We start from the raw sequence: 57,671 nt of genomic DNA, 5'->3' as shown, positions 1-57,671 counted from the left end.
GCAGGTCTTTAGAGCCTGTGTAGCCCATACCGCTTCTGATGCCACCGACTAACTGATAAATTGTATCCTGCAGCGCCCCTTTATAGGCGATGCGGCCTTCGATTCCTTCCGGCACGAACTTCTTCGCTTCTTTATCATCCTGGAAGTAGCGGTCTTTAGAACCTTTCTCCATCGCGCCCAGTGAACCCATACCGCGGTATACTTTATACTGACGCCCTTGATAGATTTCAGTAGCGCCCGGGCTTTCTTCTGTACCACCGAGTAGTGAACCCAGCATCACAGCGTGTCCGCCTGATGCGAGGGCTTTAACGATATCACCTGAATACTTGATGCCGCCATCTGCGATAATGGTTTTGCCGAGTTCGCGTGCAACACCTGCGGCATCGTAAATCGCTGTAATCTGCGGCACACCTACCCCTGCCACAACACGTGTCGTACAGATGGAGCCTGGTCCGATACCGACTTTCACGACATCTGCACCTGCTTCAAACAGGGCTCTGGTTCCTTCTGCTGTCGCCACGTTACCTGCAATCAGTGTTACTTCAGGAAAGTTTTCTTTCAGCGCCTGAACCATCTCCAGTACACCTTTGGAATGGCCATGAGCTGTATCAATAACAAGTGCATCTGTGCCCGCTTCCACCAGGTATTTAGCACGAGTGAGGGTATCTTTGGCGATACCCACGGCACTGGCTACCAGTAAGCGGCCATGATTATCTTTTGCTGCATTCGGGAATTCAATCACTTTCTCGATATCTTTGATAGTGATCAGTCCCTTTAAGACACCGGCATCATCGACAAGCGGTAGTTTCTCGATTTTGTACTGCTGCAGCAGCTTCTCAGCCTGTTCAAGTGTTGTATCAACCGGTGCAGTCACTAAATCTTCTTTTGTCATGACGTCAGAGATCTTAATAGCATAATCTTCAATGAAGCGTAAATCACGGTTCGTTAAAATTCCGACTAACTTCATGTCTTCTTCGCTATTGACAATCGGCACACCCGAAATCCGATACTTACTCATCAGATGTTCCGCCGCAAAAACCTGTTCGTCAGGTGTCAGGAAGAAAGGATTCGTAATAACGCCGTTCTCTGAACGTTTAACTTTCAGTACTTCATCTGCCTGTTCTTCAATAGACATATTTTTATGAATCACGCCTAGTCCACCTTGACGCGCCATCGCAATGGCCATTTTTGCTTCTGTCACTGTATCCATACCTGCTGATAAAATCGGTATGTTCAGTTTAAGACGTTCTGATAATTCCACTTTCAGATCAACCTGGTTCGGCAGCACATCAGATTTTCCTGGAATCAGTAATACATCATCGAATGTTAAGCCTTCTTTTTGGAACTTAGTTTCCCACATGATTGATACCTCCATTTTATTTATTAATCTATTATTTCATAGTTTCTTCAATTTGTTGATTGTTTAAACCATTAAAAAATAAATTCAGTAATATCGCTGTCAGTGTACCGAGTACAATGCCATTCTGAGTCAGCCAGGCATAGTCTTCACCGAACTTGGCGAATGCACCGGGTACAGTCGTGATACCGAGACCGACACCAACTGATACAGCGATAATGAGCAAGTTATCCTGCTTCGTGAAGTCAATCGCACCCAGCATCTTAACCCCGTACGCCATCACCATCCCGAACATGGCAATCATCGCGCCGCCGAGAACAGGCGTCGGAATAATCGTGGCCAGCGCACCAAACTTCGGCATGGAGCCTGCCAGAATCAGTAACGCCACCATGCCGTACATGACATTCTTTGATTTGACGCCTGATAACGAGACAAGTCCTACATTCTGAGAATAAGCAGTGTAAGGAAAGGCATTGAAAATAGAACCTAGAACGATGGCGATTCCTTCAGCGCGGTAACCTTTGGAGATATCTTTACGGTCAATAGGCGTCTGCGTGATTTCACTGAGGGCATGGTAAACGCCAGTTGATTCAATCAGACTGACGATACCGACAATGACGAAGAGCAAGATAGAGCCGATTTCAAACTGAAAACCACCGAAACGGAAGGGCTTAGGAAGTTCAAACCAGTTCGAGTTGTTAACGGCACTGACATCCACCAGACCGAAGAATGAAGCAACGATGGTACCGATCATCAGTCCCAGTAAAATCGCTATAGAACGGATAAAGCCTGAAGACAGGCGGTGAATCACCAAAATCATAATCAACGTCAGCAAGCCGAGCATAATATTCAGGGGATCACCATAGGTCTTAGACCCTTGCCCCCCTGCGAGATTGTTCATTGCAACCGGCATAAGCGTAATGCCGATAATCGTGACCACGCTGCCCGTGACGATCGGCGGAAATATCTTCACTAAATAGGAGAAGAGCGGTGCAATCAGCACAATGATGATACCGGACGCAAAAAGTGAACCATACAAGACATCTATGCCGTGCTTCGAGCCGATCATAATCATCGGTGTGACGGCAGTGAATGTACAGCCCAGAACAACAGGCAGGCCGATACCAATCCCTTTATAGACCTGGAGGAAAGTCGCGACGCCGCACATGAAAATATCAATGGAGACAAGATAGGCGATTTCTTCACCGGAGAAGCCGAGCGCCTTACCCACAATGATCGGCACGATGATAGCACCTGCATACATAGCCAGAAGATGCTGGATACTTAATAAGAGATTTTTCATCATTCTTCTTCCACTAACGTGACTTTGTCACCCTCTAATGAAGCAATACGACATAAACTCAGGACATCAAGACCTTCATTTTTCAGACGGTCTGCGCCTTGCTGGAAGCTTTTTTCAATGACGATACCGACACCGACACATTCTGCTCCCGCCTGTTTGACTAAATCATACAGACCGAGTGCCGCTTCACCATTCGCCAGGAAGTCATCGATAATGAGAACCTTATCATCAGTAGAGAGAAACTTCTGTGAGACGACCACATGACTTGTTCTGTTCTTTGTATAGGAGTGAATGTCCGTCTCATAGACTGCCTCAGTAAGTGTGGACGGAATCGCCTTCTTCGCGAATAGACACGGGACATCAAAGGCCAGTGCTGCCATGATAGAAGGCGCTATACCGCTTGCTTCAATCGTCAGAATTTTCGTCACGCCTTTATTTTTATAGTAATCATAGAAATGAGCTGCCACTTGCTTCATGAGTGCGGCATCAATCTGATGATTCAGAAATGCATCGACTTTAAGAACCGAACCTGCAATCACTACGCCTTCTTCTTTTACTTTCTGCTGTAACTCTTTCACGATTGTCCTCCTTATAATAAAAAAACTCACCTGCTGGAATAGGCGAGTAAAAAAAGAATGTCCAAACTCGGTCGAGAATGGATTCATTTTTTCACTCATAGTCACGTCATTTAAGGTGCGTGGTAGATACTTCAAAGCCATATTCTTTAATTATATGAGTATTTTATTTAATTTTTTATTTAATTGATGATAACAAATTTAGCCTAGGATTTCAAGGACAAATCCGCATAGAATCAAGGTTTGAGCCTTCTTTCAGTCAATGTAAACGCATTAATGTCTGATAATTTTTTATTTTTTTATTTTTAAAGTGTTTAGGGTGGAAGCCGTCGGGTATATTTCTAACATCACAAGAAAATCAAAACGACACCTTAGAGATTTACAACACATTAGTGATTGGGAGGTAGAATTACAATGGGTAACATTGAATCATTTTCTAGTGAACAAGCATTATTAGGTAGAATTGATAACTTGAAGTCTCAAGGAGTAGCTGAACGCGACTTACACGTGATTTCCAAAAACAAGCTTGAAGGTTCTGCACTGAATTATACAGATGTGAACTTCAAGAATGCAGATGGATCATTTGGCGACAAAGTAGCTTCACTCTTCACAGGGGAAGATCCTCAGACACGTGTCTTTGATAAATTGAATTTATCAGATGCACAGCGTAGTGAATATGAGCGTGAAATTGAAAGTGGCAACATCTTACTTTATGTAGATAATGACGCGACTTACAATACTTCAGATTCATCTGATCATTACGATGTCGACGGACAAGCACGTCACGAAGACACTTATACAAACGGTGTAGTCGGCGGCTTTGCTAATCCTGATTCAATCAACCGCAGTAACAATGAAACACTGCACGAAGGTAATTTCTCTAACCCTGATGACGGGACAACAGGTCTCACAGCAGGTCAAAGTTTAGAGTCTGATACTGATGCACAGTATTCACAGCACCATAAAACTAATAACTTACACACAAGAGAGGAACATGTAGACATGAAAAACGAATTTAACAATGATTTAAACCGTGATGAATTACACCTTAACGAATTTGACCGCGTAGATAACAAAGAGTACGTATTTGACGAGGATATCGCTAACCGTACAGACTTATCAGACGATGAAAAAATCCGTTTACACGAAGAGCGTCTTCGCGTAGGTAAAGATACAGTTCAAACTGGTGAAGTACGCGTCGACAAAGATGTAGTAGAAGAACGCCAAGAGTTTGATGTACCTGTAAGCCGTGACGAAGTAACAATCGAACGTCGTCGTGTAGACGAAAGAGTAGACGGAGATGTTGACTTCGACCGTTTAAATGACGATACAATCCGTATCCCATTAACTGAAGAACGCATCAACGTTGAAAAAGAAAACGTTGTAGCTGAAGAATTAGTAATCAAGAAAAACCGTATCCAAGATACTGCACACGTATCTGAAACAGTACGTAAAGAACAAGTGGATATCGATGACACTAACGGCCGTCAAGTTGACGCTGACTTAGATCGCGACAACGATTTATTAGACCGTCGCTAATCATTCACTAATATGATTAACCCCGGAGGCTTATCTCTGGGGTTTTTTTGGAGGCGAAATTTAATGGGCAGCGCATTTTTCTGGGGCGCGGTATCAGGTGGCGCCGTGCTGTTAGGGGCTATTATCAGTATGATTATTCATATCCCACGTAAAATTTTAGGTTTCATTATGGCGTTCGGTGTCGGTGTCTTAATCGGTGCTGCTACGTTTGAATTATTGCAGGAATCTCTGGAAAAAAGTGAATTAACGAATACGATTCTCGGTTTTGTAGCGGGGGCCGTTACTTTTACTATTATTGAAGCCATTATTACCCGCAAAGGGGGTAAACACCGGAAGCGCTCTAATGCACATGAATTACAGAATGATTCAAGTGAAGAGTCCGGCGGTGGTCTCGGTATCTTTATCGGCACGGTGATGGATGCCATACCCGAATCCATCATGCTTGGTACTACACTGATCGGCGGTAAAGGCGTGAGCATGCTGCTATTGATCGCGATTTTCATCAGTAATATTCCGGAAGGCTTATCGAGTACAGCAGGGATGCTCAAAAGCGGTCAGTCTAAAGGCAAAGTAATCGGGCTTTTCGTCGCTGTCACTGTTGTAGCAGGGCTTAGTGCCTTATTTGGCTATGTCTTCCTTGATCATGCTAATCCGGCCGTCATCTCAATTATTTCAAGCTTCGCTGCAGGCGGTATTATCACCATGATCGGTGCTACAATGATGCCGGAAGCCTATGAAGACGGCGGTGCATTAGTGGGCCTGTTTACAGCAGCAGGTGTGATCACCTCTATCCTTTTAGATCATCTGTAAAAAAATTCTTAGGCATAAGCCTAAGAATTTTTTTATGACTGCTCCCATTTCCTGTTACTATATTTTTTGTAGTAGTTAAGGTCTCTTAATTTCAAGTAAATCTTTCTTTTCAGAGAACGGTCTTTTTTATATTTCAAAGGATCAAATGTCTCCTTTGCTTGTATGAGTTGTCTGACTTCCTGTTTAAGCTTTAGATTACGGATGCCTTGCAGCATGAGAGTCGGTGGAATCACTGTAAAAATCATTTTTTTGTCTAAATAGACCAGCGGATGACTCTTATGTTCCACTAAATCTTCAACATAGCAACGCGCAATCGAATAGCCGCTTGCTCTGATATATGAGCTTGAACGTCCTGTACGTAAATTAACCTCCAGAAACTTATATTTACCGTCACGTGCGTCATACTTTAAGTCGAAGTTCGCAAAGCCTTTATAACCGGTCTCTTCCATCATATGAACGACTTTATCCATTAATTCTTTCTGATAACGTGTAATAAGAGCCGTATAATTTCCGACTGCTGTCAGTTGAGGTTCCTGAGATAAAACTTGGGCAAGCGTCACCACCTGGCCTTTACCGTTGCGGTCACTGTAATAAACCATATCCCAGAGTTCCTGGTCGCTGCCCTCAATATATTCCTGCAGGATCAGGTCTTTGCGATAACCGTTGTCATAAAGAAGCTGAATGGTCTGATTGACTTCCTCATATGAAGAAAGACGATAGATCTTCTGTTTACCTGTGAAATGAAGATCAAAATAGGCGGTTCCATCATTTACTTTAATAATCACCGGGAACATCACTTCTTCATGGAAAGTGGTCAGTTCACGGCAATCTATCGTAAAAGTCTTAGGAATGTCTAACCCATATTGTTCGCATAACTGATAAAAATGCTTCTTATAATAGAATTGATCAAAAAGTGTCTGACTCGGAAAATTCAAGATGAAACGGTCATCTAATAAGACACTATTCTTCACCAGTAATTTCACATACTCATCTGTTGTGGGGACGAGTAACAGCTTTTGCCCGTTATATTTTTCTGCAAGCTGATTCAATGTTTGTACAAACACTTCATCTTGATACAAATCCGCGTCTGTCACATAATCCCTCACTAAAGAAGAGAATTCTGTAAATGCCAGCTTGCCCGCTGCTAGTATAATTGATTTTTGATGATAATCTTCATGAAACGCCGCCGCTGCTGCATAAGCATGTATATTTGCGCCGATAATGACCGGTGTAAATTCCGTATTCACCATGTGTCCGTAACCCCGCTCCCTTTCCTTCTCATTTATATTACCATATCATTTGTTATCATCTTGCATATTCTTCTAGATTCTTACTAAATTTATAAGGTTTAAAATCCTCATAAAAAAAGACCTTTCACTATTGAAGTGAAAGGTCTGGAATATTAATTCTCGTCTTTAACATATGGTAATAATGCCATATGACGTGCACGTTTGATTGCTACAGTTAACATACGTTGGTATTTAGCTGAAGTACCTGTTACACGACGTGGTAAGATTTTACCGCGTTCAGAGATGAATTTTTTAAGTAATTCTGCGTCTTTGTAGTCGATTTGTGTGATACCGTTTGCTGTGAAGTAACACACTTTTTTACGACGACGTCCGCCTCTTCTTGGTCCACCTGCCATGATTGTTGCCTCCCTTACTTATTGATTAGAACGGTAAATCATCATCACTGATATCAATCGGCCCTGTTGCGTTCGCAAACGGGTTGTTTGATGCAGGAGAGGATGTGTTAGTTGTTTGATTGTTTGCCTGATAATTCTGACCTTGTGATTGTCCACCGAATCCTGGGTCATAACTTGAATAGTCATTAGACACATTGTCCTGACGATTCTGGTTAGCACCTTTAGGTTCCAAGAACTGCACTGAGTCGCAGACGACTTCAGTCACATACACTTTACGGCCTTCCTGATTATCATAGCTGCGAGATTGCAATCTACCGTCAACACCGGCTAAGCTACCTTTACTTAGGTAGTTATTAACGTTCTCAGCTTGTTTACGGAATACGACACAGTTTAAGAAGTCCGCCTGGCGTTCTCCTTGAGCGTTCGTAAATGTGCGGTTGACCGCTAATGTAAACGTAGCAACTGATACGCCTGAGGGTGTGACTCTGTATTCGGGATCCTTCGTTAAACGACCTACTAATACAACACGATTAATCATGCAATTCGCCCCCGTTGATTATTATTTTTCTTCTTCGCGTACAATGATATGACGGATAATATCGTCATTGATCTTCGCTAAACGATCAAATTCGTTTGTTGCTTGATCAGTAGAGTTAACGCGTACGATTTGGTAGAAACCTTCTTTGAAGTCTTCGATTTCGTAAGCTAAACGACGTTTACCCCAATCTTTTGCTTCGATGATTTCCGCACCGTTTGAAGTTAAGATTTCGTTGAAACGTTCAACTAACGCTTTCTTCGCATCTTCTTCAATGTTCGGGCGTACAACGTACATAATTTCGTATGTTCTCATCAATTACACCTCCTTATGGTCTATGCGGCTTTACTGTTTCGTAAAGCAAGGAATAATTTTCATTACTCACAATTGAATATTATAGCATAGTAATACACAGATTACAACATTAGTAGAGTACTTCGTCTAATTTATAGACAACCATTTCTTTGACATGAAAAAGCTTGATATCTTGTGAGGCGTAGAGATATTCATAGAGATAATAATCACTGTCCTCAGGGTTGATTTCATCACAGCTGACAATGTCCAGATAGCGGATGGCATCGTCAGGATAGCTGACTTTCTTATAAATATCCTCATTCAGTGCAACGTATTCATCATATCGGACAGCTTGTACAAAATAGTAATAGATGACATTGTACATCTCCTGTCCTTTATCGCCCGACTTTGTGATGACTTTAATGCCGTAGATAATCCGCTTTAAAGGTTTCATGTCTGCCTCCTGAATTAAACATTAAATCTGAAATGAACAACATCTCCATCTTTCATCAAGTAATCCTTACCCTCAAGGCGGACTTTACCTGCTTCTTTTGCACCTGCCATACCATTATTACCTACTAAATCCTCGAAACTCACCGTCTCCGCACGAATAAAGCCGCGTTCAAAGTCTGTATGGATGATCCCCGCACATTGTGGTGCTGTCATCCCTTGTTTAAAGGTCCACGCACGCACTTCCTGCTCACCGGCTGTGAAATAAGTCGCCAGGCCGAGAAGATGATAAGATGCTTTAATCAACTTATCAAGTCCCGATTCTTCAATGCCGAGGTCAGTCAGATATTCCTGCTTATCTTCATCATCTAATGCCGCCAGTTCTTCTTCGATACGGGCACTGATGACGATGACTTCAGAGCCTTCTTTCTCCGCATAGTCGCGGATAGCTTTAACGTAATCGTTGTTGTCAGCATCCAGTAAATCGTCCTCTGCAACATTCGCCACGTACAGCATCGGTTTCGCAGTTAAAAGGTGCATACCTCGCACAAGACGCTGCTGTTCAGGTGTGAATTCTATACTACGGACAGGCTGTTCATTTTCAAGGGCTTCTTTAACGATTGCCAGCACTGCTTCTTCTGCCATCGCATCTTTGTCTTTTTGTTTGGCCATCTTCTGGACACGTGCATAACGTTTCTCCACTGATTCCATATCAGCGAGCACCAGTTCCATATTGATGACTTCGATATCATCGATCGGATTGACCTTGCCTGATACATGCGTGATATTCTCATCTTCGAACGCACGGACAACCTGACAGATGGCATCTACTTCACGGATATGAGAAAGAAATTTATTACCGAGGCCTTCTCCTTTGGATGCCCCTTTAACGATACCGGCGATATCTGTGAACTCGAATGCTGTCGGTACTGTTTTCTTAGGTGTCACCAGTTCAGTCAGTTTGTCTAAACGGTAGTCAGGGACTTCTACGATACCGACGTTCGGATCGATAGTTGCGAACGGATAGTTGGCAGCAAGTGCCCCTGCTTTCGTAATTGCGTTGAATAAAGTGGATTTACCGACGTTCGGTAAACCGACGATTCCAGCTGTTAATGCCATAATTGTTCTCCTTTATGATTCGTCAGCTGACGAAATGATTTTTTTGATTTTCTTATTGAATTCAGGGCGCGGCATCATAATGCTTCGCCCGCAGTTCGTACATTTAATACGGATATCGGCGCCCAGACGGATGATCTGAAACGCATTGGTTCCGCATGCATGCTGTTTCTTCATCTCCACAATATCATTCATCTGATAGTTATTCATTTTCTGGGCCTCCTTTAGGTTGATTATACATGACCATCCTTGGCACAGGCGCTTTTACACCGTGACTATCGAGAAAGTCCTTCAAGTCTCCGCGCAATAGTCTTGATACTTTCACATGATTGTTCGGCAGTGTCTCCGCCGCAATCTTAATGACCGCTTCGCCTGCTTTCACCATATCAACCCCTAATATTTCCGGGGTCTTCACAACATCCTCATATTTATCTTTCAGCGTCTCAAGATACGGTGTTAACATCTCTTCTACCGCGCGAATATTCTCTTCACTGGAAATCGAGACCTCGAAGACTGCGACTGAATTATTGACGGAGAAATTGACGATCTCATTCATCGTGCCATTGGGCAGGATGGTCAGTTCTCCAGTGAAAGAACGGATTCTAGTCGAGCGGAGGCCGATAGACTGCACAGTCCCCTCCGCGACTTTCGTGCCGCCAGTATTGATTCTGACGTAATCTCCGACATCAAACTGACTCTCGAATATGATGAAGAACCCTGTGATAATATCTTTAACAAGTGTCTGTGCCCCGAAACCAAGCGCAATCCCTGCTATTCCGGCACCCGCTATCAGGCTCTCCACTTTGATGCCCATATTGCTGAGGACAGTGGTCAGCACCACGAACCAGACGACATAAGTGGTAATATTCTGCAGCAGTTTGATCAGTGTGGTATCACGTTTTTCAGACAGCGACAAGTTAGACAGTCTTCTGACTTTAAAGAACTGCGCAATCGCAACATGCAGCACTTTAATGACCACAAAAGCAATCAGGACAATGATGATTGACCAGAAGGTATTGACACCGATATTTTTCCACATTTCTGAGCCGAGCAGCGGATTGATCAGATGCTTCTTCATTGGTTCCTAAAGACGCTCCAACAAGCTGATCAGACGATTAAATTCCTCTTCTGAAGTGAATTCAATCGCAATCTTGCCTTTTTTGCGCGATTTAGAGATCTCTACATTTGTACCTAAGTGCTGCTTTAGGGACTGTTCATGTTTCACAAGAAACTTTGGTTTGGCCGATGTCTTTTTAGGCTGCTCAGGTGTCGCGGTGAGTGACTTCACATACTGTTCCAGCTGTCTGACACTCCACGTTTCTCTAATGACCCGCTTGGCAACCGATAGCATATCCGCTTCATTTTTAAGGCCGAGAAGTGTGCGGCCATGTGCCCCGGACAACTGCTTATCGTTGATCAGCTGCTTGATCTCTTCCGGTAAGTTCAGCAGACGGAGCATATTAGCGATATATGGGCGAGATTTTCCGAGTCTGTCGGCTGCTTCTGCCTGTGTCAAAGATAAATGATCCATCAGAAGCTGATAACTTCTGGCTTCTTCTAAGGCATTCAGATCTTCACGCTGTAAGTTTTCTATAATGGCGAACTCCATCATCTGTTTATCAGTCATTGATTTGACGATGGCAGGGATATCTGTTTTGCCGGCAAGTTTGCTTGCACGATAACGACGCTCACCCGCAACGATGTCATAACCTTTTACCGATTTCTTGACGATGATCGGCTGAAGAATGCCATGCAGTTTGATTGACTCTGCCAGTTCAGCAAGTGCCATATCATCAAAATCATGACGCGGCTGATAGGGGTTCGGCCGGATATCATCCAGTCTCAGCTGCTCAACTACTTCGTCTCCTTTGTTATCCTGAAAGAGTGCATCAAGGCCGCGGCCCAGTCCTTTACCAAGTCCTTTAGCCATGGCTGATGACCTCCTCTGCTAAATCCGCGTAAGTCTTTGCACCTGTTGACCGTGCATCATAGACATTGATCGGCTGACCGTGTGACGGCGCTTCTGACAGACGCACATTACGTGGAATAATCGTGTCATATACTTTGTCACCGAAATGCGACCGCACTTCAGCCATGACATCATTGCCCAGATTGGTCCGTGCATCCAGCATCGTGAGCAGGACCCCTTCAATTTCAAGCGACTGATTTAAGTGGCGCTGAACAAGCTTGATGGTATTCAGGAGCTGACTTAAGCCTTCAAGCGCGTAATATTCACACTGCACAGGGATGATGATGCCTGTTGCCGCGGTGAATGAGTTGATGGTCAGCAGGCCAAGTGACGGCGGACAGTCAATAATGATGTAATCAAATGATTCTTCCAGTTCTTTAAATGCATATTTGAGACGAACTTCCCGGCTCATCGCAGAGACCAGCTCAATTTCAGCGCCTGCTAAGGCGATATTCGCCGGAATGATGGACAAATTCTCCTGCTCTGTCTTCAGCACGACCCGGTTGATTGAAACATCTTCAACCAGCATATCGTAAACTGAGAATTTCACATTATTTTTATCTATACCGACACCACTTGTCGCATTACCTTGAGGATCTGTATCCACTAACAGGACTTTCTTCCCTCGTTCAGCAAGCGCAGCACTTAAGTTGACAGAAGTCGTCGTTTTACCGACGCCGCCCTTCTGATTGGCGATAGCTAATATCTTCATCTTTTTCTCTCCTTGCTGTTTCTTCATTATTACGATTATAACAATATTAGAACTAAACTGCACAAACTAAAAAACCATCCGAAAGGGATGGTTACTGGTTATTCTGATTTTTAAAGACTTTAATCGAGATTTCGTAAAAGTTAGCATACTCAGTATCTTTACGCTTCACTTTAATCCCGCTCTTCTCAACGGCTTTCACACTTTCACCGATTGTATTAAAGGCAAGCTTCATATCACGTGTAAAGGCAATGCGTGTCGGTTTAACCTCTTCACCGCCGAGCATACGTTTGACGCGTTCTTCTGTCTGCTTGACGTTCAGACTCTGACTTTTGATGATAGCGAGCATCTCTTTTTGCTGAGTCTCATTTAAGGCGAGCAGGCTTCTCGCATGTCGCTCTGTGATCTGTGACTGACTGAGCGCTTCCAGAATAGGTGAAGAAAGTCTTAATAGACGCAGCTTATTGGCAATAAAGGACTGGCTTTTACCGAGACTTGTCGCAAGATCCTGCTGAGTGATGCCGTCCAGGTCCAGCAGTTTCTTGTAAGCTTCCGCTTCTTCAACGACAGAAAGGTTTTCACGCTGAATATTCTCGATCAATGCGATAGCGGCCGTCTCTTTATCGTTCAGAGGTTTCACCAGCACTTCCGTTTCAGCGGTACCATTTAATTGAAGCGCTCTGAAACGGCGTTCACCCGCAATAATTTCGTACATCTCTTCTTCAATCGGGCGAACGACAATCGGCTGAAGCAGCCCATATGCTTTAATGGAATCCGCTAACTCCTGAATCTTTTCTTCATCAAATACCTGTCTCGGCTGGTAGCGGTTCGGCACAATGCGTTCTATCGCGATCTTGATCACATTGCCTTCTGCACGTTCTCCTGTCAGATCTTCTTTATCACGTAATCCAAATAGCTTTGAAAAAGGTTTCTTCATCTCATTCGACTCACTTTCATCACATCTTATTTCATCAGCGGTTCTTTCGCAGGGGTACCTGCTTTTCGCGGATATTTTTTAGCAGTCTGTCTGCGCTTTTCGATATCCACAATATAACGTGTACTCTCTTCCATAGGCAGCGTAAACTGATGATTGGCCACAATCTCACCGCCCAGGATATTCACGGCAAAGAGCCCTTCTTCTATTTCAATCTCGCCTTGCGCACCTTTCAGCGCCAGGAAGTGTCCTCCTTTTCTGACAAGCGGCAGACACAATTCGCTTAATACCGACAGGCGCGCAACCGCCCGTGCTGTCACCACGTCATATGTTTCACGTTTTTCCGAGCGGCCGAACGTCTCTGCACGGTCATGGATGAACTGTACCTGTTCAAGGTTCAGCTCTGCAGCGAGATGGTTCAGGAAGTTAATGCGTTTGTTAAGAGAATCTACTATGGTCAGTTTGATGTGCGGGAACAGGATTTTCAGCGGAATACTTGGAAAACCCGCCCCTGCGCCGACATCGCATAACGTCTCAATTTCCTTGAAATCAAAGTAAAAGCCAGGTGTCAATGAGTCAAAGAAATGCTTTAAGTAGACTTCTTCCTTTTCAGTAACAGCAGTTAAATTAATTTTCTCATTCCACTCTACTAGATTTTCATAATAAATTGCAAACTGTTTCAGTTGTTTTTCTGTTAATTCAAAGCCTTGCGCACGGAGTGCTGCTATAAACTGCTCTTCATTCATCTAATTCACCTTCGCAATCTTTCCCTGTTCAATATAGACAAGCAGAATCGAAACATCAGCCGGATTAACCCCGGAAATACGTGATGCCTGACCCACACTCAAAGGTTTTACTTCCTTCAGTTTCTGACGCGCCTCTGTCGCCAGACTATGAATAGCATCGTAATCGATGTTAGCTGGAATCTTCTTGTCTTCCATCCGTTTCATTTTTTCAACCTGCTGCAGAGATTTATCTATATAGCCTGCATATTTGGTCTGAATCTCCACTTGCTCTGCTACTTCTTCTGAGACTTCAATATCATCCGCAAGTATTTCACGGATAGCTGCATAATCCATTTCTGGACGTTTTAAGAGGTCAATCGCTAAAATACCATCTTTTAAAGCAGCACCGCCGCGTTCTGCAATCAAGTGCTGCGTCTGTTCATTCGGTTTAATACGGACTTGAGACAGACGGCTGATCTCTTCTTCAATGGCTGCTTTCTTCTCTTCAAAACGGCTGTATCGTTCATCTGAAATCAGTCCGATCTTATGGCCGATTTCAGTCAGACGAAGATCAGCATTATCATGACGCAGAAGTAAACGATACTCTGCACGGCTGGTCAACAGGCGATACGGCTCATTGGTTCCTTTAGTGACCAGATCGTCAATCAGCACACCGATATAGGCATCTGCACGACCAAGAACGAGCGGTTCGCGGCCCAGCACTTTAGCAGCAGCGTTGATGCCGGCCATCAGTCCTTGTCCTGCCGCTTCTTCATAACCAGATGTTCCGTTGATCTGACCCGCTGTGAACAGACCCGCGATTTTCTTCGTCTCAAGTGATGGCCAGAGCTGGGTCGGTACAATCGCATCATATTCAATGGCGTAGCCTGCACGCATCATATCTGCACGCTCGAGGCCTGGAATGGACTGCAGCATCTGTCTTTGCACATGTTCAGGCAGGCTGGTAGATAATCCTTGGACATAGACTTCTTTCGTATTGCGTCCTTCAGGCTCCAGGAAAATCTGATGGCGCGGTTTATCATTGAAACGAACAAATTTATCTTCAATAGACGGACAGTAACGGGGGCCTGTCCCTTTGATCATACCGGAGTACATCGCTGACAGATGCAGATTGTCATCGATGATCTGGTGAGTCTTGTCATTCGTATAAGTCAGCCAGCATGGCAGCTGATCTAAAATATATTCTGACGTCTCATAGCTGAATGCACGGCCGACTTCGTCACCCGGCTGAATCTCTGTTTTGTCATAATCGATGGTATTGCCGTTGACACGAGGCGGTGTCCCTGTTTTAAAGCGAACGATATCAAAGCCGAGTTCACGGAGATGATCAGCGAGTTTAATAGACGGCATCTGATGGTTCGGGCCTGATGAGTACTTGATGTTACCGAGAATAATTTCACCGCGCAGGAATGTACCTGTCGTCAAGACGACAGCATCTGCATGGTAGGTCGTGCCGATGACTGTTTCAACACCCGTCACTTTACCTTCTTCTATAATAAGACGTTCGACCATCCCCTGCATGATATCAAGGTTAGGTGTGTTTTCAATCACATCTTTCATTTCCTGCTGATAGAGGACCTTATCCGCCTGCGCACGAAGTGCACGTACAGCCGGGCCCTTCCCTGTATTCAGCATGCGCATCTGTATATGTGTTTTATCGATAGTCTTGGCCATCTGGCCGCCAAGCGCATCGATTTCACGTACAACAATCCCTTTAGCAGGACCGCCGACTGAAGGATTACACGGCATGAAAGCGACTGAATCAAGGTTGATGGTCAGCATCAAGGTTTTCGCGCCCATTCGTGCTGAAGCGAGTCCTGCTTCCACCCCGGCATGTCCTGCGCCGACAACAATTACATCATATTTTTCCAAGTTTGTTTCCTCCTTATTTACCGAGACAGAACTGACTGAATAACTGATCAATCAGACTGTCCGACACTTCTTCACCAATCACTTCTCCAAGTAGCTCCCACGTTCTGATGAGATCGATCTGTACTATATCGATAGGGACACCCATTTCAGCTGCATTCATCGCGTCATTGATAGCTGCCTTCGCTGATTTTAAAAGACTGATATGACGGGCGTTTGAGACGTAAGTCATATCTTGCTGCTGCACCGCTCCTTCAAAGAATAGCTTCGCAATTTGTTCTTCAAGCTGATCGATCCCTGCTTGAGAAAGCATCGAAGTCTCGACAATCGGCACTTCACCCATCATCTTCTTCACTTCAGCAATATCCAGTTTCTGCTCCAGATCGGTTTTATTGATGATGACGATAACATCTTCATGTTTAATGGCTTCAGCAAGCTGATAGTCGCTGTCTGTCAATGCTTCATTATAGTTCAGTACATAGAGAATGAGGTCTGCTTTACTCAGTGCTTCGCGACTGCGTTCAACCCCTATTTTCTCTACGATATCCTCCGTTTCACGAATACCCGCTGTATCCACTAAACGCAGCGGCACACCTCTGACATTGACGTATTCTTCCAATACATCACGTGTTGTCCCCGCTATCTCTGTGACAATGGCTTTATTATCCTGGATCAGTGTGTTCAACATTGAACTTTTTCCGACATTCGGCTTACCGACAATCACCGTTGATAAACCTTCACGCAGAATCTTACCTTGGGCACCTGTTGTCAGCAGCGCATCGATAGACTGCTCAATCCTGCGGGCTTCAGTCAGCAGAAACTGCGTCGTTGCTTCCTCAACATCGTCATATTCTGGATAATCGATATTCACTTCCACTTGTGCCAGAATCTCGAGAATAGACTGGCGGAGTCCTTTAATCATCGTGCTTAGGCGTCCTTCAATCTGATTCATGGCGACTTTGCTGGCCCGGTCAGTCTTCGAACGGATGAAATCCATGATTCCTTCTGCCTGAGACAGATCGATTCGTCCATTCAGAAAAGCCCGTTTCGTAAACTCGCCCGGTTCTGCGAGACGCGCACCGTGTGTCAACGTCAGCTCTAAAATACGGTTCACTGTCATGATACCGCCGTGACAATTGATCTCTACAATGTTTTCACGTGTATAAGTACGCGGCGCACGCATGACAGCCACCATCACTTCCTCTACGGTCTCTGCTGTCTCCGGATCAATAATGTGACCGTAATTGATGGTATGGCTCTCCACTTCAAGTAAGGACTTCTTTCCTTTATAGAGACGATCAGCAATTTCGATTGCATCGTGTCCGGATAATCTGACGATGGCAATCGCCCCCTCACCCATAGGGGTGGATATGCTTGAAATAGTTTCAAGTTCCATAATATCTCCTCCATTGATTCATTCGTTGATTGTAAAATGAAACACCTAAAAAACAAATCTATATGCTCTGAATAAACAGATTAACTCTAAAAACTAAAGTTTTTAGAGTTAATCTTTTCTATTTTGATTTAATGACTAGATATCGATGAGGTTCACGGCCTTCTGAATATGTTTCGATATTTTTCATTTTCACCAGTACTTGGTGAATAATTTTTCTCTCGTAATTAGGCATAGGCTCAAACTTGACAGGTTCGTGGCTCCTCAGTGCCTTCTGAGCCATATTAAGTGCCAGATTTTCAAGCGTCTCTCTACGTTTTTCGCGGTAGTTTTCAATATCAATCATCACTGTGACATAGCCTTTATGGCTCTGCTGGATATACGTCTGAGCAACGGTCTGCAGTGCGTTCAAAGTATGGCCTCTTTTACCGATGATACGTGCGGCATCAGCTGATTCCAGATTGATGCCGACTTCGTTACTTTTCGTCGTAACAGTACCGGTCGCCTCAATGTTCATACGCTTTAAAATCTGCAGAAGATATTGAAGTGTCTGCCCGGCAGATGCAGTCAAATCTTTTTTCGGTTTTTGACTCTCTTCGGCATTTCGCTCTGCTGCCTCATTCACTGTTGCTTGACTTTGCGGCTCTGAAATAATGACGGGTTCTTCGTCCTCGCTTACCTGGGCATTACTTTTAAGTTCTGCCGGTGTATACCGCTTGAGTTCAGGATCGATGATGGTCAGACTGACCACCGCCGCACGTCTCCCTACACCGAACAATCCTTTTTTCCCCGGGTCTTCTATTTCGATTTTCACCTGCTGTTCACTGACATTTAAGCTGCTTAATCCGTTCTGTATCGCTTCTTCTACGGTTGTCCCTGTAAAAGTCTCCTGCATTTCAGCGCCTCCTATTTAATACGTTTATTAAATCCTTTGGCTATCTTCATGACATGTTCAAGGCTTTTATTGACTTCTTCTACTGACATATCAGCGGCAGGTTTTCTCGCTACAACGATAAAGTCAGCAGCAATGATATCTTCTTTATGACGCGTGAAGCTTTCTCGTATGGTTCTTTTAATACGATTGCGAACGACTGCATTACCCAGTTTTTTTGACACAGAGATGCCGAGTCTGAAGTGCTCCGCTTCCTGTCGATCATATCGATAAATGACGAACTGCCGGTTCGCGACAGATTTTCCTTTCTTATAGACGCTCTGAAAATCTTCATTCTTTTTTATACGATAACTTTTTTCCAACGTTTTCACTCAATTCTGCCGCATGTTTTATCCAATTATACTAAATGGCTATACGTATTTAAACAAAAAAAAGACCACTGCAAGAGTGATCTTAAGCTGATAATACTTTTCTGCCTTTACGACGACGACGAGCAAGAACTTTACGGCCGTTTTTAGTGCTCATACGTGCACGGAAACCGTGAACTTTACTATGTTTACGTTTATTTGGTTGATAAGTACGTTTTACCACTTAGGACACCTCCTATTTGCTTATTCCTCTATTTTCACGTGTATGTGATTGACAGTAACTACTGAAGTATAGCAAATTACACAAAAATCTGCAAGTTTAACTTGAAATTTGTGCCCGTCAAAGTTATCCACTTATTCACAGCTTTGTGTTTTGTTATTGTGGATAAAATATTTTCTCTCTCTTTTTATTCACAATCTAAAAATGACTCATCCCCAAATCCACATATCTGGATAACTTATGGTGTGTACAAGCCCTGGTATGTGGATAACTTCACTTAGCTATTGATATTGCTCACTTTATTTGCTATCATTTTGTTTATATTTCTTGTGGAGAAGTCCTCACTCACCCAATGTTATCCACAAATTGTGGATGATTTGTGGATAGTTATCCATAAGCTGTTTTTAACATTATACACAGCTTTTGATATTGTGAATAACCCAAATAAAATTTTTAAAGAAAGAGGTCCGCTATGAGTGGTATTGATACAATTTGGTCGTCAGTCCTGCAAAATCTAGAAAAAAAACTCTCTGCCCCTAGTTATCAGACATGGTTCGTCAATACAAAAATCAAGACGCTCAATAATCATCATATCGTTATTGAAGCACCCACTGCCTTTAACGCAGACTGGCTCATCAAAAACTATGTGCCGGTCATACAGGAGACTATTCATGAAACCATCGGGGAAACATTGACTGTCAAGATAATCTCTAATGGCGATACAGAAGAACTGACAGATCCTGAACCCGAACCTATCAAACAGACAGAAAGTGAAGTGCTTCCTAACCAGCTGAACGTTGACAATACATTTGATACGTTTGTCATCGGCAGCGGTAACCGCTTCAGCCACGCTGCCTCCCTGGCAGTTGCTGAGGCCCCTGCCAAAGCTTATAACCCGTTATTCATCTACGGGGGCGTCGGTTTAGGGAAGACCCATCTCATGCATGCTATCGGCCATTATGTCATGGAACATAAGGACAACGCACAGGTCGTCTATACTTCAAGCGAGAAGTTCACCAATGAGTTCATCAACTCCATCAAGGACAATAAAACAGAGGAATTTCGTTCCAAGTACCGGAATGTCGATGTCCTGCTTATCGATGATATCCAGTTCCTTGCAGGTAAAGAATCCACTCAGGAAGAGTTCTTCCATACTTTCAACGAGCTGCATCAGAATCATAAACAGATTGTCATATCGAGCGACCGGGCACCTAAAGAAATCCCGACATTAGAAGATCGTCTGCGCTCCCGTTTTGAATGGGGATTGATCACAGACGTTACCCCGCCTGACCTCGAGACACGTATCGCGATTTTACGGAAGAAATCAGAAGAAGAAAACATTGAAATCCCTAATGAAGCGATGCTCTATATCGCAAGCCAGATTCATTCCAATATCAGAGAACTTGAAGGCGCACTCACACGTGTCAGCGCTTATTCCAAACTGGTCAAACGCGAACTGACCCCTGATCTTGTAGCGGAAGCACTGAAAGATATCATCGCGACCAGCAAACCTAAGAAAATCAGCATACAGGACATCCAGACCATTGTCGGTGCTTACTACAACGTCAGACTTGAAGACTTCACCGCTAAAAAACGCACAAAATCCATCGCTTTCCCGCGTCAGATAGCGATGTACCTTGCACGTGAACTGACGGATTATTCCTTACCTAAAATCGGGGAAGAATTCGGGGGTCGCGACCATACAACGGTCATCCATGCGCATGAAAAAATTAAAAACCAGATTGAAAATGATGAAAAACTAGCAAAGGAAATCAAAAATCTGGAACAGGAGATTCTCGGTTAACCTGTGGATAACAGTGAATAAGCGAGACAACCTTACGCACACGTTATACACATGTGGATATCTTCAGGCTGTAAGGAACTGCGCACTTATCCACCTATTCACACCCCCTATTACTATTATTACGATTTTAAAAGATATAAAATATATATATAACGACGATAAGGAGTAACGATATGAAATTTACAATCCAGAGAGACTATTTCATCAATCAATTAAATGACACATTAAAAGCCATCTCACCCCGAACTACGTTACCCATCCTGACAGGAATCAAAATTGATGCGACTGATAATGGACTGGTCTTAACGGGTTCTGATTCAGAAGTCTCTATTGAAATCACGATTCCAGCTGAACTGAACCATGAGCAGATTGTGACGATTCAGGATAAAGGCTCTATCGTACTGCCAGGCCGTTTCTTTGTTGATATCATCAAAAAACTACCAGCGACAGATGTCACGATTGATACAAACGCACAATTCCAGGCTAAAATCACTTCTGGACAGTCGGAGTTCAATGTTTCAGGATTAGATCCGGATCAATACCCATTGTTACCGCAAGTCTCTGAAGACAGTGTGATTACGTTACCGGTTAAAGTGCTTAAAAATATGATTCGACAAACTAACTTTGCGGTGTCCACCTCAGAAACACGTCCTGTACTGACAGGTGTTAACTGGGTGATTCAAGAGAACATTCTCAGCTGTACTGCAACAGATTCACATCGACTGGCGCTGCGCCGTCTCCCGCTTGAAAACAATACGATCGAAAATATCAATGTCATCATTCCAGGTAAGGCGTTAAATGAGCTCAACAAGATTATCAGCGATGAAGATGAATCAGTAGATGTCTTCTTTGCTGCTAACCAAGTGCTCTTCAAAGTCGGTCATGTACACTTTATTTCTCGTCTATTAGAAGGCAATTATCCGGACACAAGCCGTCTGTTCCCTGAAAGCTATGAGACTTCACTCACTATCAGCAACACTGAGTTCTTCCATGCTATCGACCGTGCATCGCTCTTAGCGCGTGAAGGTGGCAACAATGTCATCAAACTCTCAACAGCAAGCGAGCACGTGGAACTCTCTTCTACTTCTCCTGAAATCGGAACAGTGAAAGAAGACGTGAAGACTTCTAAATTCGAAGGTCAGGAACTTAAGATTTCTTTCAACTCTAAATACATGATGGATGCGCTGAAGGCGATTGATAACAGTGATGTAAATGTTGAGTTTTTCGGTACCATGCGTCCTTTCATCCTGAAACCGCAGGATGATGATAATGTCGTTCAACTTATTCTGCCGATCAGAACTTATTAATGATTAACCTATGCTACCCAGCATAGGTCTTTTTTTGTTAATATAAACTGGAAGGGGTGGATTTTTATGTTAAATATCCAGAATGTAAGCAAACAATTCGGTAAATTTACAGCCGTCGACGATTTGTCATTTGAAGTACCGGCGGGCGAGATGCTCGGTTTCTTAGGCGGTAATGGTGCAGGGAAGACAACGACATTCAGAATGATTCTTGGTCTGCTTGAACGTGATGCCGGCGAGATTACTTACAAGAATCAGCCAATCACCTATGACATAACTGATGCTATCGGTTATCTGCCGGAGGAACGCGGGCTGAACCCTAAGCTCAAAGTAGCTGAGCAGCTGACTTATCTGGCGAGTTTAAAGGGCATGAAAAAAACAGCTATTAAGCACGAAATCGACTACTGGCTCAAGCGTTTTGAAGTGACGGAAAATAAAGAGAAGAAGATTGAAGCATTATCTAAAGGCAATCAGCAGAAGATTCAGCTGATCGGTGCGATTATCCATCAGCCGGAACTGTTGATTTTAGATGAGCCGTTCAGTGGCCTTGATCCAGTCAATGTTGAACTGCTGAAATCGGCCGTCAAGGAAATCAATGATAAAGGCGCAACCATCATTTTCAGTTCACATCGCATGGAGCACGTCGAGGAGATGTGTGACAGAGTCTGTATTCTGGATAGAGGAAAGACAGTGGTTGAAGGAAATATTCAGCAGGTGAAGCAGGATTTCGGCCGTAAAGAAATCATTATCAGAGGTGCACATGACTTTTCATCGTTGCAGGCGATTCCGGGTGTCATCGGCTATAAAGCAGGTAGACAGGGTGTCAACCTGACCATCGATGATATCAAAGCCGCACCGGTCATCTTTGAAGCGGTCAGTCGTCTTGGCTATGTCTCTCGCTTCGAAGTGGCAGAACCGTCTCTTAACGATATATTCCTGGCAAAGGTGGGACATCAGCATGACTAAATTTATGACTACTTTTTCAATGACCTATCTGAAAAAAGTGAGCAGTAAATCTTTTATCATTACGACTCTTATCTTGATGCTCATTGTCATCGGGCTGAGCAACATAGATAAAGTGATTGATTTCTTTGATCACAGTGAAGATGAAGTGACTGCTGTATCAGCAGATAAGGATGTGCAGAACGCCTTTGTGACAGCCTATAAGCAAGGAGATCAAGAGCGGAAGATTGAGAAAGTGACCTTGGCAGAAGGTAAAAAAGGCGTAAAAGAGGATCGTTATAAACAGCTGATCGACATTCATGAATCCAAGGGCAAGCTGACGGCGACGCTCTATTCAAAGGGTGGCGGTGATAGAGCATCCATAGAACCTGTTCTGACGAGCCTGCAGGCAAGCAGAGTAGCTCAGACGCTGGACCTGACCCCTGCTGAAATGAATGCTCTGACGGCACCGGCAGAGATTAACGAGACATCGCTCAGCCAGCAGAAGAATGAAGTGGATAAGAGCGAGAAATTCATCAATACAGCTGTGGTCTATATCGGGCTCTTCCTGATTTTCATGATCTCGCTTAATTACGCCAACCAGATGGCTACCGAGATTGCGATGGAGAAATCATCACGCGTCATTGAAATGATTGTGACGAGTGTCTCGCCGGTCAACCATATGATGGCGAAAATAGTGGCAATCCTTGCAGCTGCATTGACGCAGATGCTTGCAGTTGCCCTGACCATTTTAGCTTGTCTCTACCTTTTTGATCTGCAAGATGTGCTTAAGTCCTTTGACTTGAGTTTCGGCCCAGGTACAGTCCGCATCATCATTTATGCTGTCACCTTCCTGCTGCTCGGTCTTTTGATGAATGTCAGTGCCTCCGCAATTATCGGTGCGCTGACCAACCGCGTTGAAGATATTGCCCAGGCAGTGATGCCGGTGACTTTTCTCAACCTCGCTGCTTTTTATATCGCGATTTTCAACCTGACCACACCTGACAATATGCTGGTCAGGATCACGAGTTATATCCCGTTCTTTACGCCTATGGTCATGCTGCTGAGAACGTTATCCAGCCAGACGGGTGATGTGGAGATCATCACCGGGATTATCATCTCCATTGTCACTATTGTGCTGTCTTTATTACTGGCTGCTCGTATTTATAAAGGCAGTGTCTTCAGTTACGGCAAAGGTCTGGTCAACAACTTCCGCCAGGCGCTGACCATCAAATAACTTTGTCACAAAATCTTAACGTTTACGCACTTTCTAAACCATGCTCTTTAGTATAAAATTTATACTGTAAACTACATCAATTTTGAGGAGTATGTCATGAAGAATAAAGGAAATATGATATTTGCAATGATTTTAGCGGTTATTGTCATCGGTGCGATCGCTGCGATGGTTATTTCCAATCAGGGTAGCGGTTCAGATACCACTGATTCATCTGCAAAAGCAGTGGATATAGATGTTAAAGGCCAGCCGATGATGGGGGATGAGAAAGCGCCTGTAACGATTGTGGAGTTCGGTGATTATTTATGTCCGGCTTGCCGATTCTATGATACAGAAATCCAGCCGGAAATCGTTAAAGATTATATTGATAAAGGCGAGGCGAAGATGTATTTCATCAATACACCTTTCCACGGGGATGATTCTCTGAAAGGCGCGCGTGCTGCTGAATACGTCTGGAAGACTCATCCGGAGCAGTTCTGGGATTTCCATAATGGTTTATTTGAAGCACAGCCGACTACTCATACAGAAGGCGAAAGCTGGCTGACAAATGCCGTTATTAAAAAACAGGCAGAAAAAGCAGGTATTAAAGATACAGCTAAAGTCGTGCAATCTAAAGAAAATGCAGCGGTGAAACATGACATCGATCTGTATAGAAAACACGGCGTGACTCAGACACCGACGATTTTCGTCAACGGTAAAATGGTCAGCAACCCACTTGAACTGGAAACGATGAAAAAAGCGATTGATGAGGCGAAAAAATAATGCAGAGAAACAATCTGCTCTTCTTTGCAGCATGGATTGTGTCTATTGTCGCGATGCTCGGCAGCCTGTTCTTCTCTGAAATCAGACATTTCGTGCCTTGTGAGATGTGCTGGTATCAGCGTATACTGATGTATCCCCTGGTCCTGGTGCTAGGATTTGCGGCACTGCGTGAAGATTACCACATGAAGTTTTTAGTCCTGACTTTCTCGATCATCGGTTTCTGTTTCTCGGTCTATCACTATATGGAACAGAAGTTGCCAGGATTTGCACCTGTGAAACCGTGCGTCGGCGGTGTACCATGCAGTACGCAGTATATCAACTGGGGCGGTTTCATCACGATTCCCTTCCTGGCTGGCACAGCATTTCTGCTTATTACAATCTGTATGCTGCTCGTTAAACGACCTGCACAAAAATAACACGAAGCGATGGATATTCCATCGCTTCTTTTTGTCTTTAAAACATGCAATTTCAGCGAAAAAAAGGTATAATTATATGATGACTTAAACGGATAGGAGGAACCGTGATATGGTGAAACAAGTCGAATTTGACGGTATAGTAACGCTCGGTCAGCTGCTGAAATCGGAAGGTATTATCGGCACAGGCGGACAGGCAAAATGGTTTTTACAGGAAAACACGGTCTACCTGAATGGTACGCTTGAAACAAGACGGGGCAAGAAACTTGCGCAGGACGATATCGTTGATATTGAAGGCGAGGGCAAGTTTAAGATTTCTTATTCTGCTGAAGGATGAAATTAAAACACCTCGACCTGACCCATTTTCGTAATTATGATAAGGTGTCGCTTGATTTTCATGATGAAGTGAATGTCCTTATCGGCTCGAATGCGCAAGGTAAGACGAATTTGCTGGAAGCCATCTACTGTCTCGCTCTGGCGAAAAGTCATCGTGCGACACAGGACAAAGAGCTGATTCAGTGGCAAGCAGATTTTGCACTTATTGAAGGCGACCTTGAATATCGTTATGGTACGATGCCGCTCTCCCTTCAGATTTCTGCGAAGGGCAAGAAAGCAAAAGCCAATCATCTTGAACAAAGCAAGCTGACGCAGTATGTCGGTCATATGAATGTAGTCTTATTCGCACCGGAGGATCTCAGCCTTGTAAAAGGCAGCCCGCAGGTCAGACGACGCTTCATCGACATCGAAATCGGACAGATATCTGCTGTCTATTTAAACGACCTTTCCAATTATCAGCGGATTCTTAAACAGAAGAACCATTATCTCAAGCAGCTGAAGTCAGCAGGCGGTGACCGGACAATGCTGGAAGTGCTTAATCAGCAGTTTGCAGAGTATGCTGCCAAGCTGACGCTAAGAAGGCAGCAATTCATCGCACAGCTGGAAGCAAAAGCGAATGAAATTCATCGTGGTATTACGAAAAATAAAGAAAATCTCAAGATTCATTATGATGCGAGCCTCAAGCTCACTGAACATATGGCTGAGGAGACATATAGCCAGCTTACAGCTGTGATGGACCGGGAAATCGACCGCATGACGAGTCTATACGGCCCGCATCGTGACGACCTTTCCTTCTCCATCAATGATATTGATGTGCAGACTTATGGCTCCCAGGGGCAGCAACGGACAACGGCTCTATCCATGAAGCTTGCGGAAATTGAATTAATTAACGAAGAAGTCGGAGAATATCCGATTTTATTATTGGATGATGTCCTCAGTGAACTGGATGACAGCAGGCAGACTCATCTGCTGTCAACTATCCAGCACAAAGTACAGACATTTGTGACAACGACCTCAGTGGACGGCATTGAACATGAAACGATACAGGAGGCAAAGTTATTCTTTGTCGACCAAGGCAGTATAACTAATGAAGAGTAGGTGACGTGTGTGGAACAGAATTTAGATCAGTACGGTGCAGACCAGATACAGGTCCTTGAAGGGCTGGAAGCAGTACGTAAAAGACCCGGCATGTATATCGGATCGACTTCAGCAAGAGGGTTACACCATCTTGTCTGGGAGATCGTCGATAACAGTATCGATGAAGCCCTTGCCGGCTATGCCGATCACATCGTAGTGACGATAGAAAAAGATAACTGGATCCGAGTGCAGGATAATGGACGCGGTATTCCAGTAGATATGCATAAAAAAATGGGCCGACCTGCAGTAGAAGTCATCTTAACCGTCCTTCATGCTGGCGGTAAATTCGGCGGCGGCGGTTACAAAGTTTCAGGCGGACTGCACGGCGTCGGTTCATCTGTTGTCAACGCATTATCAAGTACGCTTGAAGTATATGTTCATCAAGATGGTAAAGTGCATCATCAGGCCTATCATAAAGGTGTGCCTGCATTTGACCTTAAAGTCGTCGATGAAACAGATAAAACCGGCACAGTGATCCGCTTCAAGGCAGACCCGGAAATCTTTACGGAAACAACAGAATATGATTATGAGACGCTGCAGCAGCGTATTCGTGAGCTCGCCTTTCTGAATAAAGGCATTAAAATTGAGATCAATGATGAACGCAGCGCAGACGGCAGAAGAGACGAATACTTCTACGAAGGCGGTATTCGCTCATATGTCGAAATGCTCAATGACAATAAAGAAGTTCTCTACCCGGAACCTATTTATATCCATGCGGCACGCGACGTGATAGAAGTCGAAATCGCGCTGCAGTATAACACAGGTTATGCGACGAATCTTCTGTCATACGCCAACAACATTCATACTTATGAAGGCGGTACACATGAAGAAGGCTTCAGACGTGCATTAACCCGTATCATCAATAACTACGGCTCTAAAAACAAACTGATTAAAGACAATGATGACAAGCTGACCGGCGAAGATGTACGTGAAGGTCTAGTGGCGGTCGTCTCTATCAAGCATGAGGATCCGCAGTTTGAAGGCCAGACGAAGACGAAGCTCGGAAATTCTGAAGTGCGTCAGATTACGGATTCACTGTTTGCGGAACATTTTGAACGTTTCTTATACGAAAATCCTCAAGTGGCCCGCATTATTGTTGATAAGGGCATCATGGCTTCCCGCGCGCGTCTCGCCGCAAAGAAAGCGCGTGAAGTGACGCGCCGGAAGACGGCCCTCGATGTCGCAAGTCTGCCCGGTAAACTGGCTGACTGTTCAAGTAAATCACCGGAGGAAAGTGAACTCTTCATCGTGGAGGGAGATTCTGCCGGCGGTTCAGCGAAGTCTGGTCGTAACTCGAAGACTCAAGCCATCCTGCCGCTACGAGGTAAAATCCTGAACGTAGAAAAGGCACGTCTCGATAAAATTCTCGGCAATAACGAGGTACGCTCTATGATTACAGCAATGGGCACAGGGATCGGCGGAGAATTTGATATCGCCAAAGCCCGCTATCACAAAATCGTCATTATGACCGACGCCGATGTAGATGGTGCACATATCAGAACGTTACTGCTCACTTTCTTCTACCGCTTTATGCGACCGTTGATTGATGCCGGTTATATTTATATCGCTCAGCCGCCGCTCTATAAAGTGGAACAAGGGAAGAAGACATATTATGTTTACAATGACCGTGAGTTAGACAGACTCCGCAGTGAACTGCCGGCCACACCTAAGATACAGCTGGCCCGCTACAAAGGTTTAGGTGAGATGAACGCCGATCAGTTATGGGAGACCACAATGAATCCGGAGAACAGAAGCATGTTACAGGTGACTTTAACAGATGCTATTGAAGCGGATCAGACATTTGAAATGCTGATGGGTGATGTAGTAGAGTATCGCCGCCAGTTTATTGAGGATAATGCTCAATACGCGACATTAGACGTATAGGAGGCGCCGAAATGGCTGAAAACAACGAAAGAGTACAGGAAAGAAATATCAGTAAGGAAATGCGTGAGTCGTTTCTTGATTACGCGATGAGTGTTATCGTGGCCCGTGCATTACCTGATGTTCGTGATGGCATGAAGCCCGTGCATCGACGTATTCTGTACGGCATGAATGACCAGGGTATGACATCAGACAAACCTTACAAGAAGTCAGCACGTATCGTCGGGGACGTCATGGGTAAATATCACCCGCATGGTGACTCTTCTATCTACGAAGCAATGGTCCGGATGGCGCAGGACTTCAGCTATCGCTACCCACTGGTCGATGGACAGGGGAACTTCGGTTCTATGGACGGCGACGGTGCTGCTGCCATGCGTTATACAGAGGCACGTATGACGAAGCTGGCGATGGAGATGATGCGTGATATCAACAAGGATACGATTGATTTTACGGATAACTATGATGGTAATGAACGCGAGCCGGTCGTCCTGCCCGCGCGCTTCCCTAACCTGCTCGTGAATGGTGCCTCAGGGATTGCAGTAGGTATGGCGACCAATATTCCGCCGCATAATATGACCGAAGTGATTGATGGGGTGCTCGCACTCAGTCATAACTCTGATATCACGATTCCAGAGCTGATGGATTATATCCACGGCCCGGACTTTCCGACTGCGGGTCTTATTTTAGGCCGTAGCGGTATTCGTCGTGCTTATGAAACGGGGCGTGGTTCGGTCATTATGCGTGCCAAGACATTGATTGAGACCCGAAGTAACGGCAAAGAAACAATCGTCGTGACAGAAATTCCGTATCAGGTCAATAAAGCGAAGCTCGTTGAGAAGATTGCAGAGCTCGCCCGTGATAAGAAGATAGACGGCATTACTGACCTGCGTGATGAGACGAGTTTAAAAGAAGGCGTCAGAATTGTGATTGACATCCGCCGTGATGCCAATGCGAACGTCATCTTGAACAATCTGTACAAATTGACCCCTCTGCAGACGACATTTGGTATGAATATGCTCGCTATCGTCAATCAGAAGCCTGAATTACTGAATCTGAAGCAGATGCTCCATCATTACCTTGAGCATCAGAAAGTAGTGATTCGTCGTCGTACCGTCTATAACCTGAAAAAAGCAGAAGACCGTGCGCATCTTCTTGAAGGCTTACGCATAGCACTCGATAATATCGACCGTATTATTGAACTGATCCGTGCTTCAGAGAATGACCATGTTGCTATCCATGAGCTGCAGACACAGTTCAGCCTGTCTGAACGTCAGGCGCAGGCTATTCTCGATATGCGTCTTCGTCGATTGACAGGTCTCGAACGCGACAAGATTGAAGCCGAGTATCAGGAACTGATGAAATATATAGCAGAGCTGAAGGAAATTCTGGCAGATGAAGAACGGATTTTAGCGGTCATCCGCGAGGAACTGACTGAAATCAAAGAGAAGTTCGGAGATGGTCGCCGTACTGAGATTACAGTCGGCGGTTATGACATGCTGGAAGACGAAGATCTGATTCCAGAAGACCATGTGGTCATCACACTGAGTCACAATAACTATATCAAGCGTCTGTCAGCATCCACTTATCGTGCACAGAACCGCGGGGGCCGTGGCATACAAGGCATGAACACGATTGAGGATGACTTTGTCAGCCAGATTGTCACAACGTCTACGCATGACCACGTACTGTTCTTCACGAATAAAGGACGCGTCTATAAGCTGAAAGGTTATGAGATTCCAGAGCTGTCTCGTCAGTCCAAAGGCATTCCTATCGTCAATGCACTGGAACTTGAGAAAGACGAAAGTATCAGCCAGATGATTGCTGTGAAGAATCTGGAGCGTGAAGATGCCTTTATTATCTTTGCAACGAAAAAAGGACTCGTTAAACGTTCAAGTCTGGCGAATTTTGCGCGTATCAATAAGAACGGCAAGATTGCCATCAGTTTCCGCGAGGATGATGAATTAGTCGGTGTACGTTTATCTGAAGGGGGCAACCAGCTGATCATCGGAACGAAGAATGCGTCACTGGTTCGTTTTGAAGAAGAATCATTGCGCCCGCTTGGCCGAACAGCAGCAGGCGTGAAAGGGATCACTCTGCGTGCTGGCGATGAAGTCATCGGACTGGATGTCGTCAGACCGGATAGCGAAGAAGAGATTCTCGTTGTCACTGATAAAGGTTATGGTAAGCGGACAACGGTAACGGATTACCGTGTCTCCAACCGCGGGGGTATGGGAATCAAAACGGCGACCCTGACTGAACGGAATGGTTCTCTTGTCTACTTCGCAACAGTAACAGGCGATGAGGATTTAATGATTGTCACTGATAAAGGTGTCATCATCCGTTTAGATGTGAACTCTATCTCGCGCACAGGCCGGAGCACGCAAGGCGTGAAGCTGATTCGTCTCTCAGATGACCAGTTTGTTGCGACCGTCGCAAAAGTAGAGAAAGAGGAAGAAGAAGTGGTGGCGCCTCAGGAAGAAAATATGACCGAATTATCGCGGGAAAAAATGGATGAAGAGATTGAACAATCAAACGGCTATCTGGTAGGTGAAGCAGAAGAACAATCTGAAGAAGAAGAAACAGATATCTTCGAAGATAGTGAAGATGTGGATACACTGGATGAAATCCGTAATCAGGAAAATGAATAGTATTTCCGGAGAAATAAATAAGGATGATGCCTCGGCATCATCCTTATTTTGCTTCCAGTTTTTTCATCATAAACGGAATTTCATTAATGATCATGGACGGGGGTGTGACATACATCGTCTGAGATAACTGGTCACCGATCTTACTGTGGATATAGACCGCATATTTGATGGCTTCCTCTGTCTCGAACTGACCGATAAACCCTGCTATCATGCCGGCAAGTGTGTCACCCATGCCGCCTGTCGCCATTGCAGGATTTCCTTTATCAATTTTATAGTCCCCTGTCTTCAGGTAAAGTTCAGTATGATGTTTTTTTAAGATGACGTGTGCTCCCAGTTCATCAGCTGCCTGACGATTTCGCTCCGGTGTCTGGTCATCAATTTTAATACCGCTCAGTCTTTCCCATTCCATCTGATGAGGCGTGAAGATAACCTCGCAGTCCGGGAGTGTCAGACGCAGCTTGCTGAAGATAGTAATCGCATCCCCGTCAATAATAATAGTCTGATGCGGCTGTACATGCTGCAGGATAAAAGTCAGCGTATTGTTCCCTTTAATATCAAGACCAAGACCAGGACCGACCAGGATACAATCTGCCTCAGTCACCAGTTTTGTCAGTCTTTTAATGTCATTCAGATCACTGACCATTGCTTCTGGACAGCGGGAATGAAGCGCCGTGTGATTGGAATGGTGTGTACAGACCGTCGTAAGGCCGCCACCGCTATAGACACAAGCACGTGAAGACAGCATGATAGAACCGCCCATGTTCTGATTGCCGCCGATTAACAGGATGCGGCCATAATCGCCTTTATGAGACTGATCTTCGCGTTTTGGTATGGTGATGCTGTCAATTGTTTGCATATAAGACTCCCTTAGATTTAATATCATCATTTTAACAGAATAGTTTGCATTCTTAAAGTTTGTCTGATAATATGTAAATAACTTAATAAGACATTGTCTCGGAATAAGTACTTTCTCCTTCTTTCAAAGAGAGTCAGTGGTGGGTGTGAACTGGCAAAGAACAGAAACGAAATCTATCCGTTTAAGTAGACAATCGGTTTAACCGTTATGTTAATGAAGTGAACAGCTCCGGCTGTTAATTAGGGTGGCAACGCGTAATACCACGTCCCTTTCAAGGGACGTGGTATTTTTTTGTCCCCAAAAATAAAAAGGAGGCAATACAATGTTAGATATCAAAATGTTTAGAACTGAACCTGATTTAGTGAAAAAGAAACTTGAAATGCGTGGTATTGATACTTCCCTGGTGGAGAAAATCGTTGAGCTTGATAAGAAAGCGCGTGAACTCACACAGCAGACTGAAGAACTGAAAGCGAAGCGTAATAAAGCAAGTGAAGAAATTGCCTTGAAAAAGCGTAACAAGGAAAACGCAGATGAAGCAATTGAAGCGATGCGTGTCGTAGGCGAAGATATCAAGAAAATCGACGGGGAACTGAATCAGCTGAACGCAGATCTCAAGCTCGAGCTGTCAAGCATTCCGAACTTCGTGAGTGACGAAACGCCATTCGGTAAAGATGAGGACGAGAACGTCGAGGTTCGCAAATGGGGTACACCACGTGAGTTTGATTTTGAGGCTAAAGCTCACTGGGATATCGTTGAAGATTTAAAAATGGCAGATTTTGACCGTGCAGCAAAAGTATCGGGTGCACGCTTTGCCTTCCTGACACGTGACGGTGCGCGCTTGGAACGTGCGCTTTATAACTTCATGCTTGATCTGCATACAAAAGAGCATGGTTACCAGGAGATGGTGACACCACAACTTGTCAACGCAGACTCTATGTATGGGACAGGACAATTACCGAAGTTCGAGGAAGATTTGTTCAAGATTGAAAAAGAAGGACTTTATGCGATTCCGACATCTGAAGTGCCGCTGACAAACTACTACCGCAATGAAATCATGGATGTCAATCAATTCCCGGTGAAGTTCACTGCACTGACAGCATGTTTCCGTTCTGAAGCAGGTTCTGCTGGTCGCGATACACGTGGCTTGATCCGTATGCATCAGTTCAATAAAGTCGAAATGGTGCGTTTCGAGTTACCTGAGAATTCTTATGCTGCACTTGAAGAGATGACAGCGAACGGCGAGAAGGTTCTTCAGTTGCTGAATATTCCTTACCGCACCATCGCTTTATGTTCTGGTGATATTGGATTCGGTGCTGCGAAGACTTACGATATCGAAGTCTGGTTACCAAGCTATAACGCATATAAAGAAATCAGCTCATGCTCTAACATGACTGACTTCCAGGCACGTCGTTCCAACATCCGTTTCAAACGTGAAAAAGATGGTAAAACAGAATACGTTCATACATTAAATGGTTCAGGACTGGCAGTCGGCCGTACATTTGCTGCCGTTTTAGAGAACTATCAGAATGAAGACGGTACTATTACAGTACCTGAGGCTCTTGTTCCTTATATGGGCGGCCAGACAGTCATTAAATAACATCAATCCCTCTGCTATTAATGAGTAGAGGGATATTTTGTATTCAGACACATTTAAAAGGGTATATAAATGAAAGATGAGCGTTTCACTTTAATATAAAAAATATATTTGATATATTAAATATATCAAATATATAATAAATGAAAGAGGTTATTCAAATGACAAACTTCAAATTAGATCCAGTTCACAGTTCGGTCGCTTTTTCAGTCAAACATCTGATGGTTTCTAAGATAACAGGTGAGTTCAAAGATTTCGACGGAGAATTAACTGGAGATGTGAACGACATTTCTTCCTTACAATTTAAGGGCTCAGTCAAAGTGGATTCTATCGATACTCGTAATGCAGATCGTGATGGTCACTTAAAATCAGCTGATTTCTTCGATGCTGAACAATATCCGGACATCACTTTCGTCTCTGAGTCCATCACTGATTCTAAAGTAACAGGTAACTTAACAATCAAAGGTGAAACTCATCAAGAAACGTTCGACATCGAATATAACGGTGCTTCTAAAAATCCGATGACTGGAGGGCAAGTGACAGGTATCGTCGTAACCGGGAAAATCAACCGTGAAGATTACGGTATCAGCTGGAACCAGGCGCTTGAAACAGGCGGTGTGATGGTCAGTAAAGATGTAGCGTTCACAGTCGGGCTGGAATTTGCAATCGAAGAATAAGAAGATTTACAAGCCATGCAGATGCATGGTTTTTTTTGTTGGTGTGTCGATACATTGAGCAATCAAGCCAATAGTTGTAAAATAGTAAAGAATGAAATTTATATGAGAAAGAGAGTTTTTAAATTTGAAAATTGATTTTCTGAAGACAGGTATCATCACGCTGATCCTCCTGCTGATGACCTTACTGATTCATACAGCGCCTGGGGTTATTATCTTGCTGGCACCATTTTCGCTGCTGCCAGGCGTCTATCTCTATATGAAGAGCAAGCCTTCTTTCTATGTGATGGCAGGCATTGTCACACTTGTATCCATGATTTTTACATCCATCATTGCTTTTCAGATTGTTCTTGCTATTCTTGTCATGAGTTATGTACTCGGTTATTTACTGACAGAGCGGGCTTCCAGAGAAAACATGCTTTTCATCATGACGACTTTGCTCAGTATGTATACGCTCATTTCAGTTATTTTCCTGCAGCTGGCTGATCTGGCCCCGACCACCAAGACATGGTTCAGCGATTTGAAAAACACGTACTTCACGTTAATGAAAAGTGAGATTGAGGCAGGACATGTGTCGAAAGAAAGCGTGGCCCTTTTCAATACAGCACTAGATGCAATGCAGATGCAGGTGCCGGGGCTGATTATCTTTAATCTGTTCTTATTGATTCTGCTGACACTGGTCATTACGCTGCCGATTTTACGCAGCTTCAAAATTGCCACGCCTAATTTCAGACCGCTCTATTTCTGGAATGTACCTAAGATGGCCCTGTATCTCTACTTCATTGTCACCATCATCAGCTGGTTTCTGGTGCCAGAGGACGTCGTTCTGCTCGGTATAGTCCTCAACTTAAAGTATGTGTTAGAATGGATTATGTTCATCCAAGGTTTATCATTACTGAGTTTCTTCTTGAAAGTGAAACGCATTCCAACAGTTTTTGGTGTGCTGCTTTTCATCATGGCCTTTCTGATGGCACCTGTCACGCAGCTATTTGGTGTGCTTGATTTAATCTTCAGGATGAAAACCAAAATCAAACCTTAATAGGAGGCAGTTAAATGGACCGTAAGTATATGAGACAGACCCTCATTACACCGTTTATTGTAATGGTTATTCTCGTCTTCATTTTAATCGCACTGCTGTTTACTGTGCATCCTGTTATGGCACTTCTGGCGGGCTGTATCGCTGTGATCATCATGATCATCACAGGTGTCATCTTGAAAAAGAATATGGCGCGGAGTGAAACGTATTTTGAGAATATAGCGGTGAAAGTCAGTAAAGGCAATGCCGTTGCGATCAATCAGATTCCGGTCGGCATGATCCTCCTGAATCAGTCAGATAAAGTGGAGTGGTATAATCAGTTCATTCGTGAGAAGATAGATCGTCCCATACTGGCGGATGCGATCAATGAGATTTTCCCTAATCTGCTGAATCAACTGAAGATTCAAGGCGTCAATGAAGTACATACACAGTATAAAGAGACAAAATTCAAAGTCCGCTATGCAGAAGAGATGCATATGCTCTATTTCCTGGATGAGACCGAACGCGTTGAGACATTTGAAGTTTACGAGGAATCCCAGCCGGTTATCGGTATGGTCTTTCTGGATAACTATGATGAGATCACTCAGAATATGAACGACGCCAACAGGACTGAAATGAACAGCATGATGACCAATGCAGTCAATGAATGGGCGGCCGAAAATCATATCTATGTTAAACGCTTCTCTTCTGATCAGTTTGTTATTTTCCTGAACAACCGTATTCTCGCTGACCTGGAAACAACCAAGTTCAATCTGCTGGACCGTATTCGTGAGAAGAGCCGTGATAAAAAGACACATCTTACGCTGAGTATCGGGATAGGAGAAGGAACGGATAACTTGATTACACTCGGTGAACTCGCGCAGTCAAGTCTTGACCTGGCATTAGGTCGCGGTGGTGATCAGGTCGCGATCAAAAATACCTCTGGCGGTGTCCGTTTCTTCGGCGGTAAGACGAATCCGATGGAAAAAAGAACGCGTGTCCGTGCCCGGGTTATCTCTCATGCGCTGCGGGATATTCTGATTGAAGGAGATAACGTCATCATCATGGGCCATAAACGGCCTGATATGGATGCCATCGGTGCAGCTATAGGCGTGGCGCGTTTCGCCCGCATGAATGATCTGAATGCCTATATCGTACTTAATGCTTATGATATCGATGAGACACTCAGCCGAGTGATGCTTGAGATTGAAGAGAAACCTGAACTGAAGGAAATATTCATTACATCTGATGAAGCCTGGTCGCTCATGACGAATCGCACCACTTTAGTAGTTGTTGACACCCATAAACCAGATATGGTGATCGATGAGAACATCCTGAATAAGGCATCACGTAAAGTGGTCATTGACCATCATCGCCGGGGTGAAGACTTTATTTCAAGCCCTCTTCTTGTCTATATGGAACCTTACGCAAGCTCAACAGCAGAACTGGTGACAGAACTGCTTGAATACCAGCCGGAAGAGCATAAGCTGACGCGGCTAGAATCAACCGTCATGTTAGCCGGAATCATCGTCGATACCCGGAACTTTACGCTGCGTACGGGTTCACGGACCTTTGATGCCGCCAGCTATTTAAGAAGTCACGGTGCAGATACCATTCTCTGTCAGCATTTCCTGAAAGACAACATGGATACCTATCTGCAGCGCAGCGAACTGATCAAGACGGTGCAGCTAGGTCAAGACGGGATTGCGATTGCCAATGGTGATGAGACCACTATCTTTGATCCGGTGACCATTGCCCAGGCGGCAGATGAACTGCTGAGTATTAACGGTGTAGAGGCTTCATTTGTAGTAGCAAGGCGGGCGGACGATGTCGTCGGTATCTCAGCGCGGTCACTGGGCGAAATCAATGTTCAGCTGGTGATGGAAGCGCTGGGCGGCGGGGGTCACCTCTCAAACGCTGCCGTACAGCTGAGCGGCGTTACAGTCGAAAACGCTATTCTTGATTTAGAAGACGCAATAGAAGAACAATTCAAAAGGAGTGAACTATCATGAAAGTAATTTTCATACAGGACGTTAAAGGTAAAGGTAAAAAAGGTGAAGTGAAAGAAGTACCTGTTGGTTACGCAAACAACTTCTTGCTGAAAAATAAATATGCCATCGAGGCGACACCAGGCAACCTTAAACAGCTGGATGCTCAAAATCAGCGTATCGAAAAAGATAAAGAACAGCATTTAATCGATGCACAGAACTTAAAAGAAAAATTAGAGGCACTGGAAGTTGAAGTGAAGGCGAAATCTGGAGATGGCGGACGTCTGTTTGGTTCAGTCAGCACGAAGCAGATTGTAGAGGCATTGAAAGAACAGCATGGTATCAAGATTGATAAACGTAAAATGGACCTGCCGGACGGCATCAGAAGTCTAGGTTACACCAATGTGCCCGTTAAACTGCATAATCAGGTATCAGGTACGCTGAAAGTTCACGTCACTGAAATGTAAGAAGGAGGCGCACAGATGGAAGATTTTAATTCCATGCAGATGCCCCATCATTTAGAAGCAGAGCAATCTGTTCTGGGTGCGATTCTGCTGGATCCTGAGCTTTTGATTCCCACGCTCGAAAAACTTTTACCGCAGCATTTTTATCGCAGAAGTCATCAGCATATCTTCCAGGCTATGCTTTCTCTGTCTGAAAAGAACGCACAACTTGATATCGTCACATTGACGGATCAGATGACGAAGGAAGGGACGCTGGAAGAAGCCGGTGGACCGCTCTACCTGTCAGAACTGTCAGAGATTGTACCGACGACACGCAATATTGATTTCTATACAGAGATCGTCTTTAACGATGCAGTCAAACGGCAGTTGATCCATGTAGCTGATTCCATCGCGAAAGACGGCTATAATCAAGAACTTGAACTGGAATCTCTGCTGAGTGATGCAGAGAAGCGGATTATGAATATCTCGAGCGACCGGGGAACAGACGGCTTTCAGAATATCCGTGATATCCTGCAGGTGGTCTTTGAAAACGCCGAGGATCTGGACCGTAACCAAGGACAGACACCCGGTATCCCAACCGGCTACCGTGACTTGGATAAAATGACTGCAGGCTTCAACCGCAATGACCTCATTATCATTGCTGCACGTCCTTCTGTCGGTAAGACAGCCTTTGCCCTGAATATTGCGCAGCAAGTTGCTACGCATGACAATAACTATTCTGTTGCTATATTCTCACTGGAGATGGGGGCCGATCAGCTGGCCACCCGTATGATCTGCAGCACAGGTAATGTCGATTCTAACCGATTGCGGACGGGAACGATGGAAAATGAAGACTGGAACCGGTTTACGGTTGCGATCGGTAAGCTCTCCCGTACTAAAATATTCATCGATGACACGCCGGGTATCCGCATAACAGATATCCGTGCGAAAAGTCGCCGTCTGAAGCAGGAGCACGGTTTAGATATGATACTGATCGACTACCTGCAGCTGATCCAGGGATCAGGCTCAAGAAGTTCTGACAATCGACAGCAGGAAGTGTCAGAGATCTCCCGTATGCTGAAATCACTGGCCCGTGAGCTGGAATGTCCGGTTATTGCCCTCAGTCAGCTGTCACGTGGCGTCGAGCAGCGACAAGACAAACGTCCGATGATGAGTGATATCCGTGAATCTGGATCGATTGAACAGGATGCTGATATTGTCGCCTTCCTCTACCGGGATGATTATTATAACCGTGGAAATAACGAAGACGGCGAAGAAAATATTGATGCCGGGGCACAGGATGAGAACGGTGAGATTGAAATTATCATCGCTAAGCAGCGTAATGGTCCGACAGGCACCGTTAAGCTGAATTTCATGAAGCAGTACAACAAGTTTGCAGATATCAGCTATGAATATGAAGGCTTTGAAAATTAATTAAAACGTACATTTTTGATATAAAAATCAGTAATGTACGTTTTTTAGTCTATTTTTAAGTGATTGATAAAGAGGATGTCTGTATCATGAAGAGTTGATAAAATACGTTTAGACCTTGATATTACAGTGTTTCAGTACGATTCTGATATTTTCCGGCGTGAGACCTTGGCACTTAAAATTTACATTTTAAACGTTCGGGTTTTGTTTGATTTTTAAGACGCTTATTGGTAAAATGGCTAAGGTTATTAAATTTGGAGGTGCAAGAATGTCATCTATCGTAGTTGTTGGTACACAATGGGGAGACGAAGGTAAAGGGAAAATCACAGACTTCTTAGCAGAACAGGCAACAGTTATTGCACGTTTTTCAGGCGGTAACAACGCAGGACATACTATTAAATTCGGCGGCGAGACTTACAAATTACACTTAGTGCCATCCGGCATTTTTTATTCAGATAAATTAGCAGTCATCGGTAACGGTGTGGTGGTTGATCCAGTTGCGTTACTGAAAGAACTGGATGCATTGAATGAACGCGGTATCTCAACAGACAATCTGCGTATTTCAAACCGTGCACAAGTGATTCTGCCTTATCACTTAAAACAGGATGAACTGGAAGAAGAAAAACGCGGTGACAATAAAATCGGTACGACTAAGAAAGGGATCGGACCTGCCTATGTAGATAAAGTGCAGCGCATCGGTATCCGTATGGCGGATCTGCTGGACGAGGAAACGTTCCGTACTTTACTGACACAGAACTTGGCGATGAAAAACGAGCTGTTTGAAAAAATGTTCGGTGCAGAAGGCTTTAAATTTGAGGATATCTTTGATGAGTATTTTGCAGCAGGACAGCGTCTTGCCGGCTACGTAACGGATACGGCGAAAGTGCTGGATGATGCGTTCCATGCAGATGAAAAAGTATTATTCGAAGGCGCGCAAGGTGTCATGCTTGATATCGATCATGGGACTTATCCGTTTGTGACATCAAGTAATCCGATTGCCGGCAACGTCACAGTCGGTACAGGTGTCGGTCCGACGTTTGTAGACCGTGTCATCGGTGTATGTAAAGCCTATACTTCTCGTGTAGGGGACGGTCCATTCCCGACTGAATTATTCGACGCTGATGGTCATCACATTCGTGAAGTCGGCAGAGAATATGGAACGACAACAGGGCGTCCGCGCCGTGTCGGCTGGTTTGACTCAGTGGTCTTACGTCACTCTCGTCGAGTAAGTGGTATCACTGATCTGTCTATCAACTCCATCGATGTGCTGACAGGTCTTGAGACCGTTAAAATCTGTACAGCATACGAACTGGACGGGGAAGAAATCACCGAGTACCCAGCAAACCTGAACAACTTAAAACGATGCAAACCTATCTTCGAAGAACTGCCAGGCTGGACAGAAGATGTGACGGGCTGCAAAACGATGGAAGAGTTGCCTGATAACGCACGTCGTTATTTAGAACGTATTTCAGAATTATGCGATGTAAAAATTTCAATTTTCTCAGTCGGGCCTGACCGTACACAGACCAATTTACTTGAAGATTTATGGCAGAACTAAAAAAGAGCCCGCGGGCTCTTTTTTTAATGGATATCGCGCTTTTTGAAACGACCGCCTTTAACTTCTGAGACGTTGCCAATGGCAACAAAGGCAGATTCATCATAATGATTGATGATATCCTTCAGTTTATATTCTTCTAGTCGTGTGATGACCACAAAGATCACTTTCTTGACGTCACCCGTAAAAGCACCCTCCCCGCTGAGATACGTTACCCCACGGCCAAGACGGGCATTAATGGCTTCACCGATTTCTTCGTACTGCTCACTGATGATCCAGACGGATTTCGATTCATCGAGTCCGAGCTGAACAATATCGATCGCTTTAAAGGCAATGAAATAAGCAATGACGGAATACATGGCGGATTCCCACGTGAAGACAAAGCCTGCGACGATAAATATGAAGAAATTGATGACCATGACGATCTCACCCACTGAAAAAGGTGTTTTTCCGCTGATCAGAATGGCTAAAATCTCTGAACCGTCTAGTGAACCACCGTAACGGATGACGAGACCGACACCCACACCTAAAATAGCGCCGCCAAAAATAGTGACGAGGAACTTCTCTTGAATAAAAGGAGGAACAGGATGCAGCAAAGCGGTAGCGATTGACAGAACAACAATGCCGTAGAGGGTGGATAATGCAAAGGATTTACCGATTTGTTTGTAGCCGAGAAAGAAGAACGGCAAATTCAGGACAAAGATAAAGATTCCTAAAGGAAGGCCGATTAAATGGCTCGTAATAATGGAAATACCGACAATACCCCCGTCTAATATCGCGTTGGGTACTAAAAACAATTCAAGTGCGACTGCCATGAGAAGGGCACCGATAGTGACCATCAGGAAACGTTTGATCTTCTCTTTCAGCGGCAGCGTTCTATGGACTTTTTCAGCTGCTAATTGTGACATAGCATCCCTCTTTTCTACTGAGTTTCTACCTATACTATACTATAAAAAAATTATTAGAAATTTCAGAATGCTCACAAGTAGCAAAATGTTTTAGAATATAAAGTTTTTTTCGAATTATAGTTGTCAGATTATAAATAACCATGCTATAATCAATCTTGTGCTGAAAAAAATACGGCCCCTTGGTCAAGCGGTTAAGACACCGCCCTTTCACGGCGGTAACACGGGTTCGAATCCCGTAGGGGTCACCATTTAAATAGTTTTAGGTCCCGTGGTGTAGCGGTTAACATGCCTGCCTGTCACGCAGGAGATCGCGGGTTCGATTCCCGTCGGGACCGCTCTAAGACATGCATCTGATGCATGTCTTTTTTTGTTGTGATTCAGTAGATAGAAAAAAACACATAAAAATGGTAAATTATAAGATAGTAAATGAAACTCTAAAGAGAAGAGGTTACCTATGGCTCGTAAAATAGTCGTTGTAGATGATGAAAAACCAATCGCGGATATACTTGAATTTAATTTGAAAAAAGAGGGTTATGATGTCCACGTTGCTTATGATGGTAATGATGCTGTCGAACTGATCTATGAAGTACAGCCGGATATCGTACTTCTGGATATTATGCTGCCGGGACGTGATGGCATGGAAGTCTGCCGTGAAGTCCGGAAAAAATACGACATGCCGATTATCATGCTGACAGCGAAAGACTCAGAGATCGATAAAGTGCTGGGACTGGAACTCGGCGCAGATGACTATGTCACTAAACCATTCAGTACCCGCGAACTGATTGCGCGTGTAAAAGCGAACTTACGACGTCACTACACACAGGCACAGTCCGAAGAAAAAGAAGAAACCAATGAGATTGTCATTAAGGACATCACGGTCTATCCTGATGCTTATTCTATTAAAAAGCGCGGGGTCAGTATTGAACTGACTCATCGTGAATTTGAACTCTTCCATTACTTGGCGCGTCATATCGGTCAGGTCATGACACGTGAACACCTCCTGCAGACTGTATGGGGCTATGATTATTTTGGAGATGTAAGAACGGTTGATGTGACCATCCGAAGACTGAGAGAGAAGATTGAAGATGATGCTTCACATCCTGAATATATCGTGACTAGACGTGGTGTCGGTTATTTCTTACAAGTACAGGATAAATAATGAAGTATATTCAGGCATTCATTAAGAAGCTGCAATCCCTGCATATCAAGCTGGTTGTTGTCTATGTCCTGCTGATTATTATCGGCATGCAGATCATCGGTCTCTATTTCACGAATAATCTCGAAAAAGAGCTGACTGAGAACTTTAAGGACAATGTTGATCGACAAGTGAAGCAGGTTGCTTATGATATTAACGAAACATACAAGGAAAATAATGACGATAACACGGAACGGAAGATTCAGTCTATTATCGATGATTATACTTCACGGTCAGGTATCGGGGAGGCCCGCTCAGATATAGATGAAATCCGTTTTATCAATACGAATGAGCTGATCATTGCGACAAGTAAAGTGTCAGATAACGTTTCTATCGATCAGAAGAATAAGGACACTCAAATACAAAAAGCGCTGTCACTCGGGCAGAGCAATGACCAGATTCAGCTGAAGGAAGAAGGAACAAATAAGAAGCGTGTCTGGGTCAAAAATGAAACCATTAAAGTGAATAATGAAGTTGTAGGTGTGATTCACGTGGAATCAAGTATCGAGACGGTCTATCAGCAGCTCGACAAGATCAACCAGATCTTCATTATCGGCACCGGGCTGTCCCTTCTGATCACTGTCCTTCTCGGCTTCTTTATTGCCAGAACCATCACTAAACCGATTTCCGACATGCGTAATCAGGCGCTCGAGATGTCAAAAGGGAATTACACGAACCGTGTTAAAGTGTATGGCAATGATGAGATCGGGGAACTGGCTCTGACCTTCAATAACCTGGCTAAAAGAGTCCAGGAGGCTCAGGCCAATACAGAAAGTGAGAAGAGACGACTGGATTCCGTTATCACTCATATGTCAGACGGTGTCATCGCAACCGACAGACGAGGACGCGTGCGTATCGTCAATGATATGGCTCTGCGCATGCTGTCTGTCAATCAGGATGATATAGAAGGCCGTCACGTACTGGATGTGCTGAAGATGGAAGAGCACTATTCTTTGGAAGAACTGCAGGAGAACAGCGGCGGTGTCATCATCGACATTGCAGGTGAGTACCCGCTGATCGTCCGCGCCAGCTTCTCAACGATTATCCAGGAGACGGGCTTTATCACAGGTCACATCGCTGTGCTCCATGATGTCACTGAACAGCATCACGTTGAAAATGAACGCCGGGAGTTCGTGGCGAATGTATCGCATGAACTGCGCACACCCCTGACCTCTATGCGCAGCTATATAGAAGCGCTGGAAGAAGGGGCCTGGCAGAACCCTGAACTAGCGCCCCAGTTCCTCAGCGTGACACGGGAAGAAACAGACCGCATGATTCGACTGGTCAATGACTTGCTGCAACTGTCCAAGATGGATAACTCAAATGAAACGATTAATCGTGAACTGATTGATTTTAATATGTTCATCCATAAAATCATCAACCGCTTTGAGATGAGCGAAGGAAAATCAGCGACATTTATCCGCGATATTCCGAAAGCGGGTATCTTTGTGGAAATCGATCCTGATAAGATGACACAAGTATTTGATAACGTCATCTCCAATGCCCTTAAATATTCAAAAGGAAAAAAACGCATTGAATTTCATGTGAAACAAAATATGTTATTCAACCGTATGACCATTCAGATTAAAGATAACGGGATCGGTATTCCTAGAAACAAGGTCGACAAGATTTTTGACCGCTTCTTCCGGGTTGATAAAGCGAGAACGCGGACAATGGGCGGAACAGGTCTCGGTCTTGCGATCAGTAAGGAAATCGTCGAAGCACATAACGGCCGCATCTGGGCAAACAGTCAGGAAAATCAAGGGACCTCTGTCTATATTACATTGCCTTGTGAAGTCTTAGATGATGGTGATTGGGATGTATAAGAATCTGATTAAAAGTCTCATACTGATTATTCTCGTCTGCTCAAGCATGGTGCTGACTTATCTGATATGGAACTTCAAGCCTCAGCTGACCAATGTAGATACAGCAGTGGTTGAAAAGAAGACAATTGGCCCCCGATTTATCGATAACATCAAGAATATCTATATGCCCTACCAGGCTGTTTCTTACAATGAAGGCAATATCAAAGGTACAACCGAAAGCCGTCTGATTATGGAGCTGACTAACTTCTTAAGCGAAAGTCAGATTCAATCGGCTTATCTGATTGATAATAACGGTAAATTTCAGGCGAAGCACATCGGCAACCGTTTTACTTTATTTGATTTTACCGTTGATATTCCGCAGACCATGTACGTGACCAACATACTGGATATGAACTATAAATCAGGAGACAGGTATACGTTCAAACGTCTGATGATTGATAGTGAAAGCCGTAAGAACGTCAATATTTATCTGATCGGCAGAACAAAGGTACTGAAAATAGAGACGGATGCCAAAAGTCAGGCATTCAATAAGTTGATGCAGACAGAACGCAAGTCTATGGTGGACTATACGAGTCTCGTTACCAATGAGTTCACGTCGAGTGATAAGATGCAGCTCTATATTCCGCAAGAAGCAGACAATATCAGAGCATACCGTTATATTGCAGACCGCATCAGTGTGAAAGATATCAATGATGCGGTACTGGACGATCAGGACAACATCATAGAGCGTGACCGTAAAGAGAGCACCACCTATTTCAGCAATACAGGTATCGTATCTGTCAATGATAGCGATATCTACAAATATAACAACTTATCAGAAGCGGATTCCGTCAAGGCCGCGCCGCGTGAGATACTGGTCAAATCATTCAAGTTTATCAGCAGTCATGGTGGCTTCACGGATGATTACCGCCTGTTCGATATCGATGATGATAATAGAACGATTGACTATCAGATGTTCTTAGGGGGCAGACCTGTCTTCAATAAAACAGGCCTGTCCAATATCTCAGTCATCTGGGGGAAGAATGATCAGTATGAATATCGACGGGGCCTTTTATCAACCAGTGTGGCAGTTCCTTCGACACAGGCAGTAGAGAAACTACCGAGCGCAGAAAGAGTCCGTTACAGACTTGCCTCTTCTAAAGAATACCGTTTCGATAAAATCACGAATATGCTGATCGGCTATGAAATGAAAAAATCAGCAGATAGTGAAATTCAGGCCAATCTGCTGTTTGAACCGCACTGGTATATTGAATATAACAACAGATGGCTGAAGTATGAGGATGGGAGGCTGAAGTAGTGGACTGGAAACAAGCAAGCTCACTCTTTATCTTTGTTTTTCTGATCATCAATATCTGTCTCGGTGCCCTGTACTATCAGAAAGTTGAACGTTCTAATCAGATAGATATCGCGAATGAAAAAGTGCTGTCTTTCGAGAAGGAGAACATCAAGTTACCGAAAGAACTGCCGCCGTCAGAAGGCGTCAAACTGAATTACTTGTCTGGACGCAGCAAAAAGTTCGATGCCACGAATACAACGCACAGTAACACGGTCGTTAAAGAAAAAGTCGTCAAAGACCGCATCGCGACGAATCTGCCCCTCAGTGCTATAGAGCCGGATGTCATTATGGAAGAACTGAATATCTTCATGGCGACCGTTCCCTACAGAGGAATCGAATATATTCTGAGCGGTATTGACCGGACGAACAGACGGATACTCTATGAGCAGACATTCAACAAGTATCCGATACTGAGCAATGATACAGCCAAAATCGTTGTGAATTATAATGATAAGAACGAAGCATACAGCTACGAGCAGTCCTATATCGAGAACCTGCAGGAAGGCATCGGTAACAATAACAAGAAGAAGCCAGTCGTAGAACCGAGACGGGCCCTTGAAATTCTCTACTATCAGAATAAGCTGAAATCAGGCGATGAGATCACAGCGGTCAGACTGGGCTATTATTCTGTTGTCCCGAATATAGAAGGGCAAGTCCTCAAACCTACATGGCAAGTGGCGGTATTACATGACGACGGCAAGCGTGAAACATTCTATGTGGATGCTCTGAATCCACAGAAACCTATACTGAAGTAATAAAGAGAGTGATATAAATGATTAAAATGTCAGTACTGGCAAGTGGCTCAACAGGTAATGCGACCTACGTCGAAAGCGACAAAGGCTCATTATTGGTGGATGTCGGCCTATCAGGCAAGAAGATGGTCGACCTCTTCAGCCAGATTGACCGTAAGATAGAAGACCTGGATGGCATACTCGTCACCCATGAACATATCGATCATATTAAAGGACTCGGGGTCCTCGCAAGAAAGTATAAACTGCCGGTCTATGCCAACGAAAATACATGGAAAGCGATAGAACGGGCAGATAAAAACATCCCGCAGGATCAGAAGATGATCTTCAATCCATACGAAACCAAAAGTATCGCAGGCTTTGATATCGAGTCCTTCAATGTGTCGCATGACGCAATCGACCCGCAGTTCTACATCTTCCATAATGATTACAAGAAGCTGACGATGATCACAGATACAGGCTACGTCTCTGACCGGATGAAAGGGATGATACATGGCAGTGACTGTTTTATCTTCGAGAGCAATCATGATGTCGATATGCTGAGAATGGGGCGCTATCCCTGGAAGACGAAGCAACGTATCCTGAGCGATATGGGCCATGTCTCCAATGAAGATGCGGCCTATGCCATGCGTGAAGTAATCACGGGGTCGACCAAAAGAATCTATCTGTCTCACCTATCAAGAGATAATAACCTGAAAGACCTGGCACGAATGAGTGTTGAACAGATTCTGAATGAACATGATATCGACACGAAAAATGATGTCATGCTTCATGATACGGATAAAGACACCGCAACAAAGATTTATGAAGTATAGCTGACACCATTTACAGTAATTTCACAGAGGAATGTGGATAACCATGAATAGTTTGTGGATAGAGCGTAAGTTATCCACATGTGAATAAGATGTCTTGGTAACAAGGCATCTTTTCTTATGTTTATGCAGAAGAAAATGGAAGAAAAGAAGATAAAAAGGGAAAAATACGATAAAATAAGGCTTGTGAAATGTTAATAAGTTAATAACATGTGGATAACTAGGATAAGTCATACAAGAAGGATGAATAAATATGAAGATTACAATTATCACTGTGGGTAAGTTGAAAGAGAAGTACTGGAAACAGGCGGTGGATGAATATGTGAAGCGGCTCGGCGCCTATACGAAGTTAGAGCTGATAGAAGTGGCGGATGAGAAAGATATGGATAACATGAGTGAGAAGGATATCGAGATAGCGAAGAAGAAAGAAGCGGAGCGTATCCTGGCGAAGGTTAAGGATGACAGCTATGTCTATACACTGGAGATTCAAGGTAAGCAGCTGGACTCAGTCGAACTTGCACGGCATATTGAACACAACATGAATATAGGCAAAAGCCGCCTCACCTTTATCATCGGCGGCTCAAACGGCCTGCATCAAAGCGTGCTAGCACGATCAAACTTCGCCCTATCCTTTAGTAAAATGACCTTCCCCCACCAGATGATGAAAGTGATACTGCTGGAACAAGTTTATAGAGCATTTAGGATTATGAAGGGGCAAGCGTATCACAAATAATGCGGTTTATAAAACATATAAAAGAAGCTAACCTTAACATGGTCAGCTTCTTTTATGTAATTAATTGGAATTATATCCAAATTGTCTGCTTCCCAATGCTTCTTTCCAGTATGATTCTCTTTGCAGTACCAGTTTGTCATCAATTTTTCCATTATAATTTTCAAGTATCGTATATTGAAAATACTGCTTCACATAATCAAATCCTTTTTCATTCACTAACTTAATTAGCTCTTTATTTCCTCCGTGACCATTATGAACGTAGTTAGACCACCTCGTAAGTAACATCTGACTGTTACTTGTTGCAGATCCAACATACAGCTTACCGTTATATGTATCAGTGATCAGATAGACGGCCTTCTGGTTTTCAAGCGCAGCAATCCAGTCTCTCTTGCCACGCTGAATGATGGAGGCTAACTGCTGATAAGATAATTTGACTTTATCGTATCCTGGAAAATCATCGCCATCAAATGTAGTAGGAAGTATCTGCTGAACCACTAATTCGTTATGTAACCCTTCATAAAAACGACCTTGAGATTGAAAGGATTTTCTGAACTTAATAATGACACGACCATAATATTGAGAATATTGTTCTAATTCCTCACCTACATAATTGACACCATTTAGCACACCGAGTTCTTTAACCACCCTTTTCACAGTTGATAATAGCCAAGTATCATATGATAAACGGACCAGACATACAGCAATCTGTCCCACACTGAAATACCGAGTTTTTGTACGCCAAAAAAGCCATTGATTATTTAATAAATCGGGATTTTCTTTAAAAAGATCAATAGGATTTTCAATGCCATTCGATTGATTGAATTTTATTTTAACATTCTTCATCTCTTCCTCTGAAAAACCGAGTAAGTCATTAAGCAATATCTGTCCCACAATGCAACTCTCCTTAAAAGTTTTATTAACTAGATAATAACAAAACTCCCGTTATGTGAGATAATTTAATTGAATATTCTTATAAAGTGTATAGCATCTTTCAAATTCTGATGTGTTGCAATGACAATTATTTATACTTTGGAGGAAAATTGATATGAAAGTTAAACGCTTTGATCTTTATGAGGAGTTATGGACTAAATCTAGGACAGCCTACTGTAATGAACATGACCTGGAATTTGAGAACCTGAAGGAAATAATAAAGGAACACGATATACCACTTCCGCCATCTAACTACCTCTATCATTATAGAAAAGGCAACATACTGCCTAAGCATCCAATCCAAGGTGACAATTACGAAATCTTTTTGGTACATAGAAAAAGTGAGAAGGATAAATTATTTGAGAAGTGGTGCTATTTTGATGATGAGAAAAAAGAAGAATTGTTCGCAATATATTCCAATATTAAACTTCCTGAAAGAGTAGGTCGGTATCACAAGCTGATTGTAGGCCATCGTGAATATGTAAAAGAACAGAAAAGACTGGATAGAGAAGCTGAACGTCACCCATTTGGGCGTCGAAACTTTAACAATAAACAGCAGAATGTATTAAATACACATCGTATCTCGGACAAGACACTTTCTGATTTCTACGTACTTACTGACACATTGTTCAAAGCACTTGAATCGGCTGGATGTACTGTGTCAGTGTATGATAAGAGGATAGTCATCAAGCTTAAATCTGCTAAAGAAGTAGATACATTAAACAGTAAAAATGGAACTCCTTCTAAAGTATTCGCAACTGATTTTACCTATTTGCTGCACTTCAGAGATAAGAATAACCAAATAAAAAATGAAGGAGGATAGTCATCAAGCTTAAATCTGCTAAAGAAGTAGATACATTAAACAGTAAAAATGGAACTCCTTCTAAAGTATTCGCAACTGTTTTTACCTATTTGCTGCACTTCAGAGATAAGAATAACCAAATAAAAAATGAAGAGGGAGAGTATCCGCCGCATTTTGACGAACCGACAGGACAGTTTAGAAGTGAACTCACTGGCTGTTACCCATGGAGTGAAAGTTATGGTATCGATAGAAACTTTCAAGGAAACTATGAAGCCGAAGAGCTGCTGAAGATATTGTTTGCGAAGATATTTGAAATGGTACAGCTTCTATATGAAGAAAAAGTAAAACATGACAGGGAAGTAGCAGAGAGAAAGAGAGAAGAAGAAGCGGCTGAGAGAGCTAGGAAGAATAGAGAGAAAGAGTTCAATGATATCAAGGAACTGATACATGAGTATAAAGTTCATAAAGAACTGACGGGTCTAAAGGAATTCATCAAAAGTACTAAGGCTCCTAAAGCAAGTATGGACGAAATGCTATGGTACAAAGCAACGCTTAAGTGGTTGGATGATAAAAGTAGAATGGATAATGGGCTAAGTCAGTATCAACATGAAGATCTGATTAATTACTTACTGGATGAAAAGACAACTAAAGAAACTGAGTTTAATGATAATAGATATAGATGGTAAATTTATCAAAAAATAAAGAAGTTGTAACTTAAGATGTTGTAAAAAAATTGATATTATACAGAAAATATAAATAAAATTATAGGAGAAATTTTTATGGTAAAACCTTTTATACACGAAAATTTAGATGAGAAGTATCATAATATGCAAATGTTAATGTATTATCAATATGATATTTTAGTAGATATTCTAGAAAAGTCTGTAAAATATAATTTAAATGAAAGACATGTAAAAGGAGAAATTCTTAAAGATATGGGTGAAAACCAACATATCATGGAATTTCTAAAAGAAAAAGGGAGATTCGATGTAATAACAACGATTTACAAACCAAATATATTTTTCTCAATCTTAGTAGATTTTACTGATTTCATTCTAGAATCCTTAAGATGTGCTGAAAAAGGAAAAACAATTGTAGCATTCTCGCTTAGTAGGAAGCCATTTCATGATAATCTTTTCTACTTATGTTGGTTGCTGACTAAGCCAGATGAACTAGTTAATCGACTATTAAATGATGAGATAGATCGTTACGATATCAGTAATTTTAAAAGAAGTGAAAAACAAAAAATTAAAAATATTATTGAGGAAGCATGTACCATACTTAATAGGAAGTATTCAGAAGATACTAAAGTTTATGATTCAGAAGTAATTTTCAATATAATATATGAAAAATCATCTGAGTATGGTATGGCAGGTGTGTGGGATCAATCTGTGCATATAATAACTTCAAATCGATATTATAGAACTAAAGCAGGCAACTTAAATTTTATATTTAATAACAAAGATAATTTAAATGAATTCACAGATTACTTCTATAAAAAAATACCAATACTTTTGGATTTTTGTTTGGAAGTTTGTTTGATTATTTTTGAAGAGGTCTTACAAATGCCTAAAGAAATTTGCAAAATTAATTCCTGGATTAGGCTAATTAAAAGAAATATAAATTATGATATTCCAATAATAGAATTAGAAAATTTGCTTAAAGAATTACTATCAACTCATCTTACCATGATTTGCGACGATTGTAATGAAGGAACAAAGATGACTCCAGAATTGGTCGATGAGTTTTTAAAAGATTCATTATTTATTTGTCAGAAATGTGGATACATCGAACGTACTGGCAAATATTTAGTAGAAGAAAAGCAACTATTAGAATTAAAAGAGAAAATGACTATTTATTTAGATGATTAAGTTTTCTTTGAGGTTTTTAAATATTTAAAACTAATTATATGAGAATGGATTCATTTTAAAGAACACAACATCACATCACTACTAAAGTTCAGAAAAGCATAAGCTTTAGATATCTATGAATGATTATGTTACTTTTTGAATTTCATATATCTTTATCTAGGAATTTATAAACCATCTACATTTGAATAATAATTCAAATAATCAATTCTTTTAGAAGTTTGAGATATTAATTCCATTAATGACAACTCTGATTAATGGCTATATATCTATAAAGAAGATGTGCACTATGGATTATATACAATATTTAAGAAGTAAAGTCGGACATGATCCAATAATTCTCGTAGGGTCGTATATGTTCTATTATCTAGAAAATGTAAAACATATCAAAGTTAGAAAAGATAATATAATTGATAAACTTTCTTCAGTCACGGGAAGGTTATGATGATTCTTAGGTAATGTTGATCAACATTATTACTGTAAACAAATATAGATTAAATTAGGTGGAAAAACCGTAGTCTTAACTGATACGGTGAAGCTAAGTGATGCGGTTTATTTTCTAAGAAGTACCGCAGTCTTGAGAGATACGCTCAAGCGTATCACAAGTAATGAGGTTTTTCTGACTATTTAGTGAAAGGATATAAATAAATGAAAGCTAAGCCATTCACTTTGAAATACATATATACAAATTAAGATAAATATATGATAAAATGAAATAATTTTAAATGTTTCATAATTTATATAATATGTTATCTATGGAGGCCACGATGAATACATATAGAAAACAATCTGAAAGCTTAAAATATGTACAAAAATATGGCAGTGAGCTTGAGAAAGAGGTAAAAAATTATCTGATGCTGGAACTCTTAAGACAAGGAAAGACTTAATTGCTGGTCATAAAGCATAACTAATATTAAGCAGCTTTTAATCTCTAATAGCTAATGGGGTAAATTCATATGAAACAAAACAAATTAATAAAGACTCATAGAATTCTATATACCAATAAAAGAGCAAGGGATATAAACGAGTTAAAAGTACCTAAATCTTATCTAGACCAAATCAACAGACAAAAAAAGACTATAGATAACTACTGGAGTACCATTAATAGAGTAAATGCAACTCGATTAGATGTAGAAAGTATTTTATCACATATTCCGAAGTTTACTTCAATAGTCGAAGCTGCTCAAATACAACGGACACAAATGAATAGCTTAATGACAGATACTATAAATAAAGTAAATAGGATTTTAAATGACAACCTTAAAGCCCATATAAATCTGATTAATAATATCACTTCTAATATTGATTTCAGTAAGCTGCGAGAAGCAATTAATTTATTAGAAGAAAGCTTGAAGTTATTTATCAGATACTGCGAGCAATACAGACTTAGTATGAAATTAGAATATTTTTCCGATTATTATGATATTTATCTCGAAAAAAGTGATATCACAGATGAAGATATTTATAGAATTTTTAAGTCACATTATCCAGACATTAAAAGTAATCTTACAGAAAATGATTTCTATCAACCTAAGGAAGCTTACATTTATCGTATTATAGATAACTTTGAAAATAAACGTTATACCGAAGCAGCTATGCTTGCATTAGCCGCTATTGATTACTTGACCATCTACAGAGCGTACCAAGAAGAAAGAGAGCCCAAGTACAAAAGTATAAATACATTTTTGAATAAGGATATACTTGGCAATGAAGAAGAAATTGAACAGATTATCACTCAATATACTGTTAAGGTCATTAAGGAGCATTATAGTAATAATAATGCTATATCTGATCCGGACTATATTAATAGAAATAGATTAATGCACGGTGTAATGGATATTAAAGCAATTAAGAAAATCGACTGTATAAAACTGATATATCTGATTGATGTATTATCGTCAATAGAAATTGAATTAGTAGAGAGCTAGGTTAATAAAGTTTCATTATATGCTATTAAAGTACTAATCTTCATATCAAGTTCAGCAGCTAACTGACAGAGTTCAGTTCCATATAGGGGTCGTCGTCCACTTTTTATCTTTGAATATTGTACAGGAGTGAGACCCATCATTTCTGCAAATTCGTATTGTTTGTAACCTAATTTTCTTCTGTGGTTCTCTATCGATTCTATGATTTCATGTTGTTTCATTATCTATTACCTCATTTTCTCGCTTATCATAGCAAGAAATATAAAAGCTGAGTGTTCTCTTGCAGATATGGAAACTTTTAATAAAAAGTATGACAATTTTTAGGAATGAGAACATCATGCGCACAAATATAAAATGACCGCTTCTTCTAACTGAAGAAACGGTCGTTTTTATTATCATGATTAACTAATCTTAAATCTACCTTAAAAAGGCAGGAAATCTATTTACTATAATTTTGAAATATTCTACTGTTATAAAGTGAAGAGTGTGTGATTAGCTAATTAAAGAAATCGTATGTTATAAAAATGGAGGTATTGCTATGAAACGAAAAATACTTTGGCTGTTCTGCACATTGTTAAGTCTGTTTTTTTTAGTTAATACGGTCAGTTTTTGGTTGGAAAAGGAAGCAACAGAAAAAGTGATTCAAGAGGCACTCGACAAAAGAGGGTGGACAGATAGATATGAGGATCTCAGCTATAACATGAAATTTGGTGACTGGGAAATGTTTGTCCGTTATGATTCATTTCCTGGGGAACAGTATGTTTATCAAGTGAACGAAAAATTGTCATTCAAGGATAAGATACAGTCACTGTTCGGTAAGAAACTTAATTATGGCATATTTGGAGAGGGTCATTGTGATGAACATGTGAAGTGCGAAACAAAGCGTAAAGATCAGAGATATAAGAAACGACTTGAAGACGATGCAAAAGGTGGTATGGTACATAACCGTTCTACTGGACTTGGTTCTTATAGAGAAGGAGAGTGGTTAAAGCAAAAAAAATAAGCTGCTAGGATACAGTATATAAATAAATGACCGCTTCTTCACATTATGTTCTAATGACAAAGATATTAAGAATGCAGATAAAACTATCAGTGCTAGATTGAGTGTAGAGTATTCTCTTTATAAATTAGGGTGTTCAATAAATACATATAGAAATAAGGTAGGCATAGGTCATGGTAGACCTTTCATCCCTGAGATATCAAAAGAAGATTCTAAAATTGCTATAGAATCAATGGGTATGATTGTGGAGTTATTATTATCAAAATTAAAACAAGATAAAGGTACAGTTTAGATTGTACCTTCATCTTGTTGGAAAAATAAAGAAATTATTTCATGCTCTTTTGGATTTAAGTAAATTTTGATAGGCATAGAAGGTTATGAATTAGAAATAAAATTAATTTGTAGAGCAGAGAGTTGAAGATTCTCGTTCAAAAAATCATATATTCAGAAATGCTAGCAGTCTCTTAGTTTGTCATTTCTTTACGATTTATCAGGTTAAAAGATACATAATAGAAGTTAACAAATGAAAGGTATTTATTTTTTACTCTTCGTGCATACAGTTATAACAGTAGGAACCTTCTAAACTTCCGCTAGGATATAATTTTCCACATTTAGGACATCCTTCGTAATCTATAGAACAAATTTCGCATATAAAATCTGAATTCCCTGTCATATATGCTCCAATATTCTTATTACAAATCATACATCTTTCAAAATGGTAATCAAACTCTTTAGATAATTCTTTGTAATCTTTTATCTCAAAATTAAAAAGGGTGAGAACTTCGTCATGTTCTTCTATTTCTGTAGTGTCATCACTGACTGAAAATTTGAATTCAATAGAGAAATTTCCTTTTAACGTGATTTGAGCAACGACATCAGAAGTAAAATCATCATATTCATATATAACTTCATTAATTAATATATCACTATAAAAATTTCCCTCTATAATAATGTTGTCTTCATCGTAATCTGTATATATTTCATCAAAGTGTAAATTCAAATATTCTGATATTTCTACATCTTGAAGTAAATCACTTATATAAGTTTGCAGAATTCCGTTATTTGAAAGTTCATATTCTAGGCTACACTCATCAGATAATTTATTCTGCCAGTTTAATCTTTCAAATATATCTAAGACCGTATCTTCTGGCTGTAAATCTAAATTCATCAAATAATTTTCTTTACAATCGATTTCTTTTAAAGATGAAAGATTTTTAATTAGGTATGGTAAAGTCAACATAAAAAATTCACTTGAATCATTATCTGTAACCTCTTTGAACTCTGAAGTTAGTTCGGATCGTGCTTTTATAATTTTGGAACTAGGACCACCGCTTAGTTCCCACCAATCTTCTTTTTCATCATCTGTAATAAAAATGACAGAAACCTTATCATCATGTGCCTTTTTTAGAATCTCTTTCCAGATCAATAAGTCTCCGTATTTTTTTGTATTTGTAATATCTTTTTTATCCTTATCTATGTCTTTATAACCTGGTGGGATTAAATATTTGTAACGTATTTCTCCTTCTTTATAGACATCAATTTTTTCTTTCAAAGATAATGGTGTTCCTGATTGTCCTTTAGAGGTTAAATGTTCAATAAATGTCTCGATATTATTTTGCAAAAGCAGTTTTTTATTTTCATTTATTTCTTCACTAACTTTATCTGTAAATTGATTAGCAATAGAGCAAGCTTCAATTAATTTTCTTTTTAATTCTGTTTTCAATGAATGAATTTCTGGATATTCAAACTTGCCATATCGAACAAAGTTTGAATTTATTTTATCTTCAGTCATATTGATTAACTTTTTAGTATCTGAAATTACGTTTTTATATTTATTGTGAGATACTTGAATTACATTACTTTTATTATTTTCAAACTCAATTAACACATGAGAAGGTATCCAAATTTGTGATTCAATTTCTTCTAGCATAGATAGTATTTTTTTTGCAGGTCTGCTTGCATATCGGTATAAATCCAGTAATGAGCAACTGTCTATAACTACAATTGGATCTTTATCCCATAGTCTTTTAAATTCTTCGTTAGTTATTAGTTCGGACATATGAGTATACTCCTTTCACCTTTTTATATAGAACCCATTTAAAATGATTATATCAATAAATATAGACAAAAGGATTAATCAAAAATATGATATACAATTACTATACTATCTATTTAATAATATTTTTAATAATATTTTATTATAACGCTTTCATTTTTTATAATATTTATTATAAGAAAATCCTTTTATTTCATTTTCTAAATTGCAATTACAAGTTAGCCACCCTGACAAATCTAGTTCATATAGAATCCTAGGGATTCACTCAGTATGTTCTCCTTGATTAGCTCCTTCAAAAACACTTCCATCGCTGACTGTCCATTTAGTATCTTACGTGGATATCTGTTCATCCATTCCTGGATTTTATGGACGTTAGAAGCTGTTACAGTTGAAATGGGGATACCTTTAGGAATATGCCGGCGAATAAATTTGTGCTGATTTTCTTTCGTCCCTCTTTCCCAAGAGGCATAGGGGTGAGTGAAGTAGACTTCAGATAATCCCTTGAGGCATTCAGAAAGATCGCTGAATTCAGGTCCGTTATCTGCTGTAATAGACTTGAATATTTTAGGGAAAGCATCTCCTGTTTCCTTTATCAGACGACGTAGTGCATTGACTACATGGCAGCTTTGTTTACCATCAATCTTTAAGATAAGTTCATAGCGACTTTTTCTCTCAACCATCGTGAGGAGAACCTGATCCTCCCCAGACTTCTGGCCGACAACGGTATTTATCTCCCAATGTCCGAAGGTTGTGCGTGTATCCACTGCATGAGGACGTAGTTCGATAGACT

Annotated in this window: 57 protein-coding genes, 2 tRNA genes, 1 riboswitch and 1 other annotated feature (1 of these 61 running past the window's edge); of the genes, 33 read left to right on the top strand and 26 right to left on the bottom strand. The window is 42.0% G+C overall.

Going from position 1 to position 57,671, the window contains the following annotated elements; all coding sequences use genetic code 11:
• The 3 genes in view from guaB to xpt are tightly spaced (at most 31 nt apart) and all read right to left on the bottom strand, a layout consistent with a single transcriptional unit that may run on beyond the window.
• Positions 1-1,360, bottom strand: the 5' portion of a protein-coding gene (gene guaB / locus ERX55_RS08495) for an IMP dehydrogenase (protein WP_133452145.1). It extends 110 nt beyond the left edge of the window; only the first 1,360 of its 1,470 coding nucleotides appear in the window; its start codon is at positions 1,358-1,360; the stop codon falls past the left edge of the window.
• A gap of 31 nt (positions 1,361-1,391) precedes the next feature.
• Positions 1,392-2,660, bottom strand: coding sequence for a nucleobase:cation symporter-2 family protein (locus ERX55_RS08490; RefSeq protein WP_133452144.1), 1,269 nt, complete (start codon positions 2,658-2,660; stop codon positions 1,392-1,394).
• Positions 2,660-3,238, bottom strand: a complete 579-nt coding sequence (gene xpt / locus ERX55_RS08485; protein ID WP_133452143.1) for a xanthine phosphoribosyltransferase — start codon at positions 3,236-3,238, stop codon at positions 2,660-2,662. Before xpt ends, ERX55_RS08490 begins: the two co-directional genes overlap by 1 nt.
• Before the next feature lie 78 nt (positions 3,239-3,316).
• Positions 3,317-3,416, bottom strand: a riboswitch (purine riboswitch).
• 233 nt (positions 3,417-3,649) lie between these two features.
• Between xpt and ERX55_RS08480 the strand changes: the two genes are divergently transcribed.
• Positions 3,650-4,774, top strand: a complete 1,125-nt coding sequence (locus ERX55_RS08480) for a DUF2382 domain-containing protein (RefSeq protein ID WP_133452142.1) — start codon at positions 3,650-3,652, stop codon at positions 4,772-4,774.
• Positions 4,775-4,837: 63 nt separating this feature from the next.
• A complete protein-coding gene (locus ERX55_RS08475) occupies positions 4,838-5,584 on the top strand; it encodes a ZIP family metal transporter (protein ID WP_133452141.1) in 747 nt (248 codons plus the stop codon).
• Between the two features lie 32 nt (positions 5,585-5,616).
• Here the strand turns inward: ERX55_RS08475 and ERX55_RS08470 are convergent, their stop codons facing one another.
• The 17 genes from ERX55_RS08470 to rpmH form a co-directional block, all read right to left on the bottom strand.
• Positions 5,617-6,834, bottom strand: a complete 1,218-nt coding sequence (locus tag ERX55_RS08470; protein WP_133452140.1) for a carboxylate--amine ligase — start codon at positions 6,832-6,834, stop codon at positions 5,617-5,619.
• Positions 6,835-6,986: 152 nt separating this feature from the next.
• Positions 6,987-7,229, bottom strand: a complete 243-nt coding sequence (gene rpsR / locus ERX55_RS08465) for a 30S ribosomal protein S18 (RefSeq protein ID WP_133452139.1) — start codon at positions 7,227-7,229, stop codon at positions 6,987-6,989.
• Between the two features lie 25 nt (positions 7,230-7,254).
• Entirely contained in the window at positions 7,255-7,767 is a 513-nt protein-coding gene (gene ssb / locus ERX55_RS08460) for a single-stranded DNA-binding protein (protein ID WP_133452138.1), read from the bottom strand.
• Between the two features lie 21 nt (positions 7,768-7,788).
• On the bottom strand, positions 7,789-8,079 hold the full coding sequence (rpsF, locus tag ERX55_RS08455) for a 30S ribosomal protein S6 (RefSeq protein WP_133452137.1): 291 nt from the start codon (positions 8,077-8,079) through the stop codon (positions 7,789-7,791).
• 109 nt (positions 8,080-8,188) lie between these two features.
• On the bottom strand, positions 8,189-8,512 hold the full coding sequence (locus tag ERX55_RS08450; RefSeq protein ID WP_133452136.1) for a hypothetical protein: 324 nt from the start codon (positions 8,510-8,512) through the stop codon (positions 8,189-8,191).
• 14 nt (positions 8,513-8,526) lie between these two features.
• On the bottom strand, positions 8,527-9,627 hold the full coding sequence (ychF, locus tag ERX55_RS08445) for a redox-regulated ATPase YchF (RefSeq protein WP_133452135.1): 1,101 nt from the start codon (positions 9,625-9,627) through the stop codon (positions 8,527-8,529).
• Positions 9,628-9,639: 12 nt separating this feature from the next.
• Positions 9,640-9,834, bottom strand: a complete 195-nt coding sequence (locus ERX55_RS08440) for a DUF951 domain-containing protein (protein WP_133452134.1) — start codon at positions 9,832-9,834, stop codon at positions 9,640-9,642.
• Positions 9,827-10,702, bottom strand: a complete 876-nt coding sequence (locus tag ERX55_RS08435) for a mechanosensitive ion channel family protein (RefSeq protein ID WP_133452133.1) — start codon at positions 10,700-10,702, stop codon at positions 9,827-9,829. Before ERX55_RS08435 ends, ERX55_RS08440 begins: the two co-directional genes overlap by 8 nt.
• A gap of 6 nt (positions 10,703-10,708) precedes the next feature.
• Positions 10,709-11,554: a ParB/RepB/Spo0J family partition protein gene (locus tag ERX55_RS08430; protein ID WP_133452132.1), complete on the bottom strand. Its 846-nt coding sequence runs from the start codon at positions 11,552-11,554 to the stop codon at positions 10,709-10,711.
• Complete coding sequence (locus ERX55_RS08425) at positions 11,547-12,305, bottom strand: ParA family protein (RefSeq protein WP_133452131.1); 759 nt, start codon at positions 12,303-12,305, stop codon at positions 11,547-11,549. The genes ERX55_RS08430 and ERX55_RS08425 overlap by 8 nt, the downstream gene beginning before the upstream one ends.
• A 91-nt stretch (positions 12,306-12,396) precedes the next feature.
• Positions 12,397-13,239 (bottom strand): nucleoid occlusion protein, encoded by an 843-nt coding sequence (noc, locus tag ERX55_RS08420; protein WP_133452130.1) that lies wholly within the window; start codon positions 13,237-13,239, stop codon positions 12,397-12,399.
• A gap of 26 nt (positions 13,240-13,265) precedes the next feature.
• Positions 13,266-13,982 (bottom strand): 16S rRNA (guanine(527)-N(7))-methyltransferase RsmG, encoded by a 717-nt coding sequence (gene rsmG, locus ERX55_RS08415; RefSeq protein WP_133452129.1) that lies wholly within the window; start codon positions 13,980-13,982, stop codon positions 13,266-13,268.
• Positions 13,983-15,854, bottom strand: coding sequence for a tRNA uridine-5-carboxymethylaminomethyl(34) synthesis enzyme MnmG (gene mnmG, locus ERX55_RS08410; protein WP_133452128.1), 1,872 nt, complete (start codon positions 15,852-15,854; stop codon positions 13,983-13,985).
• Between the two features lie 13 nt (positions 15,855-15,867).
• The gene (gene mnmE / locus ERX55_RS08405; RefSeq protein ID WP_133452127.1) at positions 15,868-17,247 is read right to left on the bottom strand and encodes a tRNA uridine-5-carboxymethylaminomethyl(34) synthesis GTPase MnmE; all 1,380 of its coding nucleotides are present in this window, start codon (positions 17,245-17,247) and stop codon (positions 15,868-15,870) included.
• Positions 17,248-17,365: 118 nt separating this feature from the next.
• On the bottom strand, positions 17,366-18,139 hold the full coding sequence (gene jag / locus ERX55_RS08400) for an RNA-binding cell elongation regulator Jag/EloR (RefSeq protein WP_133452126.1): 774 nt from the start codon (positions 18,137-18,139) through the stop codon (positions 17,366-17,368).
• Between the two features lie 11 nt (positions 18,140-18,150).
• The gene (gene rnpA / locus ERX55_RS08395) at positions 18,151-18,498 is read right to left on the bottom strand and encodes a ribonuclease P protein component (RefSeq protein ID WP_133452125.1); all 348 of its coding nucleotides are present in this window, start codon (positions 18,496-18,498) and stop codon (positions 18,151-18,153) included.
• Positions 18,499-18,589: 91 nt separating this feature from the next.
• A complete protein-coding gene (gene rpmH / locus ERX55_RS08390; RefSeq protein ID WP_133452124.1) occupies positions 18,590-18,727 on the bottom strand; it encodes a 50S ribosomal protein L34 in 138 nt (45 codons plus the stop codon).
• A gap of 469 nt (positions 18,728-19,196) precedes the next feature.
• Between rpmH and dnaA the strand changes: the two genes are divergently transcribed.
• The 10 genes from dnaA to gyrA all read left to right on the top strand — a co-directional run bounded on the left by dnaA (position 19,197) and on the right by gyrA (position 31,185).
• Complete coding sequence (dnaA, locus tag ERX55_RS08385; protein WP_133452123.1) at positions 19,197-20,528, top strand: chromosomal replication initiator protein DnaA; 1,332 nt, start codon at positions 19,197-19,199, stop codon at positions 20,526-20,528.
• Between the two features lie 173 nt (positions 20,529-20,701).
• Positions 20,702-21,835: a DNA polymerase III subunit beta gene (dnaN, locus tag ERX55_RS08380; protein WP_133452122.1), complete on the top strand. Its 1,134-nt coding sequence runs from the start codon at positions 20,702-20,704 to the stop codon at positions 21,833-21,835.
• 66 nt (positions 21,836-21,901) lie between these two features.
• Entirely contained in the window at positions 21,902-22,798 is an 897-nt protein-coding gene (locus ERX55_RS08375; protein WP_133452121.1) for an ABC transporter ATP-binding protein, read from the top strand.
• Positions 22,791-24,011 carry an ABC transporter permease gene (locus ERX55_RS08370; protein ID WP_165983754.1) on the top strand — a complete coding sequence of 407 codons (1,221 nt, stop codon included), beginning with the start codon at positions 22,791-22,793 and terminating at the stop codon, positions 24,009-24,011. The genes ERX55_RS08375 and ERX55_RS08370 overlap by 8 nt, the downstream gene beginning before the upstream one ends.
• A 96-nt stretch (positions 24,012-24,107) precedes the next feature.
• Positions 24,108-24,770 (top strand): DsbA family protein, encoded by a 663-nt coding sequence (locus ERX55_RS08365; protein ID WP_133452119.1) that lies wholly within the window; start codon positions 24,108-24,110, stop codon positions 24,768-24,770.
• Positions 24,770-25,186, top strand: coding sequence for a disulfide oxidoreductase (locus ERX55_RS08360; RefSeq protein WP_133452118.1), 417 nt, complete (start codon positions 24,770-24,772; stop codon positions 25,184-25,186). The genes ERX55_RS08365 and ERX55_RS08360 overlap by 1 nt, the downstream gene beginning before the upstream one ends.
• Before the next feature lie 109 nt (positions 25,187-25,295).
• Positions 25,296-25,520, top strand: coding sequence for a S4 domain-containing protein YaaA (yaaA, locus tag ERX55_RS08355; RefSeq protein ID WP_133452117.1), 225 nt, complete (start codon positions 25,296-25,298; stop codon positions 25,518-25,520).
• On the top strand, positions 25,517-26,617 hold the full coding sequence (gene recF, locus ERX55_RS08350; protein ID WP_133452116.1) for a DNA replication/repair protein RecF: 1,101 nt from the start codon (positions 25,517-25,519) through the stop codon (positions 26,615-26,617). Before yaaA ends, recF begins: the two co-directional genes overlap by 4 nt.
• A 9-nt stretch (positions 26,618-26,626) precedes the next feature.
• The gene (gyrB, locus tag ERX55_RS08345; protein ID WP_208001520.1) at positions 26,627-28,540 is read left to right on the top strand and encodes a DNA topoisomerase (ATP-hydrolyzing) subunit B; all 1,914 of its coding nucleotides are present in this window, start codon (positions 26,627-26,629) and stop codon (positions 28,538-28,540) included.
• A gap of 11 nt (positions 28,541-28,551) precedes the next feature.
• Positions 28,552-31,185 (top strand): DNA gyrase subunit A, encoded by a 2,634-nt coding sequence (gene gyrA / locus ERX55_RS08340; RefSeq protein WP_133452114.1) that lies wholly within the window; start codon positions 28,552-28,554, stop codon positions 31,183-31,185.
• 43 nt (positions 31,186-31,228) lie between these two features.
• Here gyrA and ERX55_RS08335 read toward each other — a convergent pair whose 3' ends face one another.
• Positions 31,229-32,041 carry an NAD(P)H-hydrate dehydratase gene (locus tag ERX55_RS08335; RefSeq protein WP_133452113.1) on the bottom strand — a complete coding sequence of 271 codons (813 nt, stop codon included), beginning with the start codon at positions 32,039-32,041 and terminating at the stop codon, positions 31,229-31,231.
• A gap of 84 nt (positions 32,042-32,125) precedes the next feature.
• Positions 32,126-32,314 (top strand) — a binding site (T-box leader).
• A gap of 49 nt (positions 32,315-32,363) precedes the next feature.
• Between ERX55_RS08335 and serS the strand changes: the two genes are divergently transcribed.
• The 7 genes from serS (at position 32,364) to ERX55_RS08300 (ending at position 40,744) form a co-directional block, all read left to right on the top strand.
• Positions 32,364-33,638, top strand: coding sequence for a serine--tRNA ligase (gene serS, locus ERX55_RS08330; protein ID WP_133452112.1), 1,275 nt, complete (start codon positions 32,364-32,366; stop codon positions 33,636-33,638).
• Between the two features lie 158 nt (positions 33,639-33,796).
• Entirely contained in the window at positions 33,797-34,312 is a 516-nt protein-coding gene (locus ERX55_RS08325) for a YceI family protein (RefSeq protein WP_133452111.1), read from the top strand.
• Between the two features lie 124 nt (positions 34,313-34,436).
• Positions 34,437-35,348 (top strand): DUF2232 domain-containing protein, encoded by a 912-nt coding sequence (locus ERX55_RS08320; RefSeq protein ID WP_133452110.1) that lies wholly within the window; start codon positions 34,437-34,439, stop codon positions 35,346-35,348.
• 14 nt (positions 35,349-35,362) lie between these two features.
• Positions 35,363-37,336: a DHH family phosphoesterase gene (locus tag ERX55_RS08315; RefSeq protein ID WP_133452109.1), complete on the top strand. Its 1,974-nt coding sequence runs from the start codon at positions 35,363-35,365 to the stop codon at positions 37,334-37,336.
• Positions 37,333-37,779, top strand: a complete 447-nt coding sequence (gene rplI / locus ERX55_RS08310; protein ID WP_133452108.1) for a 50S ribosomal protein L9 — start codon at positions 37,333-37,335, stop codon at positions 37,777-37,779. The genes ERX55_RS08315 and rplI overlap by 4 nt, the downstream gene beginning before the upstream one ends.
• Before the next feature lie 15 nt (positions 37,780-37,794).
• Positions 37,795-39,189 (top strand): replicative DNA helicase, encoded by a 1,395-nt coding sequence (dnaB, locus tag ERX55_RS08305; protein WP_133452107.1) that lies wholly within the window; start codon positions 37,795-37,797, stop codon positions 39,187-39,189.
• Between the two features lie 265 nt (positions 39,190-39,454).
• Positions 39,455-40,744: an adenylosuccinate synthase gene (locus tag ERX55_RS08300; RefSeq protein WP_133452106.1), complete on the top strand. Its 1,290-nt coding sequence runs from the start codon at positions 39,455-39,457 to the stop codon at positions 40,742-40,744.
• 23 nt (positions 40,745-40,767) lie between these two features.
• Here the strand turns inward: ERX55_RS08300 and ERX55_RS08295 are convergent, their stop codons facing one another.
• Positions 40,768-41,649 (bottom strand): YitT family protein, encoded by an 882-nt coding sequence (locus tag ERX55_RS08295; protein WP_133452105.1) that lies wholly within the window; start codon positions 41,647-41,649, stop codon positions 40,768-40,770.
• Positions 41,650-41,822: 173 nt separating this feature from the next.
• Between ERX55_RS08295 and ERX55_RS08290 the strand changes: the two genes are divergently transcribed.
• The 8 genes from ERX55_RS08290 (at position 41,823) to rlmH (ending at position 48,300) form a co-directional block, all read left to right on the top strand.
• Positions 41,823-41,897: transfer RNA gene (locus ERX55_RS08290), tRNA-Glu, on the top strand.
• Positions 41,898-41,911: 14 nt separating this feature from the next.
• Positions 41,912-41,984, top strand: a tRNA-Asp gene (locus tag ERX55_RS08285).
• A 119-nt stretch (positions 41,985-42,103) separates the two neighbouring features.
• Positions 42,104-42,808 (top strand): response regulator YycF, encoded by a 705-nt coding sequence (yycF, locus tag ERX55_RS08280; protein WP_133452104.1) that lies wholly within the window; start codon positions 42,104-42,106, stop codon positions 42,806-42,808.
• Positions 42,808-44,670, top strand: a complete 1,863-nt coding sequence (gene walK / locus ERX55_RS08275) for a cell wall metabolism sensor histidine kinase WalK (RefSeq protein WP_133452103.1) — start codon at positions 42,808-42,810, stop codon at positions 44,668-44,670. The genes yycF and walK overlap by 1 nt, the downstream gene beginning before the upstream one ends.
• Complete coding sequence (locus ERX55_RS08270) at positions 44,663-45,967, top strand: YycH family regulatory protein (protein ID WP_165983753.1); 1,305 nt, start codon at positions 44,663-44,665, stop codon at positions 45,965-45,967. The genes walK and ERX55_RS08270 overlap by 8 nt, the downstream gene beginning before the upstream one ends.
• Complete coding sequence (locus tag ERX55_RS08265; RefSeq protein ID WP_133452101.1) at positions 45,967-46,761, top strand: two-component system regulatory protein YycI; 795 nt, start codon at positions 45,967-45,969, stop codon at positions 46,759-46,761. Before ERX55_RS08270 ends, ERX55_RS08265 begins: the two co-directional genes overlap by 1 nt.
• 17 nt (positions 46,762-46,778) lie before the next feature.
• Complete coding sequence (locus tag ERX55_RS08260) at positions 46,779-47,570, top strand: MBL fold metallo-hydrolase (RefSeq protein WP_133452100.1); 792 nt, start codon at positions 46,779-46,781, stop codon at positions 47,568-47,570.
• A 250-nt stretch (positions 47,571-47,820) separates the two neighbouring features.
• A complete protein-coding gene (rlmH, locus tag ERX55_RS08255; RefSeq protein WP_133452099.1) occupies positions 47,821-48,300 on the top strand; it encodes a 23S rRNA (pseudouridine(1915)-N(3))-methyltransferase RlmH in 480 nt (159 codons plus the stop codon).
• 60 nt (positions 48,301-48,360) lie between these two features.
• On the opposite strand, the gene ERX55_RS08250 is transcribed toward rlmH, so the two are convergent.
• Positions 48,361-49,191 (bottom strand): GIY-YIG nuclease family protein, encoded by an 831-nt coding sequence (locus ERX55_RS08250; protein WP_208001519.1) that lies wholly within the window; start codon positions 49,189-49,191, stop codon positions 48,361-48,363.
• Between the two features lie 154 nt (positions 49,192-49,345).
• Here ERX55_RS08250 and ERX55_RS08245 point away from each other — a divergent pair, with 154 nt between their 5' ends.
• The 4 genes from ERX55_RS08245 (at position 49,346) to ERX55_RS08230 (ending at position 53,828) form a co-directional block, all read left to right on the top strand.
• Entirely contained in the window at positions 49,346-50,053 is a 708-nt protein-coding gene (locus ERX55_RS08245) for a hypothetical protein (protein WP_133452097.1), read from the top strand.
• 89 nt (positions 50,054-50,142) lie between these two features.
• Positions 50,143-50,718: a hypothetical protein gene (locus tag ERX55_RS08240; RefSeq protein WP_133452096.1), complete on the top strand. Its 576-nt coding sequence runs from the start codon at positions 50,143-50,145 to the stop codon at positions 50,716-50,718.
• Between the two features lie 93 nt (positions 50,719-50,811).
• Complete coding sequence (locus ERX55_RS08235) at positions 50,812-51,903, top strand: hypothetical protein (RefSeq protein WP_133452095.1); 1,092 nt, start codon at positions 50,812-50,814, stop codon at positions 51,901-51,903.
• Between the two features lie 953 nt (positions 51,904-52,856).
• Positions 52,857-53,828 carry a hypothetical protein gene (locus ERX55_RS08230; protein ID WP_133452094.1) on the top strand — a complete coding sequence of 324 codons (972 nt, stop codon included), beginning with the start codon at positions 52,857-52,859 and terminating at the stop codon, positions 53,826-53,828.
• On the opposite strand, the gene ERX55_RS08225 is transcribed toward ERX55_RS08230, so the two are convergent.
• Positions 53,825-54,046: a helix-turn-helix domain-containing protein gene (locus ERX55_RS08225; RefSeq protein WP_133452093.1), complete on the bottom strand. Its 222-nt coding sequence runs from the start codon at positions 54,044-54,046 to the stop codon at positions 53,825-53,827. The two genes, ERX55_RS08230 and ERX55_RS08225, sit on opposite strands and share 4 nt — an antisense overlap.
• Before the next feature lie 317 nt (positions 54,047-54,363).
• Between ERX55_RS08225 and ERX55_RS08220 the strand changes: the two genes are divergently transcribed.
• Positions 54,364-54,828 carry a hypothetical protein gene (locus ERX55_RS08220; protein ID WP_133452092.1) on the top strand — a complete coding sequence of 155 codons (465 nt, stop codon included), beginning with the start codon at positions 54,364-54,366 and terminating at the stop codon, positions 54,826-54,828.
• A gap of 97 nt (positions 54,829-54,925) precedes the next feature.
• Complete coding sequence (locus tag ERX55_RS08215; RefSeq protein WP_243721487.1) at positions 54,926-55,117, top strand: abortive infection family protein; 192 nt, start codon at positions 54,926-54,928, stop codon at positions 55,115-55,117.
• Positions 55,118-55,366: 249 nt separating this feature from the next.
• Here ERX55_RS08215 and ERX55_RS08210 read toward each other — a convergent pair whose 3' ends face one another.
• A complete protein-coding gene (locus ERX55_RS08210; protein WP_133452091.1) occupies positions 55,367-56,884 on the bottom strand; it encodes a PIN-like domain-containing protein in 1,518 nt (505 codons plus the stop codon).
• Between the two features lie 233 nt (positions 56,885-57,117).
• Positions 57,118-57,671 (bottom strand): IS30 family transposase (locus tag ERX55_RS08205; protein WP_133452090.1); only part of this gene is annotated, 554 nt, incomplete at its 5' end.

Source organism: Macrococcus bovicus, assembly GCF_004359575.1.
GTDB lineage: Bacteria > Bacillota > Bacilli > Staphylococcales > Staphylococcaceae > Macrococcus > Macrococcus bovicus.
The sequence above is the reverse complement of the archived record's forward strand: the minus strand, read 5'-3'. Positions and strand labels throughout refer to the sequence as shown.

What these genes read in the sequence shown, in the direction of transcription:
- ERX55_RS08490 (WP_133452144.1), bottom strand. Translation starts at nt 2,660, where the DNA reads ATGAAAAATCTCTTATTAAGTATCCAGCATCTTCTGGCTATGTATGCA.
- ERX55_RS08480 (WP_133452142.1), top strand. Translation starts at nt 3,650, where the DNA reads ATGGGTAACATTGAATCATTTTCTAGTGAACAAGCATTATTAGGTAGA.
- ERX55_RS08475 (WP_133452141.1), top strand. Translation starts at nt 4,838, where the DNA reads ATGGGCAGCGCATTTTTCTGGGGCGCGGTATCAGGTGGCGCCGTGCTG.
- ERX55_RS08470 (WP_133452140.1), bottom strand. Translation starts at nt 6,834, where the DNA reads ATGGTGAATACGGAATTTACACCGGTCATTATCGGCGCAAATATACAT.
- rpsR (WP_133452139.1), bottom strand. Translation starts at nt 7,229, where the DNA reads ATGGCAGGTGGACCAAGAAGAGGCGGACGTCGTCGTAAAAAAGTGTGT.
- ssb (WP_133452138.1), bottom strand. Translation starts at nt 7,767, where the DNA reads ATGATTAATCGTGTTGTATTAGTAGGTCGTTTAACGAAGGATCCCGAA.
- rpsF (WP_133452137.1), bottom strand. Translation starts at nt 8,079, where the DNA reads ATGAGAACATACGAAATTATGTACGTTGTACGCCCGAACATTGAAGAA.
- ERX55_RS08450 (WP_133452136.1), bottom strand. Translation starts at nt 8,512, where the DNA reads ATGAAACCTTTAAAGCGGATTATCTACGGCATTAAAGTCATCACAAAG.
- ychF (WP_133452135.1), bottom strand. Translation starts at nt 9,627, where the DNA reads ATGGCATTAACAGCTGGAATCGTCGGTTTACCGAACGTCGGTAAATCC.
- ERX55_RS08440 (WP_133452134.1), bottom strand. Translation starts at nt 9,834, where the DNA reads ATGAATAACTATCAGATGAATGATATTGTGGAGATGAAGAAACAGCAT.
- ERX55_RS08435 (WP_133452133.1), bottom strand. Translation starts at nt 10,702, where the DNA reads ATGAAGAAGCATCTGATCAATCCGCTGCTCGGCTCAGAAATGTGGAAA.
- ERX55_RS08430 (WP_133452132.1), bottom strand. Translation starts at nt 11,554, where the DNA reads ATGGCTAAAGGACTTGGTAAAGGACTGGGCCGCGGCCTTGATGCACTC.
- ERX55_RS08425 (WP_133452131.1), bottom strand. Translation starts at nt 12,305, where the DNA reads ATGAAGATATTAGCTATCGCCAATCAGAAGGGCGGCGTCGGTAAAACG.
- noc (WP_133452130.1), bottom strand. Translation starts at nt 13,239, where the DNA reads ATGAAGAAACCTTTTTCAAAGCTATTTGGATTACGTGATAAAGAAGAT.
- rsmG (WP_133452129.1), bottom strand. Translation starts at nt 13,982, where the DNA reads ATGAATGAAGAGCAGTTTATAGCAGCACTCCGTGCGCAAGGCTTTGAA.
- mnmE (WP_133452127.1), bottom strand. Translation starts at nt 17,247, where the DNA reads ATGGAACTTGAAACTATTTCAAGCATATCCACCCCTATGGGTGAGGGG.
- jag (WP_133452126.1), bottom strand. Translation starts at nt 18,139, where the DNA reads ATGCAGGAGACTTTTACAGGGACAACCGTAGAAGAAGCGATACAGAAC.
- dnaA (WP_133452123.1), top strand. Translation starts at nt 19,197, where the DNA reads ATGAGTGGTATTGATACAATTTGGTCGTCAGTCCTGCAAAATCTAGAA.
- dnaN (WP_133452122.1), top strand. Translation starts at nt 20,702, where the DNA reads ATGAAATTTACAATCCAGAGAGACTATTTCATCAATCAATTAAATGAC.
- ERX55_RS08375 (WP_133452121.1), top strand. Translation starts at nt 21,902, where the DNA reads ATGTTAAATATCCAGAATGTAAGCAAACAATTCGGTAAATTTACAGCC.
- ERX55_RS08370 (WP_165983754.1), top strand. Translation starts at nt 22,791, where the DNA reads ATGACTAAATTTATGACTACTTTTTCAATGACCTATCTGAAAAAAGTG.
- ERX55_RS08365 (WP_133452119.1), top strand. Translation starts at nt 24,108, where the DNA reads ATGAAGAATAAAGGAAATATGATATTTGCAATGATTTTAGCGGTTATT.
- ERX55_RS08360 (WP_133452118.1), top strand. Translation starts at nt 24,770, where the DNA reads ATGCAGAGAAACAATCTGCTCTTCTTTGCAGCATGGATTGTGTCTATT.
- yaaA (WP_133452117.1), top strand. Translation starts at nt 25,296, where the DNA reads ATGGTGAAACAAGTCGAATTTGACGGTATAGTAACGCTCGGTCAGCTG.
- recF (WP_133452116.1), top strand. Translation starts at nt 25,517, where the DNA reads ATGAAATTAAAACACCTCGACCTGACCCATTTTCGTAATTATGATAAG.
- gyrA (WP_133452114.1), top strand. Translation starts at nt 28,552, where the DNA reads ATGGCTGAAAACAACGAAAGAGTACAGGAAAGAAATATCAGTAAGGAA.
- ERX55_RS08335 (WP_133452113.1), bottom strand. Translation starts at nt 32,041, where the DNA reads ATGCAAACAATTGACAGCATCACCATACCAAAACGCGAAGATCAGTCT.
- serS (WP_133452112.1), top strand. Translation starts at nt 32,364, where the DNA reads ATGTTAGATATCAAAATGTTTAGAACTGAACCTGATTTAGTGAAAAAG.
- ERX55_RS08325 (WP_133452111.1), top strand. Translation starts at nt 33,797, where the DNA reads ATGACAAACTTCAAATTAGATCCAGTTCACAGTTCGGTCGCTTTTTCA.
- ERX55_RS08315 (WP_133452109.1), top strand. Translation starts at nt 35,363, where the DNA reads ATGGACCGTAAGTATATGAGACAGACCCTCATTACACCGTTTATTGTA.
- rplI (WP_133452108.1), top strand. Translation starts at nt 37,333, where the DNA reads ATGAAAGTAATTTTCATACAGGACGTTAAAGGTAAAGGTAAAAAAGGT.
- dnaB (WP_133452107.1), top strand. Translation starts at nt 37,795, where the DNA reads ATGGAAGATTTTAATTCCATGCAGATGCCCCATCATTTAGAAGCAGAG.
- ERX55_RS08300 (WP_133452106.1), top strand. Translation starts at nt 39,455, where the DNA reads ATGTCATCTATCGTAGTTGTTGGTACACAATGGGGAGACGAAGGTAAA.
- ERX55_RS08295 (WP_133452105.1), bottom strand. Translation starts at nt 41,649, where the DNA reads ATGTCACAATTAGCAGCTGAAAAAGTCCATAGAACGCTGCCGCTGAAA.
- yycF (WP_133452104.1), top strand. Translation starts at nt 42,104, where the DNA reads ATGGCTCGTAAAATAGTCGTTGTAGATGATGAAAAACCAATCGCGGAT.
- walK (WP_133452103.1), top strand. Translation starts at nt 42,808, where the DNA reads ATGAAGTATATTCAGGCATTCATTAAGAAGCTGCAATCCCTGCATATC.
- ERX55_RS08270 (WP_165983753.1), top strand. Translation starts at nt 44,663, where the DNA reads ATGTATAAGAATCTGATTAAAAGTCTCATACTGATTATTCTCGTCTGC.
- ERX55_RS08260 (WP_133452100.1), top strand. Translation starts at nt 46,779, where the DNA reads ATGATTAAAATGTCAGTACTGGCAAGTGGCTCAACAGGTAATGCGACC.
- rlmH (WP_133452099.1), top strand. Translation starts at nt 47,821, where the DNA reads ATGAAGATTACAATTATCACTGTGGGTAAGTTGAAAGAGAAGTACTGG.
- ERX55_RS08245 (WP_133452097.1), top strand. Translation starts at nt 49,346, where the DNA reads ATGAAAGTTAAACGCTTTGATCTTTATGAGGAGTTATGGACTAAATCT.
- ERX55_RS08235 (WP_133452095.1), top strand. Translation starts at nt 50,812, where the DNA reads ATGGTAAAACCTTTTATACACGAAAATTTAGATGAGAAGTATCATAAT.
- ERX55_RS08230 (WP_133452094.1), top strand. Translation starts at nt 52,857, where the DNA reads ATGAAACAAAACAAATTAATAAAGACTCATAGAATTCTATATACCAAT.
- ERX55_RS08225 (WP_133452093.1), bottom strand. Translation starts at nt 54,046, where the DNA reads ATGAAACAACATGAAATCATAGAATCGATAGAGAACCACAGAAGAAAA.
- ERX55_RS08220 (WP_133452092.1), top strand. Translation starts at nt 54,364, where the DNA reads ATGAAACGAAAAATACTTTGGCTGTTCTGCACATTGTTAAGTCTGTTT.
- ERX55_RS08210 (WP_133452091.1), bottom strand. Translation starts at nt 56,884, where the DNA reads ATGTCCGAACTAATAACTAACGAAGAATTTAAAAGACTATGGGATAAA.